The sequence below is a fragment of the Microcoleus sp. PH2017_09_SFU_O_A genome, from assembly GCF_020738625.1.
In the GTDB taxonomy this organism is placed as follows: domain Bacteria; phylum Cyanobacteriota; class Cyanobacteriia; order Cyanobacteriales; family Microcoleaceae; genus Microcoleus.
In genome coordinates, this window is the sequence record NZ_JAEQCF010000031.1 from 1 (window position 1) to 57,671 (window position 57,671).

44 protein-coding genes, 1 tRNA gene and 1 pseudogene are annotated in these 57,671 nt (G+C 44.9%); 26 read left to right on the plus strand and 20 right to left on the minus strand.

Annotated features, from left to right (window positions below):
- Positions 1–477: 477 nt before the first annotated feature.
- Both JGK16_RS13175 and uvrA read right to left on the minus strand, forming a co-directional pair.
- Complete coding sequence (locus JGK16_RS13175) at positions 478–831, minus strand: hypothetical protein (protein ID WP_293181709.1); 354 nt, start codon at positions 829–831, stop codon at positions 478–480.
- A 385-nt stretch (positions 832–1,216) separates the two neighbouring features.
- A complete protein-coding gene (gene uvrA, locus JGK16_RS13180; protein WP_293181710.1) occupies positions 1,217–4,183 on the minus strand; it encodes an excinuclease ABC subunit UvrA in 2,967 nt (988 codons plus the stop codon).
- A 347-nt stretch (positions 4,184–4,530) separates the two neighbouring features.
- Between uvrA and JGK16_RS13185 the strand changes: the two genes are divergently transcribed.
- Complete coding sequence (locus tag JGK16_RS13185; protein ID WP_293190860.1) at positions 4,531–6,312, plus strand: SWIM zinc finger domain-containing protein; 1,782 nt, start codon at positions 4,531–4,533, stop codon at positions 6,310–6,312.
- Between the two features lie 244 nt (positions 6,313–6,556).
- Here the strand turns inward: JGK16_RS13185 and JGK16_RS13190 are convergent, their stop codons facing one another.
- Complete coding sequence (locus JGK16_RS13190; RefSeq protein ID WP_293181712.1) at positions 6,557–8,362, minus strand: serine hydrolase; 1,806 nt, start codon at positions 8,360–8,362, stop codon at positions 6,557–6,559.
- A 197-nt stretch (positions 8,363–8,559) separates the two neighbouring features.
- On the minus strand, positions 8,560–9,294 hold the full coding sequence (locus JGK16_RS13195; RefSeq protein WP_293181713.1) for a calcium-binding protein: 735 nt from the start codon (positions 9,292–9,294) through the stop codon (positions 8,560–8,562).
- A 283-nt stretch (positions 9,295–9,577) separates the two neighbouring features.
- On the opposite strand from JGK16_RS13195, the gene JGK16_RS13200 reads away from it, so the two are divergent.
- Positions 9,578–10,933, plus strand: a complete 1,356-nt coding sequence (locus tag JGK16_RS13200; protein ID WP_293181714.1) for an AAA-like domain-containing protein — start codon at positions 9,578–9,580, stop codon at positions 10,931–10,933.
- A gap of 50 nt (positions 10,934–10,983) precedes the next feature.
- On the opposite strand, the gene JGK16_RS13205 is transcribed toward JGK16_RS13200, so the two are convergent.
- Together JGK16_RS13205 and JGK16_RS13210 are read right to left on the minus strand one after the other, a co-directional pair.
- The gene (locus JGK16_RS13205) at positions 10,984–11,484 is read right to left on the minus strand and encodes a hypothetical protein (RefSeq protein ID WP_293181715.1); all 501 of its coding nucleotides are present in this window, start codon (positions 11,482–11,484) and stop codon (positions 10,984–10,986) included.
- 251 nt (positions 11,485–11,735) lie between these two features.
- The gene (locus tag JGK16_RS13210; RefSeq protein WP_293190862.1) at positions 11,736–12,554 is read right to left on the minus strand and encodes a hypothetical protein; all 819 of its coding nucleotides are present in this window, start codon (positions 12,552–12,554) and stop codon (positions 11,736–11,738) included.
- 291 nt (positions 12,555–12,845) lie between these two features.
- Between JGK16_RS13210 and JGK16_RS13215 the strand changes: the two genes are divergently transcribed.
- Positions 12,846–16,502, plus strand: coding sequence for an AAA-like domain-containing protein (locus tag JGK16_RS13215; protein WP_293190864.1), 3,657 nt, complete (start codon positions 12,846–12,848; stop codon positions 16,500–16,502).
- Positions 16,503–16,663: 161 nt separating this feature from the next.
- Here the strand turns inward: JGK16_RS13215 and JGK16_RS13220 are convergent, their stop codons facing one another.
- Both JGK16_RS13220 and JGK16_RS13225 read right to left on the minus strand, forming a co-directional pair.
- Complete coding sequence (locus JGK16_RS13220; RefSeq protein WP_293190866.1) at positions 16,664–22,168, minus strand: ATP-binding sensor histidine kinase; 5,505 nt, start codon at positions 22,166–22,168, stop codon at positions 16,664–16,666.
- 226 nt (positions 22,169–22,394) lie between these two features.
- Positions 22,395–24,788, minus strand: a complete 2,394-nt coding sequence (locus JGK16_RS13225; protein ID WP_293181719.1) for a GAF domain-containing protein — start codon at positions 24,786–24,788, stop codon at positions 22,395–22,397.
- A gap of 707 nt (positions 24,789–25,495) precedes the next feature.
- Between JGK16_RS13225 and JGK16_RS13230 the strand changes: the two genes are divergently transcribed.
- From JGK16_RS13230 to JGK16_RS13240, 3 genes are all read left to right on the plus strand, one after another.
- Positions 25,496–26,275, plus strand: coding sequence for a calcium-binding protein (locus tag JGK16_RS13230; protein WP_293181720.1), 780 nt, complete (start codon positions 25,496–25,498; stop codon positions 26,273–26,275).
- A 215-nt stretch (positions 26,276–26,490) separates the two neighbouring features.
- Positions 26,491–27,096 (plus strand): Uma2 family endonuclease, encoded by a 606-nt coding sequence (locus tag JGK16_RS13235; RefSeq protein WP_293181721.1) that lies wholly within the window; start codon positions 26,491–26,493, stop codon positions 27,094–27,096.
- A gap of 164 nt (positions 27,097–27,260) precedes the next feature.
- Complete coding sequence (locus JGK16_RS13240) at positions 27,261–28,754, plus strand: tetratricopeptide repeat-containing serine protease family protein (RefSeq protein ID WP_293190868.1); 1,494 nt, start codon at positions 27,261–27,263, stop codon at positions 28,752–28,754.
- Between the two features lie 419 nt (positions 28,755–29,173).
- On the opposite strand, the gene JGK16_RS13245 is transcribed toward JGK16_RS13240, so the two are convergent.
- Both JGK16_RS13245 and JGK16_RS13250 read right to left on the minus strand, forming a co-directional pair.
- Complete coding sequence (locus JGK16_RS13245) at positions 29,174–29,953, minus strand: Tat pathway signal protein (protein WP_293190870.1); 780 nt, start codon at positions 29,951–29,953, stop codon at positions 29,174–29,176.
- Between the two features lie 3 nt (positions 29,954–29,956).
- Entirely contained in the window at positions 29,957–30,460 is a 504-nt protein-coding gene (locus JGK16_RS13250; protein ID WP_293190872.1) for a hypothetical protein, read from the minus strand.
- 155 nt (positions 30,461–30,615) lie between these two features.
- Between JGK16_RS13250 and JGK16_RS13255 the strand changes: the two genes are divergently transcribed.
- Positions 30,616–32,022 (plus strand): NB-ARC domain-containing protein, encoded by a 1,407-nt coding sequence (locus tag JGK16_RS13255; protein ID WP_293190874.1) that lies wholly within the window; start codon positions 30,616–30,618, stop codon positions 32,020–32,022.
- A gap of 242 nt (positions 32,023–32,264) precedes the next feature.
- Here JGK16_RS13255 and JGK16_RS13260 read toward each other — a convergent pair whose 3' ends face one another.
- Both JGK16_RS13260 and JGK16_RS13265 read right to left on the minus strand, forming a co-directional pair.
- Positions 32,265–32,492: a type II toxin-antitoxin system HicB family antitoxin gene (locus JGK16_RS13260; protein WP_293181735.1), complete on the minus strand. Its 228-nt coding sequence runs from the start codon at positions 32,490–32,492 to the stop codon at positions 32,265–32,267.
- On the minus strand, positions 32,489–32,713 hold the full coding sequence (locus JGK16_RS13265; protein WP_293181737.1) for a type II toxin-antitoxin system HicA family toxin: 225 nt from the start codon (positions 32,711–32,713) through the stop codon (positions 32,489–32,491). The genes JGK16_RS13260 and JGK16_RS13265 overlap by 4 nt, the downstream gene beginning before the upstream one ends.
- Positions 32,714–32,937: 224 nt before the next feature.
- Here JGK16_RS13265 and ffh point away from each other — a divergent pair, with 224 nt between their 5' ends.
- From ffh to JGK16_RS13290, 5 genes are all read left to right on the plus strand, one after another.
- On the plus strand, positions 32,938–34,359 hold the full coding sequence (gene ffh / locus JGK16_RS13270) for a signal recognition particle protein (protein ID WP_293190876.1): 1,422 nt from the start codon (positions 32,938–32,940) through the stop codon (positions 34,357–34,359).
- 190 nt (positions 34,360–34,549) lie between these two features.
- The gene (locus JGK16_RS13275) at positions 34,550–35,119 is read left to right on the plus strand and encodes a Uma2 family endonuclease (protein ID WP_293203155.1); all 570 of its coding nucleotides are present in this window, start codon (positions 34,550–34,552) and stop codon (positions 35,117–35,119) included.
- An 18-nt stretch (positions 35,120–35,137) separates the two neighbouring features.
- Positions 35,138–35,692, plus strand: a complete 555-nt coding sequence (locus tag JGK16_RS13280; RefSeq protein ID WP_293203158.1) for a Uma2 family endonuclease — start codon at positions 35,138–35,140, stop codon at positions 35,690–35,692.
- A gap of 282 nt (positions 35,693–35,974) precedes the next feature.
- Positions 35,975–36,958, plus strand: a complete 984-nt coding sequence (gene hemB / locus JGK16_RS13285) for a porphobilinogen synthase (protein WP_293181743.1) — start codon at positions 35,975–35,977, stop codon at positions 36,956–36,958.
- 444 nt (positions 36,959–37,402) lie between these two features.
- Entirely contained in the window at positions 37,403–37,891 is a 489-nt protein-coding gene (locus tag JGK16_RS13290; RefSeq protein WP_293181745.1) for a GNAT family N-acetyltransferase, read from the plus strand.
- Between the two features lie 295 nt (positions 37,892–38,186).
- On the opposite strand, the gene JGK16_RS13295 is transcribed toward JGK16_RS13290, so the two are convergent.
- From JGK16_RS13295 to prmC, 3 genes are all read right to left on the minus strand, one after another.
- The gene (locus JGK16_RS13295; protein WP_293181746.1) at positions 38,187–39,122 is read right to left on the minus strand and encodes a HAMP domain-containing sensor histidine kinase; all 936 of its coding nucleotides are present in this window, start codon (positions 39,120–39,122) and stop codon (positions 38,187–38,189) included.
- Positions 39,123–39,147: 25 nt separating this feature from the next.
- Entirely contained in the window at positions 39,148–39,750 is a 603-nt protein-coding gene (locus tag JGK16_RS13300) for an L-threonylcarbamoyladenylate synthase (protein WP_293190880.1), read from the minus strand.
- Between the two features lie 177 nt (positions 39,751–39,927).
- Positions 39,928–40,815 carry a peptide chain release factor N(5)-glutamine methyltransferase gene (gene prmC, locus JGK16_RS13305; protein ID WP_293190882.1) on the minus strand — a complete coding sequence of 296 codons (888 nt, stop codon included), beginning with the start codon at positions 40,813–40,815 and terminating at the stop codon, positions 39,928–39,930.
- 28 nt (positions 40,816–40,843) lie between these two features.
- Between prmC and JGK16_RS13310 the strand changes: the two genes are divergently transcribed.
- Positions 40,844–40,984, plus strand: a complete 141-nt coding sequence (locus tag JGK16_RS13310) for a hypothetical protein (RefSeq protein WP_293190884.1) — start codon at positions 40,844–40,846, stop codon at positions 40,982–40,984.
- Between the two features lie 282 nt (positions 40,985–41,266).
- Here JGK16_RS13310 and JGK16_RS13315 read toward each other — a convergent pair whose 3' ends face one another.
- The 3 genes from JGK16_RS13315 to JGK16_RS13325 all read right to left on the minus strand — a co-directional run bounded on the left by JGK16_RS13315 (position 41,267) and on the right by JGK16_RS13325 (position 43,111).
- Positions 41,267–42,100 carry a Tic22 family protein gene (locus tag JGK16_RS13315; protein ID WP_293190886.1) on the minus strand — a complete coding sequence of 278 codons (834 nt, stop codon included), beginning with the start codon at positions 42,098–42,100 and terminating at the stop codon, positions 41,267–41,269.
- 153 nt (positions 42,101–42,253) lie between these two features.
- A tRNA-Pro gene (locus tag JGK16_RS13320) sits at positions 42,254–42,327 on the minus strand.
- Between the two features lie 232 nt (positions 42,328–42,559).
- A complete protein-coding gene (locus tag JGK16_RS13325) occupies positions 42,560–43,111 on the minus strand; it encodes a GNAT family N-acetyltransferase (protein WP_293152075.1) in 552 nt (183 codons plus the stop codon).
- Positions 43,112–43,358: 247 nt separating this feature from the next.
- Between JGK16_RS13325 and JGK16_RS13330 the strand changes: the two genes are divergently transcribed.
- The 12 genes and pseudogenes from JGK16_RS13330 to JGK16_RS13385 all read left to right on the plus strand — a co-directional run bounded on the left by JGK16_RS13330 (position 43,359) and on the right by JGK16_RS13385 (position 55,002).
- Entirely contained in the window at positions 43,359–43,535 is a 177-nt protein-coding gene (locus JGK16_RS13330; protein WP_293179970.1) for a hypothetical protein, read from the plus strand.
- Between the two features lie 120 nt (positions 43,536–43,655).
- Positions 43,656–44,036 (plus strand): annotated as a pseudogene (locus JGK16_RS13335) (hypothetical protein).
- Positions 43,936–45,111, plus strand: a complete 1,176-nt coding sequence (locus JGK16_RS13340) for a transposase (RefSeq protein ID WP_293190945.1) — start codon at positions 43,936–43,938, stop codon at positions 45,109–45,111. Before JGK16_RS13335 ends, JGK16_RS13340 begins: the two are co-directional and overlap by 101 nt.
- Before the next feature lie 47 nt (positions 45,112–45,158).
- Entirely contained in the window at positions 45,159–45,884 is a 726-nt protein-coding gene (locus JGK16_RS13345; protein WP_006631881.1) for a hypothetical protein, read from the plus strand.
- A gap of 265 nt (positions 45,885–46,149) precedes the next feature.
- A complete protein-coding gene (locus tag JGK16_RS13350; protein ID WP_293179967.1) occupies positions 46,150–47,016 on the plus strand; it encodes an alpha/beta hydrolase in 867 nt (288 codons plus the stop codon).
- Positions 47,017–47,267: 251 nt separating this feature from the next.
- Complete coding sequence (gene hrcA, locus JGK16_RS13355) at positions 47,268–48,365, plus strand: heat-inducible transcriptional repressor HrcA (protein ID WP_293179964.1); 1,098 nt, start codon at positions 47,268–47,270, stop codon at positions 48,363–48,365.
- Between the two features lie 742 nt (positions 48,366–49,107).
- Positions 49,108–50,715 carry a methionine--tRNA ligase gene (gene metG, locus JGK16_RS13360; protein ID WP_293179961.1) on the plus strand — a complete coding sequence of 536 codons (1,608 nt, stop codon included), beginning with the start codon at positions 49,108–49,110 and terminating at the stop codon, positions 50,713–50,715.
- 91 nt (positions 50,716–50,806) lie between these two features.
- Entirely contained in the window at positions 50,807–51,412 is a 606-nt protein-coding gene (locus tag JGK16_RS13365) for an NYN domain-containing protein (RefSeq protein WP_096831201.1), read from the plus strand.
- 17 nt (positions 51,413–51,429) lie between these two features.
- Complete coding sequence (locus JGK16_RS13370) at positions 51,430–51,573, plus strand: hypothetical protein (protein WP_293203160.1); 144 nt, start codon at positions 51,430–51,432, stop codon at positions 51,571–51,573.
- Positions 51,574–51,782: 209 nt separating this feature from the next.
- Positions 51,783–52,934, plus strand: a complete 1,152-nt coding sequence (lptC, locus tag JGK16_RS13375) for an LPS export ABC transporter periplasmic protein LptC (RefSeq protein WP_293203162.1) — start codon at positions 51,783–51,785, stop codon at positions 52,932–52,934.
- A 190-nt stretch (positions 52,935–53,124) separates the two neighbouring features.
- Positions 53,125–54,111 carry a DUF1517 domain-containing protein gene (locus JGK16_RS13380; protein ID WP_293179955.1) on the plus strand — a complete coding sequence of 329 codons (987 nt, stop codon included), beginning with the start codon at positions 53,125–53,127 and terminating at the stop codon, positions 54,109–54,111.
- Between the two features lie 336 nt (positions 54,112–54,447).
- A complete protein-coding gene (locus JGK16_RS13385; protein ID WP_293179952.1) occupies positions 54,448–55,002 on the plus strand; it encodes a cyclic nucleotide-binding domain-containing protein in 555 nt (184 codons plus the stop codon).
- A 488-nt stretch (positions 55,003–55,490) separates the two neighbouring features.
- On the opposite strand, the gene JGK16_RS13390 is transcribed toward JGK16_RS13385, so the two are convergent.
- Positions 55,491–55,907 (minus strand): hypothetical protein, encoded by a 417-nt coding sequence (locus tag JGK16_RS13390; protein ID WP_293152017.1) that lies wholly within the window; start codon positions 55,905–55,907, stop codon positions 55,491–55,493.
- A gap of 183 nt (positions 55,908–56,090) precedes the next feature.
- On the opposite strand from JGK16_RS13390, the gene JGK16_RS13395 reads away from it, so the two are divergent.
- Complete coding sequence (locus JGK16_RS13395; protein ID WP_293179949.1) at positions 56,091–56,216, plus strand: hypothetical protein; 126 nt, start codon at positions 56,091–56,093, stop codon at positions 56,214–56,216.
- A gap of 44 nt (positions 56,217–56,260) precedes the next feature.
- Here JGK16_RS13395 and JGK16_RS13400 read toward each other — a convergent pair whose 3' ends face one another.
- Positions 56,261–57,031, minus strand: a complete 771-nt coding sequence (locus JGK16_RS13400; protein ID WP_293190893.1) for a hypothetical protein — start codon at positions 57,029–57,031, stop codon at positions 56,261–56,263.
- Between the last annotated feature and the right edge of the window lie 640 nt (positions 57,032–57,671).

The following is a 57,671-nucleotide window of genomic DNA, read 5'->3' on the forward strand; positions in this document are numbered from 1 at the left end:
ACCATTTTTTTGTCCTCATGCGAGAGCCCTGCCAAGGTCTACATCAACATACATACTATGTCGCTTGTGTCAACCTTTAATACTGAACCGACGCCCTAGACAATAGACCTTTTGCAAAAGCCCTTTTAATCAAATTGTGGGACGCTGCTGGGAGAAACGTCCCACAATAAAAAAGATTTTTGTGGGACGTTGCTCCCAGCAACTTCCTAACTATTTTTGCAAGAAGTCTATTCCCCCTCTGACAATTAATCCACCCTGGGTTAACTGGGTTTAAAGGGGGTTGCTCTCAGTTTATTGTGCTGTTGTCGGAATGGTTTTTTGTAGGATGAGTTGAAAGGTTTTTTCAATGCTTTGTACTGTCATAACTCAGAAACGAAACGAGATAACTGTTTGCTTAATCTGCTGCAAACTACCTCGTAATGTATCAGAATTTCTCGCCAGTACGGTACACCACAATTGTTAGACTACAACAGCATATTAGATAGAGCTTGGATCGACTCCCATGAATCCGACTTTTATGCCAGCAGATTTCATTGCTTTCATTGCTTTATCGTGTACCAGTAGACTCAGAATTGGCACAAGTGAACCAACAATAAGCCAAATTATCCATGCAGAAAGCTTGAGGGATCTTACCAGCTTGTATAGCGCAAATATCCGAAATCCTGTTGCTGCAAAATGTGCGAGTAAACGTATAGGTTGTAGATTTATAGCTTGATTTTGTAAAGAAACATGAAATAGGTTAATAACTATCAAGGCGAGGATAGACCATAAAAACAATCTGTGATCCTCGGCAATTTTCTGAAGTTCTAGACGCGAAAAAGTTGTAGTCATTTACGACTCCTTAAAGATGATTTAATGGTGGATATTTCAATTTATTGATTGATGAACTATATCGAAAATTGCGATTGCCAGATCAAATATAGGTTCTTCCTTTGTGATTTGAGCGATCGCTCTCTGCTTTATAGTATTCCTTTTAATATTATTTTATTGTAAGGCTCTAAAATATAAAGATTTATGACCTACATTCCGCACTTCTTAACATAGCCAGAAGTGTATCCGCTCAATAATCCGGGGTAAATCGCTCAACGATGCACCTCAAATGACGCAAAATCGTTCCTGAGTGGGTAGCAGTAGGGTGCGTCAGCCACTTCTGCCTCTCCACCTGAAAATTAGGCTAATCGCTGACGCACCCTACAATATCTATCCTGACCGAGTATTAGCTAACAGCTACAGCACTCCCTAAAGGATGCTGCTCTAAAACAGCTTTCAAATACTTCCCAGTATAAGAACGAGGATTTGCCGCCACATCCTCCGGCGTCCCCGCCACAATAATTTCCCCTCCCTTATCTCCCCCTTCTGGCCCCAAATCGATCGCCCAATCGCAGCACCGAATCACGTCCAAATTGTGTTCGATGACCAAAATTGAATTACCCTTATCCACCAATCTTTGCAGCACATTGAGTAAGTGGTGAACGTCATAAAACGACAAGCCAGTCGTGGGTTCATCAATCAAATAAAGCGTCTTCCCAGTAGCGCGACGCGACAGTTCCGTAGCCAACTTCACCCGCTGCGCTTCCCCGCCAGAAAGCGTCGGTGCAGGCTGTCCCAACTGAATGTAACCCAAGCCAACATCCACTAACGTTTCCAGTCTGGCGCCCGCCCTCGGAATATTTTTAAACATTTCCGAAGCTTCCTCCACAGTCATGTTCAAAACATCAGAAATTGACTTGCCTTTATACTTCACTTGCAGCGTTTCCCGGTTGTACCGCGCACCTTTACAAACCTCGCACTGTACGTAAACATCCGGCAGAAAATTCATCGAAATCACGTTCACGCCTTGGCCGCCACAAGCTTCGCACCTTCCCCCTTTCACGTTAAAAGAAAACTGCCCGGCTTTGTAACCTCTTGCCTTCGCTTCAATGCTTTCGGAAAACAAATCCCGAATCACATCAAAGACTCCCGTGTAGGTAGCGGGATTGGAACGCGGAGTGCGGCCGATGGGAGATTGATCGATGACAATGACCTTATCAACCACATCATCTAGAGAGCGTTCGCCCTTGGTTTTTAGGGCGTCCATATCGGGTGGTAAAGGAACTTTTTTGGTCAGATAGTGTTGCAGTGACGGATAGAGCAATTCATTGATTAAAGTTGATTTTCCAGAACCGGAAACACCTGTCACGCAGACAAGTTTTCCCAGGGGAATTTCCACATCGACGTTTTTTAAATTGTTGCGACTCGCATTTTTGAGCGAGAGAGCTTTGCCGTTGCCTTTTCTCCTTTCATTGGGAGTTTCAATTACTCGTTTTCCCGACAGATAAGCACCAGTCAAAGATTCTTCGGCCGCTAGCAAGTTTTCTAAACTTCCTTGCGAGATGATTTTGCCGCCGTGAACGCCTGCGCCGGGGCCGATATCGACAATGTGATCGGCGGCGCGCATGGTTTCTTCATCGTGTTCTACGACAATCAAAGTATTGCCTAAATCGCGCAATTTTGTTAAGGTTTGCAGCAGGCGAAAGTTGTCTCTTTGGTGCAGTCCGATGCTGGGTTCATCTAAAACGTAGAGGACGCCGGTCAAACCGGAACCGATTTGAGTTGCGAGGCGAATTCGCTGGGCTTCTCCGCCGGAAAGTGTCATGGCTGCACGGTCTAATGTCAGGTAATCTAATCCGACATCGAGCAAAAATTGCAATCTTGCTTTGATTTCTCTGAGGGCTAAATCGGATATTTGAAATTGCCGATCGCTCAATCCCAAATTATTGACTCGTTCCCGACATTCGCGAATCGAAATCCCCGTCAAATCCACAATTCCATAGTTTCCTAACCGTACAGACAGCGCCTCTGGTTTCAAGCGTTTGCCGTGACAACAATCGCAAGAGCGATCGACTCGATACTGTTCCAGCTTCTGTTTGATCAAATCAGAACCTGTATCGTCGTACTGGCGCTGCAACATGGAAATTACGCCCTTAAAATCTCTCCTCAAATCGCTGGCGTTGCTGTCTCGCTTCTTGCTTTCTGCGGTTTGTTTTGACTCATTACCGTACAAAATCACTCGCTGGTGTTCGGGCCTCAAGCGGAACCAAGGAGTGTCGATATCAAACCCGCAACTATCGGCAACGCTGCACAGCAAAGAGAGATAATAGGAGTTGTCTTTGTCTGACCAAGGGGCGATCGCACAATAAAGAGGTGCTTTCTCATCAGGAATGACTAACTCCGGTGCAAAAGTCCGCAAACTCCCCAAACCGTGACAGTTGGGACAAGCGCCGTAGGGCGAATTAAACGAAAACAACCGGGGCGAAAGTTCTTCCATCACCGCGCCGTGTTCGGGACAAGCAAAGTTCTCCGAAAATACGATCGGCCCATTGGCTGGTTCAGAATTTTCGTCAGGCGGTAACTCTTCTACGATCGCAATTCCCTCAGAATGTCGCAAACAAGTTGCCAGAGAATCCACTAAACGCTCTTCTAAACCCGGTTTTTTAACTAACCGATCGACAACTATCTCGATATTGTGGATATGATTTTTATCTAATTCGATATTTTCCGAAAGTTCTAAAATTTCTCCGTTAACTTTGACGCGAATAAATCCTTCGGAAGCTAAACTCGACAATAATTTGCGGTGAGTGCCTTTTTTTCCGCGCACAACTGGGGCCAGAAGGTGAAAGCGAGTACCGTCTGGAAGTGCCATAACTCGATCGCACATTTCATCAATTGTCTGCGGCGCAATGCAGCGATCGCAAATCGGACAGTGCGGTTCGCCAGCTCTGCCGTAGAGCAATCTAAGATAATCGTAAATTTCTGTAACAGTGCCGACAGTCGATCGCGGGTTGTGCGAAGTTGACTTTTGGTCGATCGAAATAGCAGGGCTCAACCCCTCTATCGCATCGACATCCGGCTTATCCAACTGTCCCAAAAACTGGCGGGCGTAGGCGCTGAGAGACTCCACGTAGCGGCGCTGTCCCTCGGCAAAAATTGTATCGAAAGCCAGGGAAGACTTACCGGAACCGGAGACACCGGTAAAAACTATCAGTCGATCGCGCGGCAGTTCCAGATCGATATTCTTAAGGTTGTGCTGTCTCGCACCGCGAATCCGAATCGTATTTTGGCTGTTGGAGTTAGAAGTCATCACATGATGCCCGTTGTCGGATGCACTTGGCTGGCTGTGTGAGGTTTTGGCGCGTTGGGACATGAGAGTAGTGCAAAACAGTGCTTAACCATCTTAGCGCTGCCTTTGGACTAGCTGGCATCCAAACTCAAGAATATCGAATAATTTTAAACAGTTGACAGTTGAGAGTTGAGGGTTGAGGGTTCAGTTTTATTTTCCGCTGCTGTTTGCACAGTAGACTGGATAATGTTTACTTCCCCTGCTTTGAAATTCATATTAAAGAATCTTAAAAAATTGACAGTTAACAGTTGACACTTGAGGGTTCAGTTTTAATGCCCGCTGCTGTTTGTAGAGCAGACTGCATATCGTAGACCAAGTGCATTTCTGAAGTAAAATCGAGTCTAATCCTTTAATTGCTGAGGTCTGGTGTGATGCCAATTCCCAAACTTAGTGAAACGATTATCAAGAATAACAGTTCTGAGCGATCGCTCAACCGAGCCGAAGATTACTATCTCGGTGGCAATGTTGCTAGCGCAGTTCTCCGCGGCAATATGGTGCAAGCAAAAGTATACGGTTCTCAAGTTGAACCTTACGATGTTACCTTGCCCTTTACTCATGCCGGATTAACATCTGGAGTATTCTGCACTTGTCCTTACGATGGCGATGGATGGTGCAAACACATTATCGCTACGCTGTTTTTGTGCCTGCGAGAACCAGAAAAAATTGAACGGGGCGAAACGCTGGAAGAGTTGCTCTCTCGCCTCAATGACGCCCAAATCTATGAGTTAGTAGAGCATTTAGTGGACAACGAACCCTCGCTGATAAGTGCGATCGAACTATACGTCAACTCAAACGCTGTGTCTGGGCCGACAAACCAACTGGCGACAACACATCGGCGAAGTGCGATCGATCCTGCTCCTTTTCGGCGACAAGTGCGAGAAATTTTCCGACAAGCTCAGAATCATTGGGAGGATGAATATGCTTATGATGAAGAAGACCCGATTACAGAAGAAATTTTAGAACTGATTCAGCAAGCCCAGGAATTCAGCGAACATGGAGACGGCAAAAATGCTTTAGTAATTTTAGAAGCCATTACCTCAGGTTGTGTTGATGATTGGGATGACGTAGCAGAATATGGTTGTGAAAGTTATGAAATCACTAATGCTTTGGATGAAGCTTGGACAGAAGCCATTTTGACGGCTGAGCTAACTGCTGAAGAAGAAATAGATTTCGAGGTGATGTTAGAAGGTTGGAAAGATGAATGGGATTGTGATTTCAGTATGAGCTTGGAAGCTTTACGGCAAGGTTGGGACTACCCGCCACTCCAGCAGATACTAGAAGGAAACCTTACTGGACAAGGAATTTGGGATGTTGACGCACCAGATTATGCTCATGACTTAACCTTGACTAGATTGCAAATTCTCGATCGGCAGAATCGCGACAAAGAATACTTATACTTAGCCAAAGCAGAAGGCTGCATTCAACAATATCTGACAATGTTAGCTCGTTTGGGGAGAATAGAAGAAGCTGTGAAAGCTGCCGCAACCGACATGACATCAGTGGAAGAAGCTTTTGCTCTAGTTCAAACCTTACAAGAAGACGGCAACTCAGAAGAAGCTCTAAAAGTTTGTCAACTTGGGTTAAATTTACCCGGAAATTCTACCTATAAACTGGCAGTTTGTATGAGTGAATTAGCCGATGAATTGGGAGAAAAAGAAGCTGCGTTTAAGGCTAAAATGAAAGTTTTTGAGATTCAACCTTCCTTGAATGATTATCTTTCATTGCAGGAGTTATCCGGAGATAATTTGTCAACTTTGAAAGCAGATTTATTGGCAATTTTAAGAGCCACTCAAAGCTACAATTCTACCGAAGCGAAGGTTGATATTTTTCTGCATGAGAAACTGATTGAAGAAGCGATCGCCCTTGTTGACACATCCTACGGTTCACAACTGGTTCATCGAGTGATGATGGCGGCAATTCCCCATCGCCCCGATTGGGTAATCGTCAATGCTAGTCGCCGCGCTGAATCGATTCTAAATCAAATGAAATCAGCCGAGTACGATAGTGCGATCGAGTGGCTAGAAAAAGCCCGTGCTGCCTATATACAAACTGGGCGAAATGTTGAATGGTCTGCTTATCGCGCTCAACTCATGGAAGTACACAGTAGGAAGCGGAAATTCATGGGCTTGTTCAAAAACTCATATTTAAACTGAGTCTTAACTTTACCTTCATTCAGTTCACAGTTGACAGTATTTGTAGGGTGCGTCGCCACCAACAATCTTTGCATCAAGACCGACAATTTGATAGCGATGCACCTGACACAATTCCCATGTATGAGGTGCATCGCTTGCTAGATAATTGATTGAATTATGGGATTAAAGAAGGGAGAGGCACCCTACGAACAATCTGCGTTTATCTGTGTTTATCTGCCTCGCATCTGCCGTTGACTTATCAATATTATTTGACAACAGCAGTCGGTGCAACCATATTCCAATTTACCCGTGAAGCACCGTACAAAATAAAATTATTCAAAAGCCCGTAAGCATCCCCGCAATTGTAACCTTTAGCCTCAACACACTTCTTATCAGCCCTCTGATTCACAGCCACAAAAATATCAACTCCATCCGGCAACAAACCCGCATACATCTGCAAATTAGCAAAATCATCAAGGATGCGACCTTTATCGTCCACAGGCGGCAATTTCCACTCTTTCGGATTGTTACTTCCCCCTAACTGAATTGCCCAAGCCTCAGTACCATCGAGCGCTCCGTTATGAGCAGTATATCGATTCCAAACATTATTTCGCCTTTCCCCAATGCGCGGATTGTTTTCATAACCGCCCACCCAATATTGTGACATGAATTTGAGAAAAACTCCAGCTTCCGCAGCAAGCGAACCAGTTCCTGGACTCAAATCTGTACTTCTTCGGGAAAAAGGAACCTGGCTTAAATTCCAAGACCAGTTAATCTTCCCTGGCTGCGGATTTATCCAGCTAGAAAAGTCGCAAAAATTACCATTCCAAATACAGTGCGGTCGCTTCAAATCCCATCCCTTACCGTAGTAATCTTTGCCGTTCCAGTGGCGTTTTTCCGGCTCGCGATCGCCAAAATTTTCTACTCCTTGGCTCATGAAAATTCCCTTGGTAGCCGTAGTAGGAATTCCCAACTCGGTTTTGAAGAAAACCTCCAAAGCAGAGCCTTGATGAGTTTCTAGTTTACCCGTTTTAGCAGCAAATCTGCCGGAAGCTACCAACTGCTGCAAAATAATCGTAGGAAATGCCGGACTGGTATTGGAATAATGATATTGACCGAGAGGATACTGAAGGCATCGCCCAGCCAAAACCATCATAGTTTCTTCTAAATTAGGACTAGGCAAAAAATAGCCTGCATTAGCAGAGATGCCGAGTTGATTTTTAGCAGAAATGACAGATTTGTTCCCCCATTCATTGACAAGTAGCTGTTCTTGGGATTTAAAATCTGCTGGGGTTTTCAGATTTCGCAGCACTGGCAAATTTGCCGTCATATCTTCACCGTATCTGGGCGCGCTCCGCTGAAGTCCCGAGCGATGGGATAATAAATTTCCGAGGGTGACGTTTTGCCACTGTTTGTCTGCAAATCCTGAGTTAAGATTGCCACAATTACTGTCTTTAATAGCAACTGGAAATTTGACTTTTCCCGAAAATGCCGCGTGCAATTTTTCCGGGATAATGGCTATTGGATATTGCTTGTTCAAACCGGGAATTAGCGGCGGATAATGTTGGGGGTCGAACAATTTCATCCCTTCAATTTGGTCGTCAGTCAGTTCTAAATTTGCCCGATCGCGCGCCGTCTGTTTTAGCGCCCAGCGCACCATGGCAAAGGTAACAGGCTTGCTGATACTGCCGATCCGCATGGGGGTATCTGCGGGTACGATCGCACTTAGAGGGGTCTGCATATCGTCACCGCAAGCCGGATTTGAGTTATTGGTCGATCGGTCTTTCATGCGCCCCAAACCCCAAACACCCACGGGCTTACCTTTAACAGAAACACCGAGTACGGCGGCACCGACGCAGCGGTGGCGCATAAATTCTGTCAGCGATTGTACAATTGGCTGGAGTTGTGCGTCGCCGCTACCGCTAACGGGGATGCTTTCTTGGGCCAAAGCTATGTTGTTGTTGGACTCGAAAACCTTTCCCAATCCTCCTAAAAGGATAGCTGAAATTAATATCAAAGTTGTGTAGAAAAGTCGGTGGTATTTCGGTCGATCGTCCGCAATTTTCATCATAAAAACTCCTATTTTAAAATAGTGAGAAATCCTCAATTTTCGCCCTGAGGTAGCGAAGCTTAAGCGTGCATTTCAGAGTGGCAAATGTGTCTGGTAGGGGCGAAGCATGACCGCAGTAAATATCAGATCATAACTAATAACTTATATGCGGTCATGCTTCTTCAGGCTTCAAAAACCAGATGCACCCAAGCTTAAGACTATTGAGGGATTGGAGGCGCGGACAAGAATACTTGATTCGGGTTAACATTAGTTAAGTTTGTCTCTAAAACAACACCAATCAAATTGTCCTTGTAGAAGATACCAGTATCTTGAACCTTGTTATTGCTCCAATCGCCAGCTTTCAGCGAATAGCCGTCTGCTAGATTGCCTTTAATTTGGATTTTATCAGTACCTAACGTAAAATCCGTAATCGTAGCGTAGCCAGTGCCGAGATAGTAAACATTATTAACATTACCGAGTACAAATGTGTCCGCACCCGCGCCGCCGGCGAGAGAATCGGATTCACTACCTGCGCCGATACCGTTACCAGCACCCGAAAAATTAGCACCGTCAAGGTAATCGTTACCGTCGCCGCCGATTAGATAATCTTTGCCGCTTCCTCCGAATAGATAATCGTTGTGAAGGCCGCCAGACAGTGTATCTTTGCCACTACCTCCATACAGGAAATCCTCGCCAGCTTCGCCGTATAATTTATCATTACCCGCGCCGCCATCTAGCTTATCCCCCCCGAAGCCACCGTAGAGGATGTCATCTCCGCCGCGACCTGACAAGATATCATCGCCTTTATAGCCGTAGATTATATCATTTGAAATCTGAATTTGACCTTGACCGTCGATTGTCCAATCATCTCCCACTAACGATTTATGGAGTTGACCGTCGCCGTTGACAGTGTTGTTGTCGTCGTAGTCAGTACCTTTGATAAGTGAGGACATTTTTGTTGCTCCTTGTGGTTTTCCAATTAGTGCAAGAATGAGAAAGACTCAACTAACTGGCTTGATGTATTTAGTTTCTCCTCTCGTCAAAGAACCGACAATGGGAATAAAATCAGGTGTTTAAATAAACACAAATATGGCCGGCACCACTGATTTACAGTAAAAACCAAAGTTAATCAGTTAAAATAGGGAAAAGTCAGGGTGATTTCCCGATAGAGGAACAACTCCTCTCTTGCCATAGTCTGCATACTTACGTGTATATTTAATTACCCGTGTCCAGCCCATGAAATCAGAATTAGAATTCTCTTGGAACAAAACCAAAGAATCTGCCGATCGCATTTTTGCCCAAAACACCGGCAAATATCTCAGCGACATCGAAATGAAAGTCCTGCAAGGTTCTTGGGAAGGCAAAAGTTACGATGAAATCGCCACAACTTACGGCTACAGTGCTGAATACCTCAACAAAGATGTCGGCAATAAATTGTGGCATAAGCTTTCCGAAGCTTTGGGAGAAAAAATTACCAAGAAAAATTTCAAAGAAGCTCTAAGAAGAGCTTATGAAGCAGAATGTAGTCAATCTATTCAGACAAATCCACCTTTAGAAACATTGCCGGCGGTGGCAAATTTGCAGTTCCCCGAAGGTTCAGTAGCCTTAGATTCACCTTTTTATATAAAACGTTCTAATATCGAATCACTCTGCAACGAAACAGTTCTCAAACCCGGTTCGCTGATTCGGATTAAAGCACCGGAAATGATGGGCAAAACTTCACTAATGAACCGCATCTTAGCTCATGCAAAACTGGAAAAATATCACGCAGTTTATTTAGATTTGAGCGCAGCAGACCGAGGAATATTAACAAATCTTGATAAGTTTCTGCGCTGGTTGTGTTTGATGGTCAGCCGACAGTTAAAATTAGAAAACAAATTAAACGAATATTGGGATACGGATATCTTAGGTAGCAACGATAACTGCACAGTTTACTTTGAAGAGTATTTGCTAGCAGAAATAGAAACTCCCCTAGTGTTGGGATTGGATGAAGTCGATCGCCTATTTGGCTACACTGAAGTAGTGGAAGACTTTCTGGGGATGCTGCGAAGTTGGCACGAAAAAGCCAAGATTTCGGATATCTGGCAAAAACTGCGGTTGGTAATGGCGCATTCTACCGAAGTTTATATTCCTTTGGACATGAATCAATCTCCGTTTAATGCGGGGGTTCCCGTGGAGTTGCAGGAGTTTGACAGCCAGAAAATTCACGATTTAGCGCGGTTGCACGGCTTGGATTGGGATGAAGGGCAGTTGGGAGAGTTGATTTGTGCGATCGGCGGACATCCTTATTTAGTAAGATTGGCAATGTATGAGATTAGCTGTGGCAAAATTTCCTTAACTCAGCTATTAGAAAACGCAGCCTCAGAATCGGGAATTTACAGCAATCATTTACGCAAGCATTTGGAAATCCTGCAACACAATCCCGAATTAGCTTTAGCTTTGAAAAAAGTTGTGAATTCTGCCGAACCAGTTGAATTAGATTCCATGCAAATTTACAAATTGCACAGTATGGGAATTGTGCGGCGGCAAAACAATTATGTCCTGCCGCGTTGCAATTTGTACCGCGAGTATTTCTGCCGTGTTTTAGGTTAAAGAAAACACGCTCACCTTTCGGTGAGACGTAGGGCTTCTCGCGAGTTAAGCTAAATCTTTTTCAAAGTGAGCTTCGTCAATGTATTACCAACCTTTTCGCAAGAAAGCTTGGTATTGTTTGGAAGTTTGCATTTGAAAAACCAACTAGGTTTTTTGTTTGTTTGCTTGAATTCCAGATTTACATTATTAGCACCTACGGAGGCAACTACTGCACCACTTTCAAAAGGAGTATTATTTTCTCCTATAAATTTCCATGTTCCTTGCTGGTTTGCTCCCTGTTTGATAACCATTTCAACAGAAGTTACTACATCATCACCTTGAGAATAAAGACTCCCTTTCCAGTTACCGACAATCGAAGATGGGGAAGTAATTACTTCATTGATTTGAAGGTGATTAACCTGTTGTGATTTTAAGGGGTTAGCCAAAACTTGAGAAGTCTTACCTAAAATTGCCATTGCGGACGAAAAAGATACTGCCATCAAGGTGGCAAGGATTATGGATGTTACAGGTCGTACAACTGAGAGGCTTTGGTTTTTAATGTTCTTATCCATGATGATTCTCCAAGTAATGTTGTTGGGTAATAAAATTAGGTATTAGAGCGTATTAGATGCGGAGATAAACACCTGATTTAGGTTAAGTTTGGTAATATTTTGATCTTGCATAACACCAATCAAATCACCCTTGTAGAAGATTGCCGTGTCTTGGACATTGCTACCTTATTTTCCCGATCGCTCTTCGAGGCAGAGACTCTGGATATCGGTTCCCAGACAGAACCTGCGAACCAGTTACCCTACAGATAAAATTAGACGAAGGAGAGGGTTAAATCCGCAGCCATGTTATCTGAAACCACGGCAATCATGTCACCTTGATAAAAGATTTTCGTGTCTTTGGTTGACTGATTTCCATAACCGTAGTTGCCAGACGTAAATTCGTAATCTTGCTTTTTACCCAGCATCAAAATTGCATCTCCATCTGCTTTCTTAAAGTCCCAAATAATCGCATAAGCAGTCTCGCCCAGACCATCTAAGTAAGGAAGTTTAGGGTCTGGCCCCCCGTTCATAACTAGCGAGAATTGATCGGCTCCCGAACCACCAATTAAGGTATCGACTTCATAAGAATCATATTTTCCTTGATCGTTGGTGTGACCAACGAGAATGTCATTCCCACTATTGCCTTCCAACCAATCGGAACCGCGACCGCCATAAAGCTGATCTTTACCACTACCGCCAAACAGGAAGTCGTCACCATCAAGACCTTTGAGTGTATCTGCACCGCGACCACCAAAGATGGCATCACTAACCTGATTGTCATCATTTCCTACTAGGTAATCATTTCCTGGTGTTCCATTTATGTTGTCATTGGGTAAGCCACCTATTTTATCGATGCTACCAAACAAGCTGTTAGTAAAGTGACGGTCAGAGGCGATTACTTCACGTGTTTCTAGCATTAAATTATCATCGGGGTCTGTCCGAGGAACATCGGTCAAGTCTTCAATAAAACGGGGTTTGTTAGGCTTAGGTTCGCCATCGGGGTCTGTCCAGGGAACATCGGTCAAGTCTTCAATTAAACCGAATGTAGCGGTAGAAATGTTAGCATCGGCGATCGTTCTAAGTGCTGTCATGGGAGTAGTTCCTATTTTTGACTATTGTTTAAGTTTGCGGAAGCAATCGGCGTTTGTATTTTGTTTGCTGCACCTTTTGCTTCCTGTTATCAGTTTGTTGCTAAAAATCATGAACCGCAATGGTGATATAATCAGGTGTTATAGGAACTGACAAATAGCTTTCGGTTGTGAATTTATAGGAAAAAATCAGGTACAGCCCGATCGCAAATCAGTAAAAGTCAGGTTTTTTGCTAAATCTCTACATAGTCAAGTTTGCGATCGTACAATCAAAGCTAGATTTGGGTACAAGCAATGACCAGAGAATTTCCAGTTAGTTATGAATATCAGATTGGCGGTAGTCTCCCAGCAGATGCGTCGTGTTACGTCACGCGCCAAGCAGACTTGGACTTTTACGAATGCTTGAAAGTTGGTGAGTTTTGTTATGTTTTGAACTCGCGCCAAATGGGTAAATCTAGTTTGCGGGTGCGGGCGATGCGAAGGCTGCAAGCGGTCGGTACTGTTTGTGCTTTTATCGATTTAACTGGGATTGGTAAGGAAGATGTAACTCCCGAAAAATGGTATGCGGGAATGATCAATTCTTTGGTCAGTAGCTGTCAGTTAGGTGATAAAATTAATTGGCGCAATTGGTGGCGAGAACGCCGGGATTTGTTATCGCCACTCCAGCGGTTTAGTTTGTTTATTGAAGAAGTGGTTTTAGTTGAGATAGAACAAAATATAGTTATTTTCATTGACGAGATCGATCGAGTGTTAAGCATGAATTTTTCGGCAGATGAGTTTTTTGCTCTGATCCGCTGGTTTTACAATCAAAGAGTTGACAATCCTCTATACAGTAGGTTGACTTTTGCGCTGTTGGGAGTGGCGACTCCTTCGGATTTGATTGCGGATAAAACTCAAACTCCTTTTAATATTGGTAAGGCGATAAATTTGGGCGGTTTTAAAATTGATGAAGTGCAGCCTTTGATTGATGGTTGGCGGGGGCGGGTTGTAAATTCTGAAAGCGTTATTGCTGAGATATTAAATTGGACGGGCGGACAACCTTTTCTGACGCAAAAGCTGTGTAAGTTGGTGTTGGAGGAATCAGCATTGGGTAATTCGCGATCGGTTGAACAGGTGGTGCAGTTGCGGATTGTGGATAATTGGGAATCCCAGGATGAACCCGAACATTTGAAGACAATTCGCGATCGCATTCTGAGAAATCAGCAAAAAGCCGGACAGTTATTGGGGCTTTACCAGCAAGTTTTGGAATCGGCTAACCCCCCCCAACCCCCCCTTGCTAAGGGGGGGCTAAATACCGCTATATCTCCCCTAGGAATGGGTGAGCTAAATTCTGTTCTTGCTCCCCCCCTTACCAAGGGGGGGCTGGGGGGGGTTATTACCGATGGCAGTCCCGAACAAACCGAATTGCGACTGTCAGGTTTAGTGGTGCAACAGCAGGGAAGATTAAAAGTTTACAACCGAATTTATGCCGAAGTTTTCAATCTGGAATGGGTGGAAAAACAGTTAGGCAAGCTGCGGCCTTATGCGGAAAGTTTTAATGCTTGGGCTGCTGCTAATTTTGAGGATAATTCGCGGCTGCTGCGGGGAAATGCGCTGCAAGAGGCTCTGGAATGGTCGATCGATAAAAATTTGAGTTATCTCGATTACCGCTTTTTAGCAACATCTCAAGATTTGGAAAAACGAGAATTTAAATTAGCTTTAGCCATTCAAGAAGAAGAAGGTCAGATATTAGCAAAGGCGAATGATACTTTAGTTTCAGCTCAACAACAAGCAAAAGTAAAATTAACTCAAGCCCAGCGGAGGGCTACCCGGATTATGGCTATCGGTTCTATAGTTCTGGCAGTTTCTATCATCACAGCAATCTCGATCCAATTACAAGTAAAAAAAGCCCAACAGGAACTAGCAGAACAACAAGTAGTGCTACAAACTTCATTCTCTAAAGTAGCTTTAGTTTCCGATCCTTTTGCAGCACTGCTGACAGCATTACAAGCAGCACAAAAGATGAAAGAATTAGAACCATCAGCTACCAAAGATACACAGATGCAGGTAATGAGAACCCTGCAACAAGCAATATATCATGTCAGAGAACGCGATCGCGCGATCGGTCATCGTGGCGCTATCAGAAGCGTAACTTTCAGTCCCGATAGCAAAATTTTTGCTTCTGCTAGCGAGGATGGTACGGTAAAACTGTGGAATGCCAAACCAGCGACATTGATATCAACCCTGACAGGACATACTGGTAGAGTTACGAGTGTGAGTTTTCATCCTAATGGCAAGATTTTGGCTTCTGGCAGTGAAGATGGTACGGTCAAGTTGTGGGATGTAACGCGCAGCACTTTAATTAAAACTATTAAGGCTCATCATAGCTGGGTAAGAACTGTTAGTTTTAGTCCTGATGGTCAAATTCTCGCTTCCTGTAGTTCCGCTGGTTTTATTAATTTGTGGAAAACAGCCGACGCTACATTATTAAAAACTCTGAAAGGACATACCAATATCGTTACTCATATTAGTTTTAGTCCCGATGGTAAAACTCTCGCTTCTGCAAGTTTCGATACAACCGTGAGGCTGTGGAATATTGGCGATGGAACTATCATAAATACTCTGAAAGATCATAAAAGTAATACCAGAAGTGTCAGTTTTAGTCCCGATGGTAAAACCTTAGCTTCTACCGATCAAGAAGGCCTAGTCAAACTGTGGAATGTATCCGATGGAACTTTGCTACAAAACCTCCCAACTCATCGCAGGGCTGTCTGGAGTGCGATTTTTAGTCCTGATGGCAAAACTCTAGCTACTATTAGTTCCGATAGTACCGTAAAGTTGTGGAATTTAGATGATATAAACGACAATAGAATTGAACCGCAACTTCTCAAAGGACATCGCGGGAGAATTGAGAGTATCGGTTTTAGTCCAGATGGCAAAACTCTGGTTTCTGGAAGTTTTGATAGTGCAATCAAGCTGTGGAATTTAGAGGTTAGGGAACCGCAAACTATTAAAGGAAATAGCACTAATGTTCAAGCTGTAAGTTTTAGTCCCGATGGTAATACGTTGGCTTCCGGTAGCGACGATTTTAAAATAAAGCTGTGGAATAGCAAAAATGGTACTTTACTCAAAACTCTTAACGGTCATCAAGGTCGGGTGTTAAGTGTTAGTTTTAGTCCCAATGGTAATATGTTAGCTTCCGGCGGTGATGACAAAACAGTAAAGTTGTGGAATGTGCAAGATGGTAGATTGCTAAAAACTCTCAACGGCCATCGTGCTTGGGTAAGGAGAGTTCGCTTTAGTCCAGATGGGAATACCGTTGTTTCTGGTAGTTCTGATAGTACAGTAAAACTTTGGAATGTCGCAGATGGTAGGTTGCTGCAAACCTTTAAAGAACCTCGCAGTATTGTCACCGATTTAAGTTTTAGTCCAGATGGAAAAGCTCTAGCTGTGGCTTGTTCTGACGGTGATATAATGCTATTAAATTTAAAAACAGCTACTTTGATGCAGGCTTTTCCAGCCCATAGTGGTTGGGCAAATACCATTAGTTTTAGTCCCAATGGTAAAATTTTAGCTTCTGCTGGTTCGGACAGTATCGTCAAACTATGGAATGCCGAAAATGGCAGCTTATTGTTCACTCTCAAAGGACATTTATCGGGTGTAACTAATATCAGTTTCAGTCCTGATGGCAAGATTTTAGCTTCATCTAGTGAGGAGGGTACTGTGAGGCTGTGGAATATAGAAAATGGTATGGAAATTTCCACGTTAGAAGGGCATCTCGGTAGCGTTAATAGCGTTATGTTTAGTCTCGATGGTAAAACATTGGCTTCTGCTGGGCTTGACAATACTATCAAGTTGTGGAACTTAGAACTTGATTTAGATCGTTCTATTAGTCAAGGTTGCTTGTGGTTGGAAGATTACTTTGCTTCCTATCCTGAAGAGGCGATAAAATTTAGCCAAATCTGTAAATAAATAATTTATGGCTGAGCGATTATATTGCCAATTATCCTGAAGAAAGGGCGATCGCAGATTTGTGCTGTTCAAAAAATGCCATAAATTATCACATAATTCAGGGCTTGTAGATACTGTCTTGACCTTGTATCTTAAAAGAGTGAGGGCGATCGCACCGACAATCAGTCGATCGGCACTTCGATCGCAAATTCCGTACCTGCGCCCAACACAGATTCGCAAGTCAGCTTACCACCGTGGGTTTCCTCCACAATTTGGCGGCTGATAGACAGCCCCAAACCCGTACCCTTCCCGACTCCCTTCGTAGTAAACAAATGGTCAAATATTTTCGCCCTCACATCCGGCGACATCCCTCCCCCGTTATCTTTGATGCGAATCACCACGCTGTTGTTATCCGGCGAGACATGGGTGATAATGGCGATCGTATTAGGTACAGCCTCAACAGAAGCATAACTGCGACCCCGATTGAATTCGTCAAAACAGTCGATCGCATTTGCCAACAAATTCATAAACACCTGATTCAACTGTCCCAAATAACACTTAACTTTCGGAATATTTCCATACTCCTTAACCACTTGAATCAGCGGGCGGCCTGGATTAGCTTTCAAGCGATGCTGTAAAATCATTAAAGTGCTGTCAATTCCTTCATGGATATCCGCCGACACTTTTTGGCGGGTGTCCCCACGGGAGAACGTGCGGAGAGATGTGCTAATATTGCGAATGCGATCGCACCCAACTTTCATCGACCCCAACATTTTCGGCAAATCTTCTATAAGATACTCCAAATCAATATCCTCAGCATCCTGTGCAATTTTTGAGCTAGGATCGAGAACTTCTTCCTGATACAGTCGCAAGTGGCTAATTAAATCGCCCACAGCCGCAGTAGCTTCGGTAATATTCCCCGAAATAAAACCGACTGGATTGTTAATTTCGTGAGCGACACCAGCAACTAAATTGCCCAAAGAAGACATTTTTTCACCTTGAATTAATTGCAATTGCGCTTGTTGCAGTTCCGCAAAAGACTTTTCTAACTGTTGGGATTTTTCTTGCTCGCGCGCGTACAAACGAGCATTCTCGATCGCAATAGCGACTTGACTAACTAAAACCTTTAAAACTTCCACCCTGTCTGCGGTAAAAGCTGCTGCCGCTAACTTATTTTCCAGATAAATAATCCCTTGCAACTGGGATTGATAAATAACTGGCAAACACAGGATTGATTTAATTTCAAATTCTCGAATGTACGCATCCGCATTAAAAGGTGCAGTAACAGTCGCATCATCCAATACCAGAGGCTTTTGAGTGCGAAAAACATAGTTTATAGCAGAAACAGGCAAATCTTGACTATTTTCAAATGGTATAGATCGTAAAACTGTAGCCTGGGTATCAGTAGAATTTCCTACAGCTTCGATGTAGAGTTTATTATCTTTTAGCAGCAGCAGCGCAACTTTTTGAGCCGCCGCATTTTCTAAAATGATTGTGATTAATTTTGTCAGCAAGTTGTCCAGGACAATTTCACTGTTAATGGCTTGCGAAGACTTAATAAAAGTAGCCACGTCTAAAAAATCGCCTAAACTGTTGCTGGTAGTGCTTCCAGTATTAGTGCGCGTGACATCGATGGGTCGAGTTTCTGTTGCGCGCGTTTGTGCTACTAAGAAAGGATGTCTTGATTCCAAGTGTTTAACTTTCGCTAGAGCTCCCCAGCGGATATAGCCGTAATAAGCCTTAGTCAGATATGCTTGAGAAATTATCTGTTTTCCCAGAAATTGATAGAATTCTCCGGCTAATTCATAGGCTAATGCTTCCTCTTGAATATAACCATTTTTGGCAGCTCCAGCAATTGCGCGATCGTACAAATCCATTGCTTGCGTATCATACCCCAATACCCGCGCTTTCTCCGCTGCTACCAAGTCATATTTGTGTTGATAATTCATTGGAGCATCAACAGCCCATTTTTTCATTTTATTTTGGTTTTGTACCAGTTTATTTAAATATTGCTTTTGCCCCTCTTTGTCAGATTGGGAATACAAAGCTAGGAGACTGAGAGAGTAGTAAAAATTATTCAAGGAAACTAGATAAAATCCAGAAACTGATTCTTCATATTTCTCAAATAACCTTGAATTTTCTGAAGCTTGTGCATAATTGCCGAAGAAGAAATTAATCATAGATTTGGCATTACAAATAAAACAAACTAAAAAAAAGTTTTTAGTTTCAATTGCAGCCGTAACAATTTGGTCTTCATTAAACTTCTTATCTACCAAGTTACATGATTCTACAGATTGACCACGCAAAATTATGGCTGTATATCTCAATATACTAATACATTGTGAAGAGCCTTCTTGTTTAAGTTTCTGCATTAATTTTAGATACTTACTTATTTCCTCTTCAACCAGTTCGAGAGGCTCTCCCATCCACAGTTTATAAGTACAATATCCATTGACAGAATAACCAACATACGGTAAATCTCCAGTTTCGATTGCAGCCTTAAACCCTTCCATCATATAACTCAAGGCTAACTTGATATCTACTTTACGGTGTTGAATTGAACAAGTAAGTATTAGATAAACTCTACTTTTGATAGAATCAGATGGAAATCTATCTAAAAGCCTAATTGCCAATTGACCAAATTGGTATCCTAAACTAATGTCTCCTATTCCACACAAAATTGCACCATAAAAAACGTAAGCGACACTAGCATAAGGCGAATTTCCATATTTAATGGACAGCTTAACCATCATAAATACTAACAATGGTAATAGTCTGGGCTTGACCGCCATCGCGGTACCCAGAATCCCTGATAAAATTCGCATGGTTGCTTGTTTTTTAGAATCTGTCATTTCTGGCAAATTAGCTAAATCCTCAATTCCTTTCAACCCCAATCTCAGTTTTGTATTAATCAATTCCACCAAGATATTCAATAATTTGGGATTTTGAGGAAAATAAATCCCTAACAATTTTAGGACTTCCAGCCCTGTATTTACTGCTTCACTAACTCTATTTTGAACAGTATAAGACTGAATTTGCAGCTCATAAACATTGAGTTTGTCCAGTAAAGTTTTAGCCCGACTTAGAATAACATCAACTAATTCTTTTGAGATTGAATAGTTCGTATTTAAGTATTCAGCTCCCGCTGTTGATTCATAAATTGCTAACGTTAATTGATACTGACTGTCCCAACTCTCCTCTGGCAATAATCCCATCGCCACCCGCAAATACCTCACAGCAGCTTCATAAGCATTCGCTGATTTTGCTTTGCGTCCCGCAGTTAAATTTAATTCGGCTAACTGCGTCTTTTCTGCTGGCTGGCTAATTGTGTCAATTCCCACATTCAACTGATTGACAATATCAAAGATGTTTTCTTCTAGCTTTTCGGGTGGAGTATTCTGTAACAGTAATTCGCCAATTTTTAAATGGGTGGATTGCTTTTGATTTTCGGGAATGAGAGAATAGGCGGCTTGCTGGACGCGATCGTGCAAAAATTTGTAACTAACCCGCGAAGTATCTAATTTGAGGTCGATCGATTCAGCGCGATCGAAAACCAAAGGAATGCGATAAGCATCGCTCAACGGCAGAATCAACCCTGCTTGCAAAGCTGAATAAAGTTCAGTAGCTGTAACATTCACTGACTCTTCGCTGACAAGTGACAGTACATCTAGAGCAAATTTATCGCCCACGCAAGCTGCTAATTTTAACACTTCTTGCGTGGCTGCGGGCAACTTTTCAATGCGAGAAGCTACGAGTTCGACGACACTTTTATCGGTGATTCCAATCGCTTGAATTTCATCAATACTCCAATCCCAGCCTCCTTTACCTGCTAGATAATCGAACTCGAATTTTAAAAAGTTTTCTTGATAAAGTGCTTGTAACAGTTGCGTTAAAAAAAAAGGATTTCCTCCCGTTTTATTGCAGATTAATTCGGCTAAATTGTTGGCTTTTTCTGTGAAATTGCTAAGGGTTTCAAAGACTAATTCCGTTACATTTTCTAACTCTAGCGGTTGCAATACAATATTGTTGACAACCGTACCCGTTTTTTCAATCTCTTCTACTGTCTGAATTAACGGGTGAGTCGGACTAACTTCATTGTCTCGATAAGCACCGATTAGCAACAAATATTGCTGGTCGGGGTCAGTTATCAGTGTTTGCATTAACTTTAATGTAGCTGAATCTGACCACTGCAAATCGTCTAAAAAGATAACTAGCGGGTGTTCTTTTTGGGCGAAGACGCGAATAAATTCTTTGAATACGCGATTGAAGCGATTCTGCGATTCTACAGGGGAGAGTTCTGCTACTTCTGGCTGTTTACCGATAATCAATTCAACTTCCGGAATTACATCGGAAATTACTTTGCCGTTAGTTTCCAAAGCTGTTAAAATTTTAGTGCGCCATGTTTCTATAGCAGCAGTGCTTTCTGTGAGCAATTGGCGCAGCAGCGAGTTGAATGCTTGAATTAATGATGCGTAGGGAATGTTACGTTTGAATTGGTCGAATTTGCCGCTGATGAAGTAACCTTTTGAGCGAGTTATTGGTTTGCTAACTTCGTTGACGACTGCTGATTTGCCGATGCCAGAATAACCGGATACTAGCATTAGTTCGCTTTGGGAACGGGCGGGTTTTTCTGTATTTTGGTTGGGTGGTAAAGATTGGGGCGAAAGGGTTTCGGCGTTGGGGGGGGCGGGTTTTTCTGTATTTTGGTTGGGTGGCAAAGATTCGGGCGAACCCGCCCCTACACGTTCAAAGGCTGCTAATAGTTCGTTGACTTGGTTTTCTCTACCGTATAATTTTTGGGGTATCAACAATTGGCTGAGAATATCTAAGCGTCCGGGGATAAAATCGATTATTTCTCCTGTTGCTTCTAACTGATGCAAACAATTTTCTAAGTCTGCCAATAATCCGGCTGCACTTTGATATCTATCTTCGGCATTTTTTGACATCAATTTCATCACTATTCCTGAGATTGATGTGGGGATTTCCGAATTGATTTGAGCGGCCGAAATTGCTTGAGTTGCGATGTGGCTGTAAACTATTTCTAAAGGGTCTTTACTCGGAAATGGCAGTTCACCTGTCAGCATTTCATACAAGGTAATTCCGAGTGAATAAAAGTCGGTGCGGTAGTCGAGGGTGCGGTTCATTCTCCCGGTTTGTTCGGGAGACATATAAGCTAATGTGCCTTCGACGGAGTTGGGATTGTTAAATTGTGGGTTTTCTTTGTTTAGTTTTGTCGCAATCCCGAAGTCGGTGAGTTTAACTTGTTTTGTTTGGGAGTTGATAATGATGTTGCTGGGTTTGATGTCTTTGTGAATAATCTGATTTTGGTGCAGGTATTCTAAGGCTTTGACGATTTGGATGGCGATGTTTAAAGTTGCTAGCAAACTCAGCCTTGCTTTTTCGAGTAGTTGTCCGAGAGACTCGCCGCCAAAGTCCTCTAAAACTATGCCTAATCGGTGGTTAAAGGTTTTGAGACTGATGGCTTTGACGATTTGTTTGCTATCTAAATTTTGGCGGATTTGATATTCGTGTTTGAGGCGGGTAATGGCTTCGAGTGTGGGATATTCGGCTTTGAGAACTTTAAGAATTGTTGCGGACTCGTCGCTCGCTCTCTGTCCGTGATAAATAATTGTTTCGGCACCTTCGTGCAGAGTAGAATGTATTTGGTATTCTGAAAAAATTTGCATAGGTTTATTTTAAAAATTTATGGCATCTAATTTAGCCTAGACTAGCGCTAATTTAGGGGAAATTTATGTGATGCCGATCGCACTTTTTGACGCTACAAATCACAAGCAACGTACAAAAGCTTGATGAAAACCTTGCTGAGTCAGGCTTGCACTCATCAATAGACATTTTGTAGGGTGCGCCGCAGCGCACCTTACTCGTAGTAATTGCTGTTTAAATTAGCGATTTTCAATCTTGTACGACCGTAACTTCACTGATATGAACAATTGATTCGGGTTCCGGTAAAATACGGACGCGGGCAAATTTTAAACCGCTGACTCCTTGCAGTGATTCTACCATCCCTGTCTGCACTTTTGCTTCTACCCAACCTTCGCGAGACAAGTAGCGCAGGTATTGTTGGTACTCTTCCCATTCGTCTTCGGTTGAATAAACTACGGTTAGCATTCCTGATTGGGTAATTCGCTCTTGTGCGTCTTTGTCAACGGCTTTTTCGATGCGCTTTTTGACGAGTTCGTAGCGGATGTCGCGGGTGCCTTTGACATCAAACATTTTTTCGGTATTTTCATTATGAAAAATGTCGATGGTGGTATTTTGTACTAAGACTAAATGGGCTAGTTCCATGTTAATTTGAGACTCGGCTTGCAGGCGAAAAACTGTGCGACCGCAGTCGCAAATTGCTCGCAGTTGTTCGTACCGCAAACTGTGCAAATGAAATTGGCTGAATTTGGGATCGATCGCCTTTCCGACATATATCATGTGATCCATGCCGTCGGTGCATTCGATGTCGCAGTAGTGGGGGAGGATTTGCTGCATTTTTTCTTGCCAGCGAGTCCAGGTTTCTTGGAGTTTGGTGCTGATTAGGTTTAACATTTGATCGTAGCGGTTACGATCGCCATAAACGCAGTTGTGTTCGTTATCGCAGGCGGCTTGGTAAGCTTCAACTGCTGCCTGAACCGTGGGGCTACACTGCACAAAGTAGTCAAAATACACTTCTAAACGCTCGTTTAAATATTCGGCTGCTCGCACCTCCATATCGACTGTGACTTTTTCTTTTAAATGCTCGATGTAGTCGAGCAAGTCGAGCCGCAGTTGCTCGCCGAGGTGGGTAGTTTGTGTTTTACAAACGGCATCGGCTATGGCTAAACCCAAGCGGAATTGTTCGAGCAAATCTGTTTGAATGGCTCGGTTTCTTTCGTCGCTGGAACCGCGGATGTCGGAAATTCCGTAGAGGGGATGAACGTCTGCAAATACGATCGTCTCTTGGGGCAGTCCCCAACTGCGCCTTTCTGCTTCTTGGGCGAAGCGCCACTCGACTGCGGGATGAATGTTGTGAATGTGGGTAAACCGCTGCTGGATGGCTTGCCGCAGGGCTGCAATGAAGGCGGGAATGAGTTCTTGGGCGTGTTGGGCGTCAATGTTGTTGAAGTGGTTGGGGCGATCGCACAACAGCCCCACAACGCCCAAAATCCGCAGCCCGCAGCCCTCGCGGGTGACTGATTTGACTACCAGGGGCACCAGCAGCATCGATTGAGCGCCCATTTTCCGCAAAGTTCGCTCGCACTCGGTGCGGCACTCCCGGCGCAAGTCTGGGACGTTCCAAACTTGATTTGCTGCGGTAGCCTTGAAAAAGTGAGAAGTTTCTAGGGACTCCATTGAATAAGCAACCGGCTGCAAATGATGGCCGTCTTTAGCAACTAATAGCTGTACCTGTTCGCCGTCGGGGCGCAAAAGCAAAGTGCCGTCAGCATTAAAGAGCGATCGCAAATAGCGATCGATTCTCTCAAATTTGTCAGGGCGCAGCATGGAATCGCGATCGATCAATAACTGAGTCAGGCGGCGAATTTGCTCCTGTACCGTGACATCAAAACCTTCTAGCAGCAGCAAACCTTCGATGCGGTAATTATCTAAATTTAGTCGATCGGCTAAACTTCCCAATTGATTAGGCTGCATCAGCCAAGCTTCCCGTTCTGCAACAGGCATTAAATTTAAGGGAAGATCTGCAAATTCATCTTTTTTTGAATTAATCTGAGTAATTTTCAACTGTTCCGAACCCAGCCAAAATTCAATAAATCTAGATTCATCCTGTTGCGAATTTTTAATGCTCACCGTGACAGGTTCATCTAGCACCCGCAAACCATCGAGGCTTATTTCATAAAATTGCTTAAATACCCAGTGTAAAAGGTGGCGGCGGTACAATTGTTCTACTATTTTTGCATCACAATCCTCGAACAGTTCTAGCAAACAGATCCCAGTTTCTGTAAACCAACCGTTATGAGATTGAGTTACCAAAGGCGTTCCCTCCCAGCCCGCCAAGCGACAAAATGCCGCGTTAGCGTAACGCAGAGCAAAAGTTCCCGGTTCCATCACTGCGATTAAAACGCGGCGATCGCCCAGAAATTGAAACAGTCGCTCTAAATCTTGTTTCCAAGTTTTCAAGCGTTCAATTTCAGCAGATTGAGTCGGTACTTGAGCCGTCAAAGCTTCGAGTAGCTGTTCCACATCTGGTTCGTTGGGCAGATTCTCACTGTCTTGCTCTGTCGCAATGATATCTGGATCTGCCGTTGGCAGTGATTTTACGGAGTTGTTATTGTTTTGAGAGGAAGATGATTTAGGAGTAGGCATGAGGAAAACACCTGAAAGCAGTAGATTTTGTTAAACAATGTGAGCGATCGGCGATTTATGGATTTGTCAAGAACTTAGAGCCTGTTTGTAAAGTTTCTGTGTATGTATCCGAAACTAAGTATTTTCTCGGACGATATGTTCCTAAATTTTTACTTTTCTTCACAAACAAGCTCTGAGTCTTGACGTTATAAGTGATATTAACGTGTTTGCGACCTGGCTGGTAACACCCATTATAAGTGGTGTGCCGTAGTGGATAGTGTCAGCGACTAATGCTATAGCGGTTCTCAGAAATATCAGGTACGTTGTTGGGCTTGGGCCCTCTTTTATGTGGTTATAGAAGCCGTCAGCCATACCTCATCTTTTTGAGAAAGGCTATATTTGACTCACAGGCGAGATATATGGCAGCTTTCGGTTGAATGAAGAACAGGCCCGGTAATTGGAATTGGGCATTGATAATTGAATTGGTAATTTGTAATTGGCAAGTGGCAAGCAGGTTGCGAGCCACTAATTTAGCCAATCAAACGGGAGCATCTCAGTTTTGTAAAAAGCATTTTTTTTTATAGTGCGAGCACTTCAAGAGCTCGCGTATTCTACAAATCGCGAGCGGGGACAGCACTATTAAAAGCAAAACCCATAAAGTTGCTATTGGGCAATGGAATAATTAAAATATATAATAAAGGTAGGAACACTTTTGAAAGGACATATCTATGGCTTTAACGCTTAACAATCTCATCGGCGATTTCACCGGATTTCCTGTATTTTCTGGCGGCGGGCCGCGTCTTTTGGGATTCGCTACATCAGATGACATTGATGTAGAGAATGGAAATTTGTCGTCTTTTCCCTGGGGAGTTTGGGGACTAGACGGCAACGATACGATCGCAGGTTCGTCGGATTCCAACGAGCGCCTATTAGGGAATAATGGGGACGATATTATCGGTGGTGGCGGCGGAAATGACATCATTTACGGCGGTAAAGGTAACGATGGTGTGGATGGAAATGATGGCAACGACGTAGTTAGGGGCGACAGCGGCAACGACCTAATCTTTGGGGGGGCCGGGAACGATATCCTGCGGGGAGGGCAAGGAGACGACGATTTAGAGGGCAATGACGGCAACGATTTCTTGGCGGGCGATCGGGGAATTGACGTACTCACGGGAGGCCTTGGTGCTGACATATTTATCCTCAGAAGCAACGAACAGCCTGGAGTCAATGGAGCCGATGTCATTACCGATTTTAACTTTGACGAGGGCGATCGCATTGGTTTGACTGACGGTTTAACAGAATTAGACCTCATCTTCACTGACGACAATTTGATTGCTTACGACAATGACGGAATTATCAACGACATGGTGATTGAAAACGCAATAAATGGACAGATTGTGGGGATAGTTTTAAACACGAATAACTTTGAACTTATCGGTGCATTTGAACCGGCGAGTCCGTTTGCTCTGGCAGTTAACGGTTCTCAATTTCAGTTTTTGGCTTAGCTATTGATAATTCCAGGTAGGGAAACGGCACTGCCGTGTCCTAGTTCCAGGTAGGGAAACGGCACTGCCGTGTCCTAGTTTTGGGTAGGGAAACGGCACTGCCGTGTCCCTACAGATATCGCGGATTTGGCAAGATTGATATTAAAACAGTTCTCCATTTAGATAGTTTTTAAGCTAATCTAGAAGTAGGAAACTCAAACTCGGGGAAAGTATAAATGACCGCTACAATTCACCCCCCATTGACTGCACTCCCAGAACAGCGGTTGATTTTGCCGCTATCAATGACTTGGGAGCAGTTCAAAGCTCTCGATTCCTTGCTAGAGTACACTCGCAGTGTTCGCTTGTCTTACCTCGACGGATATGTAGAAATTATGACACTTTCGCCGGAACACGAAACCATTAAATGCCTGCTGGCATTGCTGCTAGGTCAATTCTTTTTAGAAAAAGATATGAGTTTTAGACCGACGGGTAGCGCTACACTCCAAGGGGAAACAAAAGGCAGCAGCAAGGAACCAGATTTATCTTACTACTTTGGCGAAGACCGGCGGAGGCGAGAAACACCCGATTTGGCGATCGAAGTTACTTTTACTAGCGGAACAATCAACAAACTGGAATACTACCGCAGATTTAACGTAGCGGAAGTTTGGTTTTGGGAAGACGGAGTGTTTTCGATTTACCAACTGAACTCGGAGGGTTACGAGCTAGTTTCTCGGAGTATGCTGTTGCCGGATTTGGATCTAGAATTGCTGGGGAAATGTCTGCAAATGTCGGAAGAAAAAGAAGCTTTGAAAGTGTTTCGGGACGCAGTGCGAGGCTGCTAACCTAGAATATCCACAAGTAAAATATGGCAAAATTACGAAATGTACGAAATGTCATAAAAATCGCGATCGCCTAAAAATCTCCTCCAGGCTTTCTGGTTTTAAAATATTAGATTTTCATCTATACTATTCGGAGTATAAAAAATCTTAGTCTTCAGCAATCATCTATGAATAGGGATTATTCGCGGTTTGATTCCCTCGCCAGCATCCTAGCAGGAACAGCAACGGTAGCAGGAATAGTCGTCTTTGCAGCATCACCAGTTTTCGCAAAAACTCCCCAAGAAATTGCAAAATTCGCTGAATCTGTTACCGTTCAAATTAACGGAACAACTGGTAGCGGGACTGGATTTATTATTTCCAGACAAGGCTCGAATTATACTGTACTGACCTCTAATCATGTTGTTGCTAATATGAGGGATAACTATACGATTCGCACTTCTACCAAAAAAGATTATCAAGTAACACGTAGTGTACTATTGGAGAAAGGTCAGAATGCTCCAGATTTAGCAGTCGTAACATTTAAAAGTACAGAATCTTATCCAGTTGTAACTTTAGGCGATTCCGAACAAGCGACAGTTGCTACACCAATTTTTGTGTTTGGATATCCAGGGAATCATTTAGAAGAAAAGTACGGAAATAAACGCTTTTTTGAATTTTCATCGGGGTTTGTTACCAGTCGTCGCCCGACTCATCCACGCGGTTATACTTTGCGCTACAGTGCTATTACCAAAGGGGGCATGAGTGGAGGGCCTGTATTTGATACAGAAGGCCGTGTAATTGGGATTCACGGACAAGGAGACCTCGATTTTATAACGGATAACGAAGGAAAGATCGTAGATAAATTTACTGATAAAACAGGATTTAATGCTGCAATTCCTATCAACACTTTTATAGCTAAACTGTCGGAAGCTGGGTTAAATCGATCGGCTCTTTTGATAAATACTTCTCCAACTGCTACTGCACCTCTGAAACTGAACAATCCGCAAGATGCTAAGACTTATTATGTTCGCGGTTTAACTCGATTTGACAAGGGAGATTTGTCAGGTGCTGTTGCCGATTTTAACCAAGCGATTCAAACTCAATCGGATTATGTAGAAGCTTATTTTTATCGAGCACTGGCTTATTTTGATTTGAGACAAATGCCCAAGAGTATCGCTGATTATAGCAAGGCGATCGCCCTTAATGCCAGTTATGTCGATGCTTACTACAATCGGGGGCTGGTGTTGTCGGCATTGGGAGATAAACCGGGGGCGATCGCCGATTATACTCAAGTCATCCGCTTGGATCGAAACTTTGCAGCCGCCTACAACAACCGAGGATTGGCGCTTTCGGACTTGGGCGATCAAAAAGGGGCGATCGACGATTTCAATCAAGCGCTGCAAATTAATCCCGGTCGCGCTAACACTTATTTTAACCGAGGATTGGCGCTGTTTCGCATCAATAACGATCGCTCTGCCTTAGCTGATTACACTCAAGCAATTCAACTCAATCCCAGTTATGCAAAGGCTTTTGCTAACCGAGGAATTACGTTAGTGAGAATGGGAGATAGACAAGGGGCGATCGCAGATTTGCAGCAAGCGGCTCGTTTATTTAAGGTTCAAGGAATGAATACTGATGCTCAAAAAGCATTAGATTTAATTGGTCAACTGCAAAGACAATAAACTGCATCATATCATCGACAATAATATTGCCATTAATCCTTATTTGACACAAACAAACACCCAAAATAAACCCGCCCCCACCCCACGATTTGACTGTAGGGGCGGGTTCGCCAACAATATTTGACAGAAACAAATAGGTGAAATAAACCCGCCCCCACGCCACGATTTGACGATCAAACACGCAAAAAATAAACCTGTAGGGGCGGGTTCGCCAACAATATTTGACAGAAACAAATAGGTGAAATAAACCCGCCCCCACGCCACGATTTGACGATCGAACACGCAAAAAATAAACCCGCCCCCATCCCACGAATAGGGGAGGGCGGGTTTATAAATACCCTGGATGTGAATCAGAAATACTGGTGAACCCGCCCCTACAGGATTGTCGTAATACAAATCGTTGTAATGCTGATTTTCCCCTAAAACCTCACCGTCACCAAAATCACCCGCCGAGGCTGATTTTCCGCTTCAATAGTATACTCAACCCGCCCAAAACCTCTCGGCCCCGGTTCAACTAAATCATAGCGAGATGTCACCGTCCCGGCGGCTGTATCGTATTGAGCAAAAACAGCACCGGGATTCCTCCCAGCAGACGCATCGGCATCCCCTCCCCAAGAGCCCCAATCATCCAATCGCGATCGCGTTGGTAAGACAGAAGCGGCGATTTCTGGAGGTGTTAATCTTTGATCGGCTAAGACTCTTTGAGCATTATGAATAGCGCACATTGTCGGCCCAGAAATTTTGGCATCGCTATATTGATCTTCCCACTTTTGGACGAAGCCAAAGCCCACATTCGGGCCGACTCTATCCTGTCTTTGCCGCCCCCACAGCCGACTGGTATCTGATGCAAAATTAGAACCGCTGCCTGTTACGGCTAATTCGGTTCTTTGGCTGGTAAAATTACGGTTGACAAATTGTTTGTCTGCGGTGCGAATGGCGTTGGCGGCCGCTGGTTCTATTTTATTGCTAACATTACTATTGCCTTGTACGATCGGTGAGAGAACGCCGGGGATGGGTTGTGCTCCACAATGTTTTTGAATACCGTTGAAAACGCGATCGGCTGATAAGGCACTAATCGGAAATTCTAGGGAAAAAGCCTCGGCGGGTTTAGGGAAAAAGATGCCGGATGTTGCGGAAGCAGCAAAAGAAGCGCCACCCCAGATGACGATCCGATTAAATTGACGGCGACTGATGCTCATAGTTTATTTACTCCCTGGAGAGCTTGCCCCCGGCTCAAGTTGAGCTTTCATAAACCAGTAAGATTTATAGCAATTTGTGGCCCTCGCACAAAATACTTCTACTGCTAAACTTTTGCCATTGCTAACATTTACTAGCATTGTATGTACTTTACCTCGATCGCCAGTCCGAGAAGCTACTTGATTTCCGTCTACATAAACATCTATTCGTGCTGGTGGGGCATTCGATGTGTCAGGAATCGCAAACTCGAATCGGAGAGTAGCGGGGCCGCCAGGAAGCCGACAAGTCATAGTGGTATCAGGATCAATATATAAAACAGTAGTGTAAATTTGTCTGCCTACAGAAATATCTTGTTTGTCAGCACCCCACCTACCCGATCGCTTAACACATTGAAGGTCTTCCAAAGGAATGGGGCGTTGAGCCTGAGCCACTTGTGCGCCAAAAGTCCCTAACATCACACATAACATCCCAGCGAGAAACAAACCGCTGAGCCACCGATCGCGCTTCATATAAAATATCCTCTCAACACCTTAATGAATTAATATAAAGGATGAGCTGTGTAGGAAAAATCCTGACTTTAGACAGATGACAAAATCAAAAATGTCACACTTGTACGAAATGTCAGGTATAATGAAAAGCGTAAACTCCAGCGTTTCCCGAATCTATGGATATTGCCGAAGTCTTGACACTGGCAGATGAGCTAATTTTTGCTAAGACGGGAAAGCATTTAGATTACGTGCAAGATGCTATTCTGCGGGGGACATTGGAAGACGCAACTTACACGCAAATTGCTCAAGAACTTTACTCAAGTCCAAGTCATGTCAGAAATGTCGGATCTGACCTTTGGAAAACACTTTCTAAAGGATTGAAAAAAAATATTACTAAAAACAATTTTAGGACTGTATTAGAAAAGGCAAGAATTTATAACAATAATATTTCATCCGCTATTATTGGCGAAACTGTTACAGTTAATGGCTTAAATATTTGTCATGAAAAAGCCCGATCGCCCAAAACACCCCAAAACCCCGAACCAAAAGCAAAACAGCCCCGCATCGACTTAGGCGACGCACCCGAAATCTCCACATTTTTCGATCGCACATCCGAACTCACTACCCTGGAAAACTGGATTTTAAGTCGCACCCGTCTCATCACCATCCTCGGCTTATCCGGTATTGGCAAAACCGCCCTGACACTCCAACTAATCCCGCAAATTCAACACGAATTCGACTGCATCATCTGGCGAAGCCTCCACAACGCGCCACCCCTCGCATCACTTCAAACCGACATAATCCAATCCTGTAGGGGCGGTGCCCCCGTGCCCGCCCTCTCCGTGCCCGAAGAGATTAAGCCTCCGTCTCTTTCTCCCCCCCTTAGCAAGGGGGGGCTGGGGGGGGTAATCCACCATTTGCGATCGCACCGCTGTCTCATCGTCCTCGATGACGTACAAACAATCTTCAGCAGCCAACAACTCGCAGGAAACTATCAACCAGGCTATGAAAACTACGGCGCATTCTTCAAACAAATAGCAGAATCATGTCACAACAGTTGCATAATTTTGCTCAGTTGGGAAAAACCCAGAGAAATTGCAGCATTAGAAAGCCACCAGAAAAATTGTCAAACATTGCAACTCAATGGTTTAGGCGAATCAGCGCGAGAAATCTTCACAGAAAAAGGCTTAGCAGAATCAGAAAACTGGTCAAAATTGATCGACCTTTACCAAGGAAATCCCTTGTGGTTAAATACAATAGCCGCTGCAATTCAAGACTTATTCAACGGCAAAGTTTCTGAATTTTTATCCTATGATAGCCTAGTTTTAGGAGACTTAGAATATTTATTGCACCAACATTTTCAGCGTTTGTCCGACTCCGAAAAACAAGTAATGTCCTGGTTGGCAAATCAAAACAAAGCAGTCGAAATCTCAAAAAAGCCAGCCCTGCTGGAATTATCCCCTTCAGAATTCCTAAAAGCCGTGGAATCCTTGAGACGGAGGTTGTTAATCGAAAAAGTCCAAAAAGGATCTCGAACCCTGTTTGCAGTCCAACGGGCGATCGCAGAATACTTAAACAGTTGACAGTTGACAGTTGACAGTTGACAGTTGACCATTCGGCTACGCTCAGGGCAGGCAGTTGATAGTTGACAGTTGACAGCAAACAGTTGATAGCGAGGTTATAACTGTAAAACATCCAAACACATCAGCGTTAATCTGCGTTCATCAGCGGTTAAAAAATAAAAAAATCAATAACAACGATCGCCCTTCTACATAAAAGAGCGATCGCCTATTTTTGGGGAATGGCGATCTCTTCAAATCTATATTCAAGCAAACAGCAAATTTTCTACTAAAGTTTTAGGTTCTGGGAGAGATTTACCATCTACCTGATATTCTTCAACTAAAAGCTCTAATACCTCTACTGCATTCTGCAAAGCGGCTTCGTAGGTATCTCCATGAGTGTGGAACTGCTGAGATGGAAAATCAGGTAAGTGAACTAGATAGCAGTTATCTTCATCCGACCATTGAATAACAATTATATAAGGTAATTTCATGATTCAGGTTCCTCTTCTTCAATTGCTTTCAATATTCCAAGTTTTCGATTAACTTCTCTCTCTAAATACAGTTTCGCATCATCGCCATCATTGCCAGCAATGGTAATTGGTTCAGTAGGTAGTAAAGGATGAACCCATCTTGTATGGCTGCCTTTTGCCGAACGATAAGTAAACCCAGCTTTTAGCAGCAAGCTTTTGAGTTCTCGAATCTTTTTGGGCATAAACAGACATTAAAATTGTGGCTAGGCGACGAAAATACTTTAATCATATTCCAGAAAGTAGGGTTTGTCCAAACGTACCCTACTACATGAATTTGAAGTAGTTTCAGCGTTAATCCGCGTTCATCAGCGGTTAAAAAATAAAAAATCTAACTTTTCCCAAAACTTGTATCAAACATCCCCGTTTAGCCCTAAAATGAAAAAGACTGACTAGCCAACAATGCCCTATGTTTGAAGCACTTGCCGATCGACTCGAATCCACCTGGAAAAAACTGCGCGGACAAAATAAAATCTCCGAGAGCAACATCCAAGACGCGCTCAAAGAAGTCCGCCGCGCCCTCCTGGAAGCCGATGTCAACCTCCAAGTCGTCAAAAACTTCATTTCAGAAGTAGCGGCCAAAGCACAAGGCGCAGAAGTCGTCTCAGGCGTCCGTCCCGACCAACAATTCATCAAAATAGTCCACGACGAACTCGTCCGCGTCATGGGGGAAACCAACGTACCCCTCGCCACCGCCGACTCCGGGCCCACAGTCATCCTGATGGCCGGTTTGCAAGGAACCGGGAAAACCACAGCCACCGCCAAACTAGCGCTGCACCTCCGCAAGCAAAATCGTACCGCACTGCTAGTCGCAACTGACATTTATCGACCAGCCGCGATCGACCAATTGCTGACTCTCGGCAAACAAATCGACGTACCAGTATTTGAACTAGGCACCGATACTGACCCCGTAGAAATTGCCCGCCAAGGCATCGAACATGGCAAACAACTAGGCGTCGATACAATCATCGTCGATACAGCAGGCCGCCTGCAAATCGACCAAGACATGATGGCCGAATTGCTTCGCATCAAACAAACAGTACAACCCCACGAAACGCTGTTAGTTGTTGATGCCATGACCGGCCAAGAAGCAGCGAATTTAACCCGCACTTTTCACGACCAAATCGGCATTACCGGCGCCATCTTAACCAAATTAGACGGCGACAGTCGCGGCGGTGCAGCCCTCTCAGTGCGACAAATATCCGGCGCGCCAATTAAATTTGTCGGAGTCGGCGAAAAAGTGGAAGCATTGCAACCATTTTATCCCGATCGCATGGCATCGAGAATTCTCGGTATGGGCGATGTCTTGACGCTAGTCGAAAGAGCTCAAGAAGAATTCGACATCGCCGATGCCGAAAAAATGCAAGAGAAAATGCTCACGGCAAAGTTTGACTTTACCGACTTTCTCAAGCAAACCAGACTACTAAAAAATATGGGTTCCCTAGGCGGCATCATGAAAATGATTCCGGGGATGAACAAACTCACCGATGAACAAATGCGGCAAGGCGAAGTGCAGCTAAAACGCACGGAAGCCATGATTAATTCCATGACAACTGAAGAACGCCGCCATCCCGAACTTTTAGCAAGTTCTCCATCCCGCCGCCGCCGCATCGGAAAAGGCGCAGGCTACGCAGAAAACGACGTAACAAAACTCGTTAGTGACTTCCAAAAAATGCGTACCATGATGCAGCAAATGAGTCAAGGTAACTTTACAGGAATGGGAGGATTGCCGGGAATGCCGGGAATGCCAGGAATGCAGGGAATGCAGGGAATGGGCGGCCAGAAGAAAAAGAAAAAAAACAAGCCTAAAAAAGGTTTTGGTCAGTTGTAAAAAATGGTTCGTAGTTAGGACTTCAGTCCTCTCTTTGATGCGGACTGAAGTCCTCACTACAAACCTATGGAAACCGTAGGGTGCGTCGCTATTGATAATTTGCACATCAGCTTGAAAAGCTCATAGCGACGCACCCTACACAATAGTTTTTTTGTTACCAATTTTTACCCAAAAAAGGCTGCAATTGAATATGGTACAAACATTTACTCAACCAGAAACCATATCTCTAGAAGTGCCGAATTCGATCGCCCTGCTTGTAAGTTGCGAGCAATTCGAGGCCCTAGCATTGGCAAATCCCGACTTAAGATTAGAAAGAACCACAGAAGGAGAATTAATAGTGAATCCACCCACCGGCGGAGAATCCAGCGAAAGGAATTTCAACATTACCGGGCAACTTGCTCGCTGGTGCGATGACAACGAGGATTTAGGATCGGGTTTTGACTCTTCGGGAGGATTCATCCTTCCTAACGGTGCTAACCGTTCTCCCGACGCTTCCTGGGTGAGTCGAGAACGCCTCGAAGCCTTGACACCCAAACAGCGAAAAGGCTTCGTTCCCCTATGTCCGGACTTTGTAGTAGAATTGCGATCGGCATCTGACAGTCTCTCCACCCTCCAAACAAAGATGCGAGAATATATTGACAATGGTGCGAGATTGGGCTGGTTACAAGCAGAAGTAGAAATATTAATTAATCCAACCGAGTTGTCGGGAGAGGATGTATTGCCAGGATTTGTGTTGAATTTAAGGCGAGTTTGGGGTTAAATTTACGGAGAAGTTGCTATGGTACAAACATTTACTCAACTAGAAACCATATCTCTAGAAGTGCCGAATTCGATCGCCCTAACCGTCACCGGCGACCAATTCGAGGCCTTAGTATTCGCAAATCCCGACTTGAGATTAGAAAGAACCGCACAAGGAGAATTAATAGTGAATCCACCCACAGGAGGCGAATCCAGTAGCCGCAACCTCAGCATCAGCGGGCAACTCGGCAACTGGTGCGAAACACACGAAGATTTAGGAGAAGGCTTTGACTCTTCGGGAGGATTCATCCTTCCTAACGGTGCAACCCGTTCTCCCGATGCTTCTTGGGTGAGTCGAGCTCGCTGGGAAGCACTAACTGCAAAAGAACGAAAAGGCTTCGTTCCCCTATGTCCCGACTTTGTAGTAGAATTGCGATCGGCATCTGACAGTCTCTCCACCCTCCAAACAAAGATGCGAGAATATATTGACAATGGTGCGAGATTGGGCTGGTTAATATTGGCCAATCCAACCGAGTTATCGGGTGAAGACGTATTGCCGGGATTTGTGTTGAATTTAAGACGAGTTTGGCGTTAAATTTCCTGTACGCCCCCATACCAGAAGATGGCGCCCGAGTTCTGGCCCAGAGAGATATTTGGCTTTGTCAGGCCACGATAGATTTAGCTGTTACCTTACAGCTTTTGATGCGATGATTTTTAATGCCATTGGCCTCAAGTCCTAACTGCGAACCACGGACATCACGAGTTTTACAGAACTTTACGTAGCTTGAGAGCGATCGACCAACAATAAGCTTTAGACTTTTAAACAAATGTCGCTAATTCCAGAAATCCGGACTTTAATCTACCGTAAAAAAACATTATGTTTCCAACTCACCGCCCCCGCCGCCTCCGCAACCATCCCCAACTCCGCCGGATGGTACGCGAAAATATCTTGACAACCAGCGACTTAATTTACCCCCTATTTGCCGTACCAGGGGAAGCTTTTGCCAAAGAAGTCAGATCGATGCCCGGAGTTTACCAGCTATCGGTAGACAAAATCGTAGAAGAAGCAAAAGAAGTTTACGATCTCGGTATTCCCGCGATTATTTTATTCGGCATTCCCGCAGACAAAGATACAGACGCGACAGGTGCTTGGCACGATTGTGGCATCGTCCAAAAAGCGACGGCAGCAGTTAAAGCAGCCGTACCAGATTTAATTGTTATGGTCGATACTTGTCTGTGCGAATATACGAGTCACGGTCACTGTGGCTATTTGGAAGTCGGAGATTTAAGCGGCCGAGTTTTGAACGATCCGACGCTAGAATTGCTGAAAAAAACAGCCGTTGCTCAAGCTCAAGCTGGTGCAGATATTATTGCACCTTCGGGAATGATGGATGGTTTTGTGGGAGCAATTCGCGAAGGATTGGACTCGGCTGGATTTGAAGATCTTCCCATCATGTCCTACGCGGCAAAATATGCCTCAGCTTATTATGGCCCGTTCCGGGATGCGGCGGATTCGGCTCCGCAATTTGGCGATCGGCGCACCTATCAAATGGATCCAGGAAATGGCCGCGAAGCTCTCAAAGAAATTGCTCTGGACATTGCTGAAGGTGCGGATATGCTAATGGTTAAACCAGCTTTAGCGTACATGGACATTATCTGGCGCGTCAAGGAAGCCACTAATTTGCCAGTTGCTGCTTACAACGTTTCTGGAGAATACGCGATGGTGAAAGCCGCCGCCCTCAACGGTTGGATTGATGAAGAAAGAGTGGTGATGGAAACCTTGACAGGATTCAAGCGTGCTGGTACCGATTTGATTTTGACTTATCACGCTAAAGATGCCGCCCGCTGGCTGCAAAACTGAGACATTCGTGATGCCCGAATACCTTTGAACTCGGAATACCGGGCGGTTGAAACCGCGTCTATACAAACAAAACCCGCCTCCGCGGGTTGAAGACAAGGAGGTAAAAATTACGCGATCTTCTTTAGGAATACTGGGCGGTTGAAACCGCGTCTATACACACAAAACCCACCTCCGCGGGTTGAAGACAAGGAGGTACAAATTACGCGATCTTCTTTAGTCCGCGGAGGCGGACTTCACTTGTCTAGAAGCGGTTTCAACCGCCGTCTAATCTTTATACAAAAAAGTATTAATAATTACGGAAATTAGTTGCGTTTTGTGTATAAATAAAAATAGTTTTGTAAATCGGGAATTCAATCATCGATCGTTCCCAAGCAAAATTAACTTTCACTCCTGCAAGACAGTAAAAGTAACACAGTTTAGATAAAACTTACAGGCACATTGAGCATGACATCAACGACTAGGGATTCCAGTCAGATTCAATTTTGCACAAGTCGCGATCGCGTTGACATAGTACAAATCCAAGAACTATTTAAAGCCGCCGCCTTTTGGGCGAGGGCGCGCAAGATAGAAGATTGGGAAATTGCGATCGCCAACAGCGAACCAGTTGTGACAGTTTGGGATGGCCCGCAGGCGATCGGCTTTGCCAGAGCCACCTCAGACGGCATCTATCGAGCCACCATCTGGGATGTCGCCATTCATCCAGATTACCAAGGTGCAGGACTCGGCCGCAAATTAGTGCAAACTGTCTTGAGTCACCCTCGGATGTGCCGAGTAGAGCGAGTTTACCTGATGACAACTTACAAACAAAGCTTCTACGAGCGCATCGGTTTTCAGCATAACGCCAGCACTACAATGGTACTTGAAAATCAGCTTTTAGAAGAGAATATCGAATTAGAAATTAGCAAAGGCGAATTGCTAACTGCTATTTGCTAAACCAGCACAAAAGTCCCACCCAAATCTATAAAATGTAGGTGCGCCGCAGCGCACCTTACTACTTATTAATTATTATCCACAATCAGCCACAAGACAGTCGTTTTCCTACAATTAATTGAGCGATAGTTATCTCAAATCCGTTAGGATCGGAATGATATAAACGGAGGACACGGCAGTGTCGTTTCCCTACCATCGATCGCGGTAGGGACACGGCACTGCCGTGTCCTCTATATTATTTCGGCAAAGCCGGAATGGATATTAATCAGTTACAAAGTCAGTTGCCGAACTTCCTCGATCACAAAGTTGCCAAAGGAATAGAACATTGAGTGCGGTTAAAATTGGACTCTTCCGACTCAGAAGGCACAGCCAAAACTTCCAACTTTCCCTTCATCAAAGTTAAAAGTGTCTGATTCATCAACAACCTCATGCCAGAAGAGACGTGAGAATTATCGCTGCTCTTAGTAGCATCCGACTCCAAATCATGCTTCAGCAAATCCCAAGATTCGCTCCAAGCACTAACCGAGCGCTGATCGTCCACCCAAATATGAACGCATCCAGATTCCGGCGAAGAATGTGCAGAAACAGAAATACTTCCCTCCTCCATCTGAGCAATAGCAGTATCTATCAAATTGACTAAAACTTGCCTAAACCTCGGCAAATCTGCCAATACATAAATGCCCGGATCGGGTGGCAATATCTCCAGACGAATGCTGCGATTAGCAGCTTGTAAGTAAGTTAAATCATCAATTTCATCAAAAACCTTAGCTAACTGAATCGGCTCAATATCCATCGTGTCAGTGCCGTGTTCAGTTTTAGCAACAGAGATAATTTCATCTATCAATTTCACCAGCTTGAGTGCTGCAACGTGAGCTTGTTCGACAAACTCTCGCTCCTCAGCAGGATCGTCGCACAAATCCGACAGAATTAATTGGAGCGTACCAATCATAGTGCTCAGGGGCGATCGCAACTCGTGAGAAGTTCGAGCCAAAAAGCCCGCCTTAAATAGACTCATCTCCGATGCCATCTGATAAGCCAATTGAGTTTGCTTCAGTTGATCGGAAAGGGCATCAAACTTCTCTAAATCATTTTCTTGAGGAGTTGGAGGCACATAGGGAGCAGGTTCTGGCTGTTGCGAGCTTTTTTGCTGCCTGCGCCAAATCAAACTGCTTCCGAAACCCAGTCCGAGTCCCATACCTAAATATATCAAGTCGCTCCAGCCGATCGGCGCCATATTACTTTGCCTAGGAGTTTAGCTTTTAGCATTCTAGCTCGATCGCGCCTTGTCGCAATATTTCCCAACCGCCACCAGTCCATTTAGCCACAGTCGAAGGCAAACTCGAAGCCGTCGGTGCGGTTGGCGCTGTTGCTAATTCAGTAGCAACTAATGTCAAAACTTCGGGAAACTGTGCCTCAATTTCTGCCACCGACTCTAGAGGCGCTTGGCCTGATAAATTAGCACTGGTAGTTGCCAAAGGGCCTGTCTGCCCTAAAATCTGGAGTGCAAGGGGAAAGTTAGGCACTCGTACTCCGATCGTAGTGCGATCGATCGCATTCATGGCAGTCGGCACCAGCGGCGAAGCCGGCAGCACCAAAGTTAACGCCCCAGGCCAATAGGATTCAGCCACTTGTTGCCACAAATTCAACTCTCCTGGACTCCCCTGCACGTAAGGCCACAAAGCCTCAGCCGATGCAGCCATCAAAATCAGCGGTTTGTCTTGACGGCGCCCTTTAGCTGCAAAAATCAACTCCGCGCGATCGGGCCGCGTCGCCAAAGCGGGTACAGTATCGGTAGGAAAGCTGACAATATAATCTCCTGAAATTGCCCCTTGAATCAAGGAGGCGATCGAAACTTGAGTCATCCGATTTTAGATTGTAGATTTTAGGTTTTAGATTTTAGATTTTGCATAAATCTTTGATTGATAAGTTAACCACAGATGTCAAGCAGATCAACACAGATCGACGCAGATAATTTCAAGATCGGAGAGCGAATAAATCCCATGCAAGTCTATTTTAGAATTGCAGCATATTTTTGGAATCTAAAGACGATAGGCTAAAGCAAAGCGATCGATTCCTGCCAAATCCGCAAATATCTGAACATCGCAATAACTCCCGTGACTTTGTAGCATATCAGCCACCGCCGTTTCTTGTCCCGCCATCATCTCAACCAACCAAACTCCCCCAGATTCTAAATAATCGGGAGCCGTTTCTACCAAATGCCGGATGCAATCTAACCCGTCTAAACCGCCATCTAAAGCCAGGTGAGGTTCGTGCTTCAAAACTTCCGGTTGCAGAGTCAGCACCGTGCTGCTGGGAATGTAAGGCGGGTTAGACACCATGCCACTAACTTTACCCTTGAGAAATTCTAGCGGTTGCCACCACAAACCTTGATAAAAATTAATTCGCGATCCAAAGCCTAAATTTTCAGCATTCAGTCGAGCAACTGCCAAAGCTTCCGAACTGCAATCTACTGCATGAATCGTAGTATTTTTCAACGCACAAGCCAAGCCGATCGCGATCGCCCCGCTACCCGTTCCCAAATCCACCCAATCCGATGTTGGATTCACTGAATGGCTTTTCATAGCATCCACAGCCAAATCGATCAGCAATTCCGTTTCAGGACGAGGAATTAGCACCGCCGGCGTTACTTTCAGCGAAAAATCCCGCCAATGTGCAACTCCCGTTAAATACTGCACCGGCACCCGTTCCTGCAACCGTCGCTGCCAAAGTCGATCGAGTTCTGATACAGACAACTTTAATTGAATTTTTGGCAAATCTTTAAACGACTCCAAACGCAGAGCCAACTTATCCAAACCTGCCAGCTCTTGCAGCAGCCAGTCGAGTTCTACTTGGGGAATCTCAGAGGCGATCGCATCAATCTTAGCTTGATTCACCCACTGCCAAAGCTCTAAACCGGAAACAAACATAAGACTTTTTGGGAATGGGGAATGGGGAATGGGGAATGGGGAATGGGGAATTGGTAATTGGGAATTGGGAATTGGGAATTGGGAATTGGGAATTGGGAATTGGGAATTGGGAATTGGGAATTGGGAATTGGGAATTGGTAATTGGGAATTGGTAATTGGTAATTGGTAATTGGTAATTGGTAATTGGTAATTGGTAATTGGTAATTGGTAATTGGTAATTGGTAATTGATAAATAGTAGGTTGAGTCGAGAAATGCAACAATCCAACCTACCAACTTAGTCCCGAACGCAAAACCTAATTATGTAGCACATGAAACCAATTTTTGAGTATATCTTGTCTGTAACTAATGACTAATGACCAATGACTAATGACCAATGACCAATGACCAATGACTAATGACCAATGACCAATGACTAATGACCAATGACCAATGACTAATGACTAATGACTATTAGCGAGCCGGTCGAGCTGGAGCTGGAGATGGAGCCGATCGAGCTGGAGATGGAGCAGCCTGTGGATTTTGGCCAGCACCAGCCGGTTGGCGCGATCGCAGATATTCTAATGATTCCCGCGACGGAATCAAAATCATTTGGCTCAAAGACGGGTCATTTTCAGTACCCAAAGCTTCCAAAATCCTCTCCAAGTTCACTACCTCAATCTTAATTGTGGCAGTCACGTTCGGCTGCTGTTGCTTAAAACGCTCGACCATTTCCTGCAAGTCCTCCTTATTAAAAAACAGAGGAAGCTCTTCTTTATCGCCCCGTTGAATCGTCAAATAACCATTTTCCGGGCCACCTCTCGCCACAAACAGAGGTACACCGTTTAACTCGCTAACTTGTTGGCCAGTCTGCTGAAGTACAGTTTTCGCCGACTGTACCTGCTGCGCTGCCGGAATAAAAGCAAACAGCACCTGATCCGGCTTGCCTTTATTTTCTTGAGCCAACCGATAAATTTCCCCCAGTGACACGGGTGTCACACGCGCCGACGCCGCCAACTGAGGATTTCCCGTTTTCAGTTGATCGACAAAAGCTTGAGCATCTTTCTGGCTGATGAAAATTCTGGCTACCGAAGCATTACCAGTTTGACCCTGACCTTGCTTGGGAACAGAAGCAATGAAGAACGCACCCTGACCGTCTGTAATCGTAAATACCGGCACCGGGCGTAACTTTTCTACAATTTGTGGCACTGGCAATGCGAGTGCAGACATCTTGGCAATGGGCGAGGGGCCGAGCAGAGTGCAGCCCACAATCCCCAATATTGCGCCTAAACGAACTAATGATTTCATGTTTTTCCACTCCCGAGCGATCCTGAAACACATTAACGCAAAGACTGGCTCCTTGACACGATCGGCAAAAACTACCTCAATCGGTTGGCATTTTCAACAAATGTAAACCTCAGCCGCAGTTTGTGCTTGAATCTATTATTTAAAATTGTGCGATCGGGATGACAGGATTTGAACCTGCGACATCCTGCTCCCAAAGCAGGCGCGCTACCAAGCTGCGCTACATCCCGGTGTATTGGCTATCTCTTAACCATTAACGCAGAAAACCACCTGCTTGTCAAGCTTTTTTTTAATTTTAGCTTTCGATGCAGCTACGTCGAAGTTTTTTTAAGGTTGTGGGGCTTGACAAGCTGCGGGGATACATAAAAGCGTAACTGACCGCAGCCCACAGGCTTGTGAGGTGTTTGACAGCTTGAATATTGGATTTATTCAACAAATCAATGCTGACCTCCACCGGACGAGCTAATCTGGATACCAAAACATACCTTTAATGCCCTCTGGATCGGACATAAAGCCCAAATTTCGGTAAAAATCCACCACCTGAGGGTCAGCAAATAAGGTAATGTTGCTGATGTCTTCACTGCGGAGTTTTTTAATGATGTATTTCATCAGTGCCTTGCCCATGCCTTTACCCTGGTAATCAGGATGAACTACCACATCCCAAAGCGTGGCATTAAAAGCATGGTCTGAAGTCGCTCTGGCGAAACCGACCAGCCGTCGCTGGCTGCCCCGTATCTCCCACATAGAGACGACTAGGAAGCTGTGCACAATAGCTTTTTTGACTTTACGCAGGGGACGGCGGGACCAACCCACTGCATTACAAAGTTCTTCGAGTTCGTAGAGGTCAATGTCCCGATCGCAACTAAAAAAGATGCGAGCGTTGCCGCTGGCGGGTTTGCGAAACATTGGGGAAAGCGGATCGCCTAACCCAAGAGCCACATCTTCCTCAAATTCCGCTGTTTGGGGTACAGAGGCAGACTCAGAACTACTAAATAAGTTTTTCCAAAAACCCATGCAGGCGCGGTTAAGGTAGTAGAAGTTGGACGACGTGAAAGAGAGCCCGATAGATAAACCCACTCCGATCGGCGTGGGATGAACTGCGGGTAGCCTCTTGAGGAACAGTTTACGGTACACTCATCTTACGCCGAAAACAGGGATTTGTCGTCCAACATTGACTCTGTGCTTTTTTGCTTCTCGTCAAGTTTGGTAGAACTGTTCTCCTAGCCTGTGCCAGGACAACCCAGTGTTAAGGTAAAATTTGTTGCCCAACCAGGACAGAGGCATTTTAGGAATTGCTTCTTTTGAGTACCGCCGATCGCGTCGGAACTCATATACTTGGTGGAAAATGCTAATGGAATGGCACAACCGTGACATTCTAGTTAGATATTCCCAGACAGATTTGATTTTTGTTTTTAGTGAGGAGACGGGCGAAATTTAAGTCGAATCGTCAAATCGAAAATCCCATTGCCATAAGGCATGGGAGGACTAACTAAATAACAAATTTGCCGGACATTACGGGACAATCTGATACAATCAAACAAGAGTTGAGGAAAAAACTATTGTCAAGTACGTCCCACTCTCACCATCATTCATCCTTGGAGTCAACGAAAGAAATCTCCGATGTTGGGAACAAAGCCAGTGAAAAATCCAAAAGCTTCTTCCCCTATTGGAACGAATTTTCTCATGAGATGTCCGAATGGTTGTCGTTGCCCACAAAAACCGATTGGCAAGAAGAGGCTTTGACCAATGCCAATGGAACAGCGAGCAAAACTGGTGTAAACTCCTGGTACCGGGTAAAACAAACCTTAGTCCAGAACAAAAAATGCTTGAAGACGTGCTTGCAGTCCTCCACCGATCGAGTAGTAGATTGTACGGACGGCGACAGTATAAAACTCAAATCTCACAAGCTCAGGATTTATCCCAGTCAGGAATTAAATAAAGTCTGGCGTAAATGGCTAGCAGCCTGTCGTTATTGTTTCAACCAAGCAATAGCAATGCAGCGCAAAAAGCCCTTAAGTAAGTTGCAGTTGCGTAACGAAGTTATGCGAGGCGATTTACCAGAATGGGTAAAAGAAACGCCTTGTCATATCAGACAGAATGCTATTTTTGATGCTCACCGAGCATTTAAGGCAAGTTCAGACGCCAAGTTCCGTAGCATCAGAGATTACTCTCAAACCATAAAGTTTAACGATTCAAACTTCAAAAAAGGCACTTGGTATCCTTCCTTAACCAAAGGATTAACCTATCATACTTCTGAGATAATTCCTGAGTGCGATCGAGGTACTCAGTTGGTATACTGCAAGGGTCGTTGGTTTGCAGTGTTTCCTCTGTCAGTTACCGCAGAGCCTACGGACGCAACAGGAATTATTGCATTAGATCCCGGCGTAAGAACATTTATGACCGGGTTTGATGGCAATAAATTCCTTGAGTTTGGAGGTGGTGACATGGGGCGAATAGCTCGTCTCTGTCAACACCTAGATAACCTAATGAGCCGAATGTCTCAAGCTACGAAACAGCGCCGAAAACGAATGAGACAAGCGGCTCACCGTATGAGAATACGCATTCGTAATTTAGTAGACGAATGCCAGAAACAAACCGCTTGCTATTTAACTAGCAACTATAGAGTCATATTTCTTCCGACTTTTGAGTCTTCCCAAATGGTCGCCAAAGCACGAAGAAAGATTCGTTCAAAAACTGCTAGAGCCATGTTGACATGGGCGCATTACAGATTCAAACAAACCATCAAACATCAGGCAAATGTTAGAAATGTCAATGTGATTGATGTCACTGAAGAATACACGTCTAAAACTTGTACCCATTGCGGTCACGTACATCAAAAGCTAGGTGGTTCTAAAGTGTTTACTTGTCCTGAATGTGGCTGTTCAATCCCACGAGATTACAATGGCGCTTTTGGTATATTACTGAAAGCTTTGCGGGATACCGCCTCTATCTCCTATGAGGGTGATAGTGCTCTCGTTACTTTGTCCGGTAATAGCCGGGCAAGTGTCGCGTAAATGTATCAGTCAATACCTAGTATATCTCCCGCACCTTCCCCTCAATTATGGCTTCGGGTTTAAAACCATCTACACTAGAACTTCTCAAGCGCTTTAACCGAGCGTTTCCACAGTTTTACGAGCAATTTGTCAGCAGCGAAATCCAACTGCAAAACCTCAAATTAGCTTACCAACTTTACAAAACTCGGCAAGCCGTCATCGAAATAAGAGCCGAAGGTAACAAAAGTGCCCTGCATTTTGCTTACCGGAACCAGTCTTTCCTACTGAGCGACATTTTCGGTGTGCTGGCTGCCTACGGGCTGACGATTCACAGTCTCAGTCTCTACGGTCAAATTTACCCGCCGATGCTGGTATTTATCAAATTGGTGGTATCTCGCGGTGGCAAGGTACTGGCAGATAAAACAGCCGAAAACGTCTGTAGGGCGGTTCGAGAGGCCTTGGCGGGGCATTTTGAGGTGGAAGAGATGTTGGCTGTGGAATTTAATTTAGACGCGGGTTTGGAGGATGTGGCTACTGAATTTTACGTCGATCCGGTTTTCCACTTGCCGGCTTTGCTGATTGAAGCAGACAACCAGCCTGGACTTTTTTACAAGGTTATGTATGCCATCTGGCAAGAGGATTTGTTGGTGGTGAATGCAAATTTATTGGTTTGGCGGGGGCGAACTCGCTTGATTCTCTACTTGTTGGGCCCCAATGAAAGTTTGATTCCTGAGTATCTGGGGCAGAAAATCGCTGAGGGGGTGCGACAAAGATTGTTGGGCGAGCGGTTTTAGGAATAGCGCCTGACGCTGGTGAAAGCCGGTTTATCACAACAACGTTTCGGAGCTATCAGATCGAGCTTAAGGACGTTCTTAATTCCTGAAACCCTTGATTTTATTACTTCTTTGTGATTTCTACTTCCGACTTCCATTTCTCTTGCGTTCAGAAACTGGGTTTTTGCTCAAAACCTGATATTCATCGAGAGAAAGTTAAACTGAGCCGATCGCCCGGAGTGTAACTGCCGATCCCTCTGTCTTGATTTCGCGATAGGATAAAATTATGGCAACCATCGACATCCTAGGGGTTCGGCACGCTTGCGATTTGACGGCTCCCACTCCAACTTCCCCGGTTCTGGTATTTGTCCACGGCTGGCTGTTAAGCCGCCGCTACTGGCAACCTCTGACCGATCGCTTGGCACCCAGCTATCAGTGCCTGACTTACGATTTGCGAGGGTTTGGCGATTCTCAATCCGACGGCGATGATAGTCGCGAGCGAGGAGAATCGCTAAGTTCCTACACTCCCGCAGCCTACGCTCGCGATTTGGAAATTTTACTCAAAAAACTGGATATTTCTAGTGCTTGGCTGGTGGGACACTCTCTCGGCGGTACGATCGCTCTTTGGGGAGCCAGCCAATTGTGCGATCGTATTAAAGGTGTTCTCTGTATTAATGCAGGCGGCGGCATCTATCTAAAGGAAGAATTCGAGCGATTTCGAGCCGTCGGCACACAGCTAGTAAAAATGCGTCCCCGCTGGCTGCCTCATTTGCCACTAGCAGATTTGGTGTTTGCCCGCGATTCTGTCGATCGCTCGATCGGGCGATCGTGGGGACGGCAGCGCTTGAGAGATTTCGTGGCAGCCCATCCAGATGCAGCTTTGGGGGCTTTGTTGGACTCCACCACAGAAGCCGAGATTCACCTGTTGCCACAAATAGTTTCCCGACTCAAGCAGCCCGTGTATTTTATTGCCGGCACTAAAGACAAAATTATGGAACCAAAATACGTGCTGCATTTGGCTAGCTTTCACTGGATGTTCCAAGGTTGTGGCGAAAATGTGCTTCAGCTTCCCGATTGCGGCCATTTGGCAATGGTGGAACAGCCAGATGCAGTGGCTAGTTACCTACAAAATATTCTGAAAGAACACACTTAAAGGGCATGGGGCATGGGGCATGGGGCATGGGCCTTCCCAGGGCATGGGGCATGGGGCATTAGAACTTACCAATAACCAATAACCAATAACCAATAACCAATAACCAATAACCAATAACCAGTAACAACTGACTTCTTCCTTAACCTAAAATCTGTTATGTTTAAGTAGATAAGTCTGTCCGATCGCCCTTTTCGGACAAAGCTTTTCAATGGCTTTCAACTCTAAAATCTTACTCTGCTTAAATATTATTTGTGCGCGTTAACCTCACCGATCGGCAACAACACATCCTTTGGGCAACGGTTCGCCACTACATAGCAACAGCGGAACCCGTTGGCTCAAAAGCTTTGGTTGACGAATACAACCTCAGCGTCAGCCCAGCTACCATTCGCAATGCGATGGGGACTCTTGAAAAAGCTGGACTGCTATATCAGCCCCACACTTCTGCCGGACGAGTCCCCTCTGACTCCGGCTACAGAATTTATGTAGACCAGTTGATTCAGCCGTCTGATACGCTGGCCCGTAAGGTGGAACAGGTACTGGATCAACTCAATTGGTCGGATGGTCGCATGGATGGGGCACTCCGCGGCGCTGCTAAAATTCTGGCAACGATCAGCGGTTATATTGCCATGATTACCATACCGCAAACCAATATGGCTTGCTTGCGACACTTGCAACTGGTGCAGCTAGAGGCGGGTAAGGTGATGCTGATCGTGGTGACGGATGCCTACGAAACTCATTCGGTGTTAGTACAGTTGCCGAAGGGCGCAGAAGGTAATTGGCCTGATGTTGAAATTGTCGATCGCGAATTGCAGATTTTGTCAAATTTTTTGAACAGCAAGTTACGCGGGCGATCGCTCTCGGAACTCTCCGCTGTAGACTGGAGCGAGTTAGACCGGGACTTTGAACTGTACGCGGAGTGGATGGAAACCATGCTGGCTGCATTGAGCAGCCGTCAAAGCAATCCAACCTACACGCGGATTCTGATCGGCGGTTTGGCAGAAGCGCTGCGCTTGCCAGAGTTTTCGCAGTTGCAGCAAGTTCAAACCCTGGTGCAACTGCTCGAACAAGAACAGGAACTGCTTTGGCCTTTGATTTTTGAATCGCCTGATTTGGACTCGCCTGGGAAACGGGTAACGGTGCGTATTGGTTCAGAAAATTCGTTAGAACCAATTCGCGGCTGTACTCTGATTTCTTCGACTTACCGCCGGGGATCAATGCCAGTGGGTAGTGTTGGGGTTTTGGGACCGACGCGGATGGTTTACGAAAATGCGATCGCGGTGGTGGAAGCTGCGGCGGATTATTTGTCCGAAGCTATTGGCGGAAATCGAGTGAATTTTCCCGAAGGATAACATATTGTTATATTTACCATAATTTAGATAGCCCCAAGCCTAACTGGCTTGGGGTTTAATTGTGTTTGCCGGATGTAGTGGCAACATTAAAAAAACCATTTTTTTGTCAATAAACATTTGCTTGGGTGCAGCGACCTGTGCAAGGCAAATATGTTTGTAGGGGCGAAGCATGACCGCAGTGAATATAAGATTATAACTAATAACTTATATGCGGTCATGCTTCGCCCTCTTCAAAAACCAGATCATCGTTCAATAGAGATTTTCGCAAACAACCCGGTTGCTGCTTCTACGAGTAACTCGGAAACTGGCAGGAGTTGCGGGCGATCGGGTTTGACACAGCCAGTGAACCCCGATCGCCCATTTACAGGAAGCGCTGGCGGAGCGCCAGTCGCTCGGTTGCTTTCAGCAAGCTAAGCAAGGAGTTTTGTCGGCACTATCCAGTTGGCGATACCGCGCACTCCAGGATAGTGCCTGCGAGAAAGGAATTGAAGACCCGGGATCTGCACTTCTATGGGCCCCCAAGGCAGCAAAATATCAAAATCTTAAGACATTTTAGAGAGTTCGTCAAAAAGATCTAAAAAAGATTAGTCTTGAGAGGAAAGCTATATTTCTTTTGGGAATAGCCCGGGTTAAACAATTGCCCACAAGTTGCAGCAATTTTGGCTTGAATGCCACTCCAGAAAAGATTGAAGCGCTGAGTTAAGATCGAAATTAAATTTAGGGAATTTTCTTTTACCATTCAATGAAATCGACCGATATAACTAAGAATACCTTTGCCATAACAACGCCTCTGTATTATGTCAATGATTTGCCTCACGTTGGCAGCGCTTACACGACTATGGCAGCCGATGCCCTAGCCAGATTTGAGCGGCTGCGGGGCAAATCAGTGTTGTTGGTTACCGGAACCGACGAACACGGGCAGAAAATTCAGCGCACGGCAAGCAGTTTGGGACGATCGCCCCAAGCTCACTGCGATTTAGTAGTTCCCGGGTTTGAGGCGCTGTGGGAGCAACTCTCTATCCATTACGATCGCTTTATCCGCACAACTTCGCGACGCCACGAGTACATTGTCAAAGAATTTTTCCAGCGCGTCTGGAACTCCGGCGATATCTACTTGAACCAGCAACAAGGCTGGTACTGCGTCTCCTGCGAAGAATTCAAAGATGAACGCGATTTGCTCCCCGGAAATCGCTGTTCCGTCCACACCAGCAAGGAAGTGGAGTGGCGCGACGAAGAAAATTACTTTTTCCGCCTGTCGCGCTATCAAGACCAACTGCTGGCATTGTACGCAGAACGTCCCGACTTTATCGCGCCGGAAAGTCGGCGTAACGAAGTGCTCAGCTTCGTCAACTCCGGACTCCAAGACTTTTCGATTTCTCGGGTGAATCTGGAATGGGGCCTGCCAATACCAGTTGATCCGGGCCACACCATTTACGTCTGGTTTGACGCTTTGCTGGGATACATCACGGCTCTGCTCGATCCGGACAGCGACCCATTGTTAGAGAATGCTTTATCTAAATGGTGGCCGATTGACCTGCACTTGATCGGCAAAGATATTCTCCGCTTCCACGCAGTTTATTGGCCGGCAATGCTGATGTCCGCGGGTATGTCCGTACCTGGCCGCGTCTTCGCTCACGGTTTTTTGACCAAAGACGGCAAAAAAATGGGAAAAACGGAGGGAAATACTTTAAACCCAGTCGAATTGGTGAATAAATACGGCGCTGATGCAGTTCGTTACTATTTCCTCAAAGAAATTGAATTTGGAGAGGACGGCGATTTTAACGAAACTCGGTTTATCAATATATTGAATGCTGAGCTAGCAAATGATTTGGGAAATTTGCTTAACCGCACCTTAAACATGGCTCGCAAATATTGCGGTGGCTGCGTGCCAAATGTGTCTGGGGAAAGTATTTCCGGCGACAACCTTCTCAAGGGTATGAGCCTGGATTTGGGCGATCGAGTAGCGGGTTTCTACGAAGAGTTAGCTTTTAGCAAGGCTTGCGAAGCTGTGCTTGCATTAGTTCGAGCCGGTAACAAGTTTATTGACGTACAAGCACCTTGGAGTTTGTACAAGCAAGGACAGCTCGAAAGTGTTCAACAAGTGCTATATTCTGTTCTGGAATCTGTTAGACTAGCATCTTACCTTTTATCGCCGATTATTCCCAATATCAGCAGTGCTATCTATCAGCAGCTAGGTTTTTCAATTGACTTTAACGATCGGGTTGCAGTTAACAGTTTAGCGACTTTTGCAGTTCATGCTGCCTGGGGCGCTTTGCCTGCAAACCAAACTCTGGGGGAACCCCAACCAGTGTTTAAGCGGCTGGAACTGCTGGAAACAGTAGCGTCATAGTCGGCAGCCTGCGATCGGGGTGCTATGACAGATTATGAATTAGCACTTAATTTCCTTACCAATCTTTCATAAAATTTGAGGCATAACAATCATGTTGAATAGAATAGAAAGCAACGACCTTTTTACGCCGGAACAGGTTCTGGAAAATCGCGGTCGAGTGGCAATTTTTATTGACGGATCTAATCTTTTTTACGCGGCTTTGCAATTGGGAATTGAGATTGATTACACTAAGCTATTGTGTCGTTTAACTGCGGGATCGCGGCTGTTGCGCTCTTTTTTCTACACGGGTGTCGATCGCACTAACGAAAAACAGCAGGGGTTTTTGCTGTGGATGCGCCGCAACGGCTATCGCGTGATTTCTAAGGATTTGGTGCAGTTACCCGACGGTTCTAAGAAGGCGAATTTGGATGTAGAAATCGCTGTGGACATGATGGCGTTGGTCGGTTCCTACGACACGGCTGTTTTGGTGAGCGGCGACGGCGATTTGGCCTATGCTGTGGATGCTGTGAGCTATCGCGGCGTGCGGGTTGAGGTGGTGAGTTTGCGATCGATGACCAGTGACAGTTTGATTAATGTAGCCGATCGCTATATCGATTTGGAAATGATTAAGGACGACATCCAAAAAACTTCGCGTCCTAATTATGCCTACCGCCCGTTGTCGGGTTTGAGCTTGATGGACGAACACGACGACAGATAGGGAATGGGGAATGGGGAATGGGGAATGGGGAATGGGGAATGGGGAATGGGGAATGGGGAATGGGGAATGGGGAATGGGGAATGGGGAATGGGGAATGGGGAATGGGGAATGGGGAATGGGTAATAGGGAATGGGGTAATAGCTGATGGGTTGAATAATTGAAAATTAGAAGTTAAAAATTTAGCTCAAGTATGACAGATTTTTGATTAGTGTTTTTAATTAGCCAATTACCAATTATCAATGCCCTGTTTGGCCAATTACCAATTATCAATGCCCTGTTTGGCCAATGCCCTGTTTGCCCAATGCCCAATTATCGATTACCAATGATTAATCTCAAATCCCAAATTACCAATTTCCAATCCCCAAAATCAATGTCGCTATTGTTAGCAGCAATGATTTTGGGGATTAATGCTTGTGCGGCTCCCCAAGAGACTCAAAAGAACAAATTAGCTGAGGATATCAAAACAGCTCAGCAGTCAAATAGCACTTTAACTTTGAACAAAGTAACCCTAGAACAAGCAAACGAAAAGGGTGAGACGTTCTGGAAAGTAAAATCGAAAAATGCGGTTTACAGCAAAGACCAAAAAATAGTTAACGTTCAGAAACCTGTGGGCAAATTGTTTCAGGACGGCAAAGAAATTTATGATATTCAGGGAGAAACCGGGCAGGTATTTCAGGAAGGAAATCAGGTTTTTCTCAAAGGTAACATAGTCGCTACCGATCTCAAAAATGGCGTGGTATTGCGAGGAAATGAGTTAGAGTGGCGCCCGAAGGAAGATGTTTTAGTTGTCCGCAATAACTTGACTGGACAGAACAAACAGGTGACTGCTTCAGCGAAGGAAGCGCGGGTTTTCAGCAGGGCTAAGAGGATGGAGTTATTCGGATCTGTGGTGGCGAATGTTAAAGATCCAATTTTGCAATTGCGAACCGAACATTTAGTTTGGTTTGTGGAGCAACAAAAGGTACACAGCGACCAACCGACTCAACTTGACAGATATAAAGATAAAAAAGTAACAGACAGCGGTTTTGCCGACAAGGTAGATGTAGACTTAAAAACCAAAATTGCCACGCTAACCCAAAACGCTCAATTGATGCCATCAGACCCGCCGCTGCAAATAGAAAGCAGTTTGATGAGTTGGAATTTTCCGGCTCAATATGTGATATCGCCCGGGCATGTGAAGATTTTTCACCGCGTGGAAAAGGTGACGATGACCGGGGATACTGGGCGGGGAGATTTAGATAAAAAGATTTTTTATTTGACGGGAAATGTGGTAGGAATCGGGGAAAAACGTGAATCTCAATTAAATACCGATCGCGTAACGTGGTATTTAAGTAACCAGACCTTCGACGCCGAAGGAAATGTGGTTTACAAGCAATTAAATCCGGTGTTTAATTTGACTGGGCCGAGGGCGGCGGGAGAGTTAAAAAATCAAACTGTGATTGTCAAAGGTGACGGTGCCGGCGGCCAAGTGGTGACGGAATTTGTGCCGGATGAGAATAAGGGAATTTTGGACAGTAGATAGGATTGTTTTGACAATTAATTATGGGTCATCTGAGGTGGCAGGCGGTAGCTTTGGACTCTAGCCTTTCTGCTTCTCTCGGGGTGCTGGGATCGGTTGGTACGGATATCTCGCACGCTGCACACCTGCAACCGGGCTGCCCATAAGCGAGGATAGACTGTAAATTAAAAGTGTATCGAATAGTAACGGTCTTATGTACAAGCAACTAATTTCAAAGATCAAACCGCTTTTGAAATCACTATTTGCGATCGGTCTGGTACTGACGCTAGCCCTCGGTAACGCTGACGGAGCTCTGGCTGCTCGCAGCGGAGGACGGATGGGGGGCGGATCTTTTAGAGCTCCGGCGCGCAGTTACTCGTCTCCGACTAGCACTTACGCGCCGTCTGGTGGGTACGGTGGTGGCTATCGCGGCGGTTTTGGTGGCGGTTTCGGTTTCCCATTCTTGCTGCCGTTTTTTGGCTTTGGGGGCGGATTTGGCGGCCTGTTTTCGATTTTGATTTTTATTTCGATCGCCAATTTCCTCGTGCAAAGCTTCCGCCGCGCTGGGGATTCAACTGACGAACTCGGCAACAGCGCGCCTACTACCACGGTATCTGTGGCACGCTTGCAAGTTGGTTTGCTAGCAGAAGCCCGCGGTTTGCAAGCCGAACTCGACGCGCTAGCGCGCAAAGCGAATACCGATACAGCGATCGGCCGCGCTCAAGTGCTGCAAGAATCTACTCTGGCGATGCTGCGGCATCCTGAATATTGGGTTTACGCGGGCGCTGACTCTGTGCAAACTCGCTTGGAAGCAGCCGAAGCTAAATTTAACCAGTTTTCTTTGGCAGAACGCAGTAAGTTTACTGAAGAAACGCTCTCGAATTATAACAACCAGCTCCGGCAAGCAGGGAGCAGCAATAACCTGCCAGTTGTGCAGGAAAACGGCGCCCTAGTTGGTTCTGATTTGAATTCAGAGCCCGGTGAATTTATTGTGGTAACGGTGATTGTCGGTACTCAGGGCAAGTTGCAATTGCCAGCAGTGAAAAACTCTGAAGATTTGCGCCAAGCTTTGCGCCAAATTGGGGGAGTATCGAGCGAGCAGTTGCTGGCGGTTGAGGTGCTGTGGACTCCTCAAGCTAACGGCGACACTCTGACTGCTGATGATATGTTGGCTGGCTATCCTGATTTGCGATCGATTTAGCGATACAGCAGATGGGGCGCGGAGCACTGTCTCCCGCGCCCCCTGCCACACCCATGCTGTGGGGGAGAACCGGGTTGGTTTTAAGACGGAGATGAAGCAGGATTTTTTGGAATGCCGATCGATTTAAAAAAGATTGTTCAACGAATGCTAGTATTGAGAGATTATGATTCAGCCTGGTTCATCTGTGAATATTGGGAATGTCTGCCCTAATAGGATTTTGCCAAGCAGTTAGGCAGGATAAAAAAACTGTATTCAGCGAGGAGTGACTGCTTAGGAAGAAGTTGCGACCGCGCGCCCTCTAAATTTAATATAAATAAGCGATCGGGAGCTAAAGTTATGGCCGACAGCAGTAGAAAAAAAGCGCTTTTTATTTTGAGCCAGTTAAATAATGACGATATCGACTGGATCGTTCAAAAAGGGAAAAAAGAAATTCTCGAACCGGGCGAGATTTTGATTCATGAAGGGAGACAGCACGATGCCCTCTACATTGTTTTGAAGGGGAGTATGAGCGTTTGGATCGAGGCTGAGCAGAGCAAAGAACTCGCTAAAATAGGTAGCGGAGAACTTGTGGGAGAAGTTTCTTTCATTGACGCACGCCCTCCTTTGGCCACGGTGATGGCGATCGAAGAAACTCACTTGTTGGTAATTCCCCGAAGGCAGCTAGTCGTCAAACTTCAACACGATATGGGTTTTGCTTCCAGATTTTATTATGGAATTTCGCTGTGTCTGGCAGACCGGATGCGCGGTACGATCCGACATATAGAATACGGTCGCAATATAGAATTGGAGCAGCAAGAATTAGATCGGGAGGATATTAATCCGAACGTCCTGGAAAATTTGGCGCTAGCTCAAGCAAAGTTTAATTGGTTGAGGGAGAATGTGAGGGCTTGATTAATTTTAATGCGATCGGCATTGAGGTAAATTTTCAACTCTCAAAACAGAAGCACTCCTGCTCAAGAAACCGGGTTTTTTAACCACCCGTGCGTAATATCATCTCCGAATACAATATTGGTTTGTAGTGAGGGCTTCAGCCCTCATCCATGACGCTTGACTGAAGCGATCGCGCTCGAGCTGTTTTTATTGGAGGTAATTGACGGAGGATAATATTAAGTCCTAAATTAGACCTGAATTGCAAAAGTCCTTTTAATGAAATTTTACGACGGGCGGGACGCCCATCCCACAAGAAAAAAAGTTGTGGGATGGGCGTCCCGCCCGTCGTAGGTATTTTTGCAAGAGGTATATTATCAAAACATCAGTCGAAAGCAAAATAGAGGCTGGTTTTACCGAAAAGATCGACAATTCCCGTATCTAGAAAAACCTGCCCCTTGGCTTTGCAGTTGCAGCCTCGCGCGCCAAAGCGCAACTACCAAGCAGACAACCTAGATCATTCCTGGGCCTTTGCCGCGGGTGTCTTCATCCATTGTCAGTTTTCCTTCCTCACCTTTTTTATCTTTGATTTCTGCGAGAATTTGAGCGCGTTCTGCGGCTTCGGCTTCCTCTTTTGCTCTCAAATCGCCCGGTTCGTTGATGTACATTTCGGGTTCGATCGCGTAATTGTTAACCAGACCTTCCTTGTCTACTGTATAACCATCTGTAGTATGAATGCTTTCGTCATCGGTTTGGTCGTCGGTTTTGGCGCTTTGCTGCTTCGCTTCAGTGGTTGTGTGCATGAAGTTAGAGCCTTCGCGTTCTTGCCGCGCTGCTGTCTCAGCAGGAGTAATGCCCCTGTCATAATGGGGGGCTTCCATATTAGCTTCGATTTGTTCGTCGGTCGGTGTTGATTTGCTAGTTGTCATGATTTATTCCTGAGTTATCTTTTCAAAAAGGTCTTTGGCTTATGTTTAAATATTAAGCCTAAGCTAACTCATTCACTAACTATCTTTGGTTATAGTTTCCTGAAACTTGCTGTAATGTAAAATACATTTATTGAGTCTTCCTCAAGACTGATAAAGTTCTCTTTTAATTAAAAGTTTCACAGTTTGCGAGCCTCTGACATCTATCTAAAGGTAGGGAATTGGGAATTGGGAATTGGGAATTGGGAATTGGGAATTGGGAATTGGGAATTGGGAATTGGGAATTGGGAATTGGGCATGGCAACTAACTAATGACTAATGACTAATGACTAATGACTAATGACTACTGACTACTTTTACGATTCTTTGAAGAAGCGGATGATTTCGCGGACGTGGTTGAGAAATTGTCCGTCATCGGTGAGTTGGGCGATCGCACTTTCGGCATCTCTTGCCAGTTTAGTGTGTTCTGCCTGATTTGTCGATCGCAAATTTTCTAGAGATGCGGCTAAATTAGTTAATTCTCTTCTAGTGGCCCGTTGTTCCCGCTGTTGGAGAGTCGCCCACGAATTAGGATCGTCTGAATTTAATTGATCGGCCAAATTTTTGACTGTAGATTCTAATTCTGCAAAGCGGTTGCGGAGTTCGAGAATATCTTCGCGGGGGTGGAAAAATTCGCTGCGGATGGTTGTCAGCCGCTGGGCTAAATACTGATAACCTCGGATAGCTGGACGCAGTATAGTTAAAAGCAGTGCTGCACCGGAACTGAGATAGCCAACAGCACTAATGCCGGTGGCGGATAGGGCATAAAGTGCGATCGCGCTAACCAGGTGAAGGGCGATCGCCACCCAGAGCGATCGGCTAGCTAATACAGTAACGTATTTTACTTGTTCGGAATCGACAGCAATATTTTTTTTAGTAGATTCTGCGCCTTGGGCTAACACTTCCTTAGCTTCAAAATGGATATTCCAAGGAACTGTAACTATCAACAACAGCCATTCAAAAATAGCAATGGCAATTACCCAATCTATAAAACTGCCGGCGGGGACGTGCAGCCATTGTAAAATAGCAAAAATTAACAGTAACAATAGGCCAGTACCAGCACCGAAACCTGCAAAAGTATAATACATAGCGATTGCCTTTGCGAAATGTTATTTTGATTGTGGGTAAGTTGTTTATGTGTCGAGCAATCAACTGTGACAGTTAAGAAATTGTCAGAGTGTTCCCGGTTCGTTAGTGGTTAGTAACAGTCCAGGGCAAAGGCTGCCCAAAACCGGGTTTTGTCACCAAAATACTTGTTCTGCTTCAACAGGAGAATGTTGTTTTTATTGTGGGTAGGTGGTTTAGGTGTGGATAAATATACTGTGACACTTAAAAAATTGTCCCGGTCTAGCCGACTTGTTAGTTATTAGTAATCCTCCCGGATAGAAGGATTGCCATGCGCCTGTTTGATTCCTGAAAAATACACAGGCTATAAGCCATCAACAAGACTCAAATTAAACTTTATTTGTGTGAGTTGTGGGCAAATTATAAATAATTATTTATTGGCGATTAGTTGTCAAAATTAAGTTATATTCTCCCCAGATCGTACCATTTGACATTTGAGATCATTCGACTTCATGAAAGGCTACGCTCAGAGCAAGGCGCGCTCCTACAAGTTGGAGAGTTAAGATGAGGAATGACTAATTGTATATCGGTTGGCAACTTGCCGACTGTTAGATTATTTTGTTAAGCTGGCATTACTCACAGTGTTACGCAGCGCGAGGAATG

Coding starts and splice junctions, on each gene's coding strand:
- JGK16_RS13175 (WP_293181709.1), bottom strand. CDS start 831: ATGACTACAACTTTTTCGCGTCTAGAACTTCAGAAAATTGCCGAGGAT.
- uvrA (WP_293181710.1), bottom strand. CDS start 4,183: ATGTCCCAACGCGCCAAAACCTCACACAGCCAGCCAAGTGCATCCGAC.
- JGK16_RS13185 (WP_293190860.1), top strand. CDS start 4,531: ATGCCAATTCCCAAACTTAGTGAAACGATTATCAAGAATAACAGTTCT.
- JGK16_RS13190 (WP_293181712.1), bottom strand. CDS start 8,362: ATGATGAAAATTGCGGACGATCGACCGAAATACCACCGACTTTTCTAC.
- JGK16_RS13195 (WP_293181713.1), bottom strand. CDS start 9,294: ATGTCCTCACTTATCAAAGGTACTGACTACGACGACAACAACACTGTC.
- JGK16_RS13200 (WP_293181714.1), top strand. CDS start 9,578: ATGAAATCAGAATTAGAATTCTCTTGGAACAAAACCAAAGAATCTGCC.
- JGK16_RS13205 (WP_293181715.1), bottom strand. CDS start 11,484: ATGGATAAGAACATTAAAAACCAAAGCCTCTCAGTTGTACGACCTGTA.
- JGK16_RS13210 (WP_293190862.1), bottom strand. CDS start 12,554: ATGACAGCACTTAGAACGATCGCCGATGCTAACATTTCTACCGCTACA.
- JGK16_RS13215 (WP_293190864.1), top strand. CDS start 12,846: ATGACCAGAGAATTTCCAGTTAGTTATGAATATCAGATTGGCGGTAGT.
- JGK16_RS13220 (WP_293190866.1), bottom strand. CDS start 22,168: ATGCAAATTTTTTCAGAATACCAAATACATTCTACTCTGCACGAAGGT.
- JGK16_RS13225 (WP_293181719.1), bottom strand. CDS start 24,788: ATGCCTACTCCTAAATCATCTTCCTCTCAAAACAATAACAACTCCGTA.
- JGK16_RS13230 (WP_293181720.1), top strand. CDS start 25,496: ATGGCTTTAACGCTTAACAATCTCATCGGCGATTTCACCGGATTTCCT.
- JGK16_RS13235 (WP_293181721.1), top strand. CDS start 26,491: ATGACCGCTACAATTCACCCCCCATTGACTGCACTCCCAGAACAGCGG.
- JGK16_RS13240 (WP_293190868.1), top strand. CDS start 27,261: ATGAATAGGGATTATTCGCGGTTTGATTCCCTCGCCAGCATCCTAGCA.
- JGK16_RS13245 (WP_293190870.1), bottom strand. CDS start 29,953: ATGAGCATCAGTCGCCGTCAATTTAATCGGATCGTCATCTGGGGTGGC.
- JGK16_RS13250 (WP_293190872.1), bottom strand. CDS start 30,460: ATGAAGCGCGATCGGTGGCTCAGCGGTTTGTTTCTCGCTGGGATGTTA.
- JGK16_RS13255 (WP_293190874.1), top strand. CDS start 30,616: ATGGATATTGCCGAAGTCTTGACACTGGCAGATGAGCTAATTTTTGCT.
- JGK16_RS13260 (WP_293181735.1), bottom strand. CDS start 32,492: ATGAAATTACCTTATATAATTGTTATTCAATGGTCGGATGAAGATAAC.
- JGK16_RS13265 (WP_293181737.1), bottom strand. CDS start 32,713: ATGCCCAAAAAGATTCGAGAACTCAAAAGCTTGCTGCTAAAAGCTGGG.
- ffh (WP_293190876.1), top strand. CDS start 32,938: ATGTTTGAAGCACTTGCCGATCGACTCGAATCCACCTGGAAAAAACTG.
- JGK16_RS13275 (WP_293203155.1), top strand. CDS start 34,550: ATGGTACAAACATTTACTCAACCAGAAACCATATCTCTAGAAGTGCCG.
- JGK16_RS13280 (WP_293203158.1), top strand. CDS start 35,138: ATGGTACAAACATTTACTCAACTAGAAACCATATCTCTAGAAGTGCCG.
- hemB (WP_293181743.1), top strand. CDS start 35,975: ATGTTTCCAACTCACCGCCCCCGCCGCCTCCGCAACCATCCCCAACTC.
- JGK16_RS13290 (WP_293181745.1), top strand. CDS start 37,403: ATGACATCAACGACTAGGGATTCCAGTCAGATTCAATTTTGCACAAGT.
- JGK16_RS13295 (WP_293181746.1), bottom strand. CDS start 39,122: ATGGCGCCGATCGGCTGGAGCGACTTGATATATTTAGGTATGGGACTC.
- JGK16_RS13300 (WP_293190880.1), bottom strand. CDS start 39,750: ATGACTCAAGTTTCGATCGCCTCCTTGATTCAAGGGGCAATTTCAGGA.
- prmC (WP_293190882.1), bottom strand. CDS start 40,815: ATGTTTGTTTCCGGTTTAGAGCTTTGGCAGTGGGTGAATCAAGCTAAG.
- JGK16_RS13310 (WP_293190884.1), top strand. CDS start 40,844: ATGGGGAATGGGGAATGGGGAATTGGTAATTGGGAATTGGGAATTGGG.
- JGK16_RS13315 (WP_293190886.1), bottom strand. CDS start 42,100: ATGAAATCATTAGTTCGTTTAGGCGCAATATTGGGGATTGTGGGCTGC.
- JGK16_RS13325 (WP_293152075.1), bottom strand. CDS start 43,111: ATGGGTTTTTGGAAAAACTTATTTAGTAGTTCTGAGTCTGCCTCTGTA.
- JGK16_RS13345 (WP_006631881.1), top strand. CDS start 45,159: ATGGCTTCGGGTTTAAAACCATCTACACTAGAACTTCTCAAGCGCTTT.
- JGK16_RS13350 (WP_293179967.1), top strand. CDS start 46,150: ATGGCAACCATCGACATCCTAGGGGTTCGGCACGCTTGCGATTTGACG.
- metG (WP_293179961.1), top strand. CDS start 49,108: ATGAAATCGACCGATATAACTAAGAATACCTTTGCCATAACAACGCCT.
- JGK16_RS13365 (WP_096831201.1), top strand. CDS start 50,807: ATGTTGAATAGAATAGAAAGCAACGACCTTTTTACGCCGGAACAGGTT.
- JGK16_RS13370 (WP_293203160.1), top strand. CDS start 51,430: ATGGGGAATGGGGAATGGGGAATGGGGAATGGGGAATGGGGAATGGGG.
- lptC (WP_293203162.1), top strand. CDS start 51,783: ATGTCGCTATTGTTAGCAGCAATGATTTTGGGGATTAATGCTTGTGCG.
- JGK16_RS13380 (WP_293179955.1), top strand. CDS start 53,125: ATGTACAAGCAACTAATTTCAAAGATCAAACCGCTTTTGAAATCACTA.
- JGK16_RS13385 (WP_293179952.1), top strand. CDS start 54,448: ATGGCCGACAGCAGTAGAAAAAAAGCGCTTTTTATTTTGAGCCAGTTA.
- JGK16_RS13390 (WP_293152017.1), bottom strand. CDS start 55,907: ATGACAACTAGCAAATCAACACCGACCGACGAACAAATCGAAGCTAAT.
- JGK16_RS13400 (WP_293190893.1), bottom strand. CDS start 57,031: ATGTATTATACTTTTGCAGGTTTCGGTGCTGGTACTGGCCTATTGTTA.